At 64.0% G+C, this 57,671-nt stretch carries 43 protein-coding genes and 3 pseudogenes (2 of these 46 running past the window's edge); 17 read left to right on the top strand and 29 right to left on the bottom strand.

Features of this window, described 5'->3' with window-relative positions; all coding sequences use genetic code 11:
• The 3 genes from xylB to ACZ5KU_RS13880 form a co-directional block, all read left to right on the top strand.
• Positions 1–476, top strand: partial view of a xylulokinase gene (xylB, locus tag ACZ5KU_RS13890; protein WP_054062304.1) — the end only. The gene continues 1,021 nt to the left of window position 1, outside the view; only the last 476 of its 1,497 coding nucleotides appear in the window; its start codon lies off the left edge, out of view; its stop codon occupies positions 474–476.
• A 6-nt stretch (positions 477–482) separates the two neighbouring features.
• Complete coding sequence (locus ACZ5KU_RS13885) at positions 483–1,421, top strand: carbohydrate kinase family protein (protein ID WP_054062305.1); 939 nt, start codon at positions 483–485, stop codon at positions 1,419–1,421.
• Between the two features lie 286 nt (positions 1,422–1,707).
• A complete protein-coding gene (locus ACZ5KU_RS13880) occupies positions 1,708–2,943 on the top strand; it encodes a hypothetical protein (RefSeq protein WP_152974402.1) in 1,236 nt (411 codons plus the stop codon).
• A 30-nt stretch (positions 2,944–2,973) separates the two neighbouring features.
• On the opposite strand, the gene ACZ5KU_RS13875 is transcribed toward ACZ5KU_RS13880, so the two are convergent.
• Positions 2,974–4,143 carry a PilT/PilU family type 4a pilus ATPase gene (locus ACZ5KU_RS13875; RefSeq protein ID WP_054059740.1) on the bottom strand — a complete coding sequence of 390 codons (1,170 nt, stop codon included), beginning with the start codon at positions 4,141–4,143 and terminating at the stop codon, positions 2,974–2,976.
• Positions 4,144–4,278: 135 nt separating this feature from the next.
• Here ACZ5KU_RS13875 and ACZ5KU_RS13870 point away from each other — a divergent pair, with 135 nt between their 5' ends.
• Together ACZ5KU_RS13870 and ACZ5KU_RS13865 are read left to right on the top strand one after the other, a co-directional pair.
• On the top strand, positions 4,279–6,813 hold the full coding sequence (locus ACZ5KU_RS13870; protein ID WP_054062307.1) for a PAS domain-containing hybrid sensor histidine kinase/response regulator: 2,535 nt from the start codon (positions 4,279–4,281) through the stop codon (positions 6,811–6,813).
• A 44-nt stretch (positions 6,814–6,857) separates the two neighbouring features.
• Positions 6,858–7,133 (top strand): peptidylprolyl isomerase, encoded by a 276-nt coding sequence (locus ACZ5KU_RS13865; protein WP_054059738.1) that lies wholly within the window; start codon positions 6,858–6,860, stop codon positions 7,131–7,133.
• Positions 7,134–7,274: 141 nt separating this feature from the next.
• Here the strand turns inward: ACZ5KU_RS13865 and ACZ5KU_RS13860 are convergent, their stop codons facing one another.
• From ACZ5KU_RS13860 to ACZ5KU_RS13825, 8 genes are all read right to left on the bottom strand, one after another.
• Complete coding sequence (locus ACZ5KU_RS13860) at positions 7,275–8,201, bottom strand: sugar kinase (protein ID WP_416773254.1); 927 nt, start codon at positions 8,199–8,201, stop codon at positions 7,275–7,277.
• A 206-nt stretch (positions 8,202–8,407) separates the two neighbouring features.
• Positions 8,408–9,619 (bottom strand): amino acid deaminase, encoded by a 1,212-nt coding sequence (locus ACZ5KU_RS13855; RefSeq protein ID WP_273826478.1) that lies wholly within the window; start codon positions 9,617–9,619, stop codon positions 8,408–8,410.
• Positions 9,620–9,658: 39 nt separating this feature from the next.
• The gene (locus ACZ5KU_RS13850; protein ID WP_054059736.1) at positions 9,659–10,423 is read right to left on the bottom strand and encodes an IclR family transcriptional regulator; all 765 of its coding nucleotides are present in this window, start codon (positions 10,421–10,423) and stop codon (positions 9,659–9,661) included.
• Between the two features lie 146 nt (positions 10,424–10,569).
• A complete protein-coding gene (locus ACZ5KU_RS13845; RefSeq protein ID WP_054059735.1) occupies positions 10,570–10,956 on the bottom strand; it encodes a RidA family protein in 387 nt (128 codons plus the stop codon).
• A 21-nt stretch (positions 10,957–10,977) separates the two neighbouring features.
• Positions 10,978–11,760 (bottom strand): amino acid ABC transporter ATP-binding protein, encoded by a 783-nt coding sequence (locus tag ACZ5KU_RS13840; protein ID WP_054059734.1) that lies wholly within the window; start codon positions 11,758–11,760, stop codon positions 10,978–10,980.
• A complete protein-coding gene (locus ACZ5KU_RS13835) occupies positions 11,757–12,419 on the bottom strand; it encodes an amino acid ABC transporter permease (protein WP_054059733.1) in 663 nt (220 codons plus the stop codon). Before ACZ5KU_RS13835 ends, ACZ5KU_RS13840 begins: the two co-directional genes overlap by 4 nt.
• Before the next feature lie 9 nt (positions 12,420–12,428).
• Complete coding sequence (locus tag ACZ5KU_RS13830) at positions 12,429–13,091, bottom strand: amino acid ABC transporter permease (RefSeq protein WP_054059732.1); 663 nt, start codon at positions 13,089–13,091, stop codon at positions 12,429–12,431.
• Between the two features lie 53 nt (positions 13,092–13,144).
• Positions 13,145–13,993 (bottom strand): transporter substrate-binding domain-containing protein, encoded by an 849-nt coding sequence (locus ACZ5KU_RS13825; protein WP_054059731.1) that lies wholly within the window; start codon positions 13,991–13,993, stop codon positions 13,145–13,147.
• Positions 13,994–14,454: 461 nt separating this feature from the next.
• Here ACZ5KU_RS13825 and ACZ5KU_RS13820 point away from each other — a divergent pair, with 461 nt between their 5' ends.
• A complete protein-coding gene (locus ACZ5KU_RS13820; RefSeq protein WP_054059730.1) occupies positions 14,455–14,904 on the top strand; it encodes an Sbal_3080 family lipoprotein in 450 nt (149 codons plus the stop codon).
• 108 nt (positions 14,905–15,012) lie between these two features.
• Here ACZ5KU_RS13820 and ACZ5KU_RS13815 read toward each other — a convergent pair whose 3' ends face one another.
• Positions 15,013–15,210 (bottom strand): hypothetical protein, encoded by a 198-nt coding sequence (locus ACZ5KU_RS13815; protein ID WP_054059729.1) that lies wholly within the window; start codon positions 15,208–15,210, stop codon positions 15,013–15,015.
• A gap of 201 nt (positions 15,211–15,411) precedes the next feature.
• Between ACZ5KU_RS13815 and ACZ5KU_RS13810 the strand changes: the two genes are divergently transcribed.
• Complete coding sequence (locus ACZ5KU_RS13810) at positions 15,412–15,678, top strand: DUF2790 domain-containing protein (RefSeq protein ID WP_054059728.1); 267 nt, start codon at positions 15,412–15,414, stop codon at positions 15,676–15,678.
• Positions 15,679–15,846: 168 nt separating this feature from the next.
• Here ACZ5KU_RS13810 and ACZ5KU_RS13805 read toward each other — a convergent pair whose 3' ends face one another.
• Positions 15,847–16,602 (bottom strand): IclR family transcriptional regulator, encoded by a 756-nt coding sequence (locus tag ACZ5KU_RS13805; protein ID WP_054059727.1) that lies wholly within the window; start codon positions 16,600–16,602, stop codon positions 15,847–15,849.
• 96 nt (positions 16,603–16,698) lie between these two features.
• Between ACZ5KU_RS13805 and ACZ5KU_RS13800 the strand changes: the two are divergent.
• From ACZ5KU_RS13800 to ACZ5KU_RS13790, 3 genes and pseudogenes are all read left to right on the top strand, one after another.
• Positions 16,699–18,230 (top strand): annotated as a pseudogene (locus ACZ5KU_RS13800) (MFS transporter).
• Complete coding sequence (locus ACZ5KU_RS13795) at positions 18,227–19,255, top strand: HlyD family secretion protein (RefSeq protein WP_416773243.1); 1,029 nt, start codon at positions 18,227–18,229, stop codon at positions 19,253–19,255. The pseudogene ACZ5KU_RS13800 and the gene ACZ5KU_RS13795 overlap by 4 nt, the downstream one beginning before the upstream one ends.
• A 1-nt stretch (position 19,256) precedes the next feature.
• A complete protein-coding gene (locus tag ACZ5KU_RS13790) occupies positions 19,257–20,684 on the top strand; it encodes an efflux transporter outer membrane subunit (protein WP_416773241.1) in 1,428 nt (475 codons plus the stop codon).
• A gap of 15 nt (positions 20,685–20,699) precedes the next feature.
• Here the strand turns inward: ACZ5KU_RS13790 and ACZ5KU_RS13785 are convergent, their stop codons facing one another.
• The 13 genes and pseudogenes from ACZ5KU_RS13785 to ACZ5KU_RS13725 all read right to left on the bottom strand — a co-directional run bounded on the left by ACZ5KU_RS13785 (position 20,700) and on the right by ACZ5KU_RS13725 (position 45,738).
• A complete protein-coding gene (locus ACZ5KU_RS13785) occupies positions 20,700–21,227 on the bottom strand; it encodes a GNAT family N-acetyltransferase (RefSeq protein WP_054061491.1) in 528 nt (175 codons plus the stop codon).
• Positions 21,228–21,315: 88 nt separating this feature from the next.
• The gene (locus tag ACZ5KU_RS13780) at positions 21,316–22,293 is read right to left on the bottom strand and encodes a LysR family transcriptional regulator (RefSeq protein WP_464737329.1); all 978 of its coding nucleotides are present in this window, start codon (positions 22,291–22,293) and stop codon (positions 21,316–21,318) included.
• 58 nt (positions 22,294–22,351) lie between these two features.
• Positions 22,352–23,236: a peptidylprolyl isomerase gene (locus ACZ5KU_RS13775; protein WP_464737407.1), complete on the bottom strand. Its 885-nt coding sequence runs from the start codon at positions 23,234–23,236 to the stop codon at positions 22,352–22,354.
• A gap of 65 nt (positions 23,237–23,301) precedes the next feature.
• Positions 23,302–23,793, bottom strand: a complete 492-nt coding sequence (locus ACZ5KU_RS13770) for a YbjN domain-containing protein (RefSeq protein WP_464737328.1) — start codon at positions 23,791–23,793, stop codon at positions 23,302–23,304.
• 17 nt (positions 23,794–23,810) lie between these two features.
• Complete coding sequence (locus ACZ5KU_RS13765) at positions 23,811–24,452, bottom strand: hypothetical protein (protein ID WP_054062317.1); 642 nt, start codon at positions 24,450–24,452, stop codon at positions 23,811–23,813.
• 18 nt (positions 24,453–24,470) lie between these two features.
• The gene (locus ACZ5KU_RS13760; protein ID WP_416773237.1) at positions 24,471–26,168 is read right to left on the bottom strand and encodes a putative porin; all 1,698 of its coding nucleotides are present in this window, start codon (positions 26,166–26,168) and stop codon (positions 24,471–24,473) included.
• 39 nt (positions 26,169–26,207) lie between these two features.
• Entirely contained in the window at positions 26,208–26,915 is a 708-nt protein-coding gene (locus ACZ5KU_RS13755; protein ID WP_054057512.1) for an energy transducer TonB, read from the bottom strand.
• Between the two features lie 2 nt (positions 26,916–26,917).
• On the bottom strand, positions 26,918–27,343 hold the full coding sequence (locus ACZ5KU_RS13750) for an ExbD/TolR family protein (protein ID WP_054057511.1): 426 nt from the start codon (positions 27,341–27,343) through the stop codon (positions 26,918–26,920).
• A gap of 15 nt (positions 27,344–27,358) precedes the next feature.
• A pseudogene (locus ACZ5KU_RS13745) lies at positions 27,359–29,190 on the bottom strand (DUF2341 domain-containing protein).
• 26 nt (positions 29,191–29,216) lie between these two features.
• The gene (locus ACZ5KU_RS13740; protein WP_416773233.1) at positions 29,217–30,911 is read right to left on the bottom strand and encodes a ShlB/FhaC/HecB family hemolysin secretion/activation protein; all 1,695 of its coding nucleotides are present in this window, start codon (positions 30,909–30,911) and stop codon (positions 29,217–29,219) included.
• Positions 30,908–31,513, bottom strand: coding sequence for a transposase (locus ACZ5KU_RS13735; protein ID WP_054057509.1), 606 nt, complete (start codon positions 31,511–31,513; stop codon positions 30,908–30,910). Before ACZ5KU_RS13735 ends, ACZ5KU_RS13740 begins: the two co-directional genes overlap by 4 nt.
• 280 nt (positions 31,514–31,793) lie before the next feature.
• Positions 31,794–44,323 (bottom strand): annotated as a pseudogene (locus ACZ5KU_RS13730) (filamentous haemagglutinin family protein).
• A gap of 212 nt (positions 44,324–44,535) precedes the next feature.
• On the bottom strand, positions 44,536–45,738 hold the full coding sequence (locus tag ACZ5KU_RS13725; protein WP_464737327.1) for a substrate-binding domain-containing protein: 1,203 nt from the start codon (positions 45,736–45,738) through the stop codon (positions 44,536–44,538).
• 154 nt (positions 45,739–45,892) lie between these two features.
• Here ACZ5KU_RS13725 and ACZ5KU_RS13720 point away from each other — a divergent pair, with 154 nt between their 5' ends.
• Both ACZ5KU_RS13720 and ACZ5KU_RS13715 read left to right on the top strand, forming a co-directional pair.
• Positions 45,893–46,087: a hypothetical protein gene (locus ACZ5KU_RS13720; RefSeq protein WP_464737326.1), complete on the top strand. Its 195-nt coding sequence runs from the start codon at positions 45,893–45,895 to the stop codon at positions 46,085–46,087.
• A 23-nt stretch (positions 46,088–46,110) separates the two neighbouring features.
• The gene (locus tag ACZ5KU_RS13715) at positions 46,111–46,752 is read left to right on the top strand and encodes a DUF1345 domain-containing protein (RefSeq protein WP_273824057.1); all 642 of its coding nucleotides are present in this window, start codon (positions 46,111–46,113) and stop codon (positions 46,750–46,752) included.
• A 148-nt stretch (positions 46,753–46,900) separates the two neighbouring features.
• On the opposite strand, the gene hppD is transcribed toward ACZ5KU_RS13715, so the two are convergent.
• On the bottom strand, positions 46,901–47,977 hold the full coding sequence (gene hppD / locus ACZ5KU_RS13710; RefSeq protein WP_054057505.1) for a 4-hydroxyphenylpyruvate dioxygenase: 1,077 nt from the start codon (positions 47,975–47,977) through the stop codon (positions 46,901–46,903).
• A 245-nt stretch (positions 47,978–48,222) separates the two neighbouring features.
• Entirely contained in the window at positions 48,223–49,164 is a 942-nt protein-coding gene (locus ACZ5KU_RS13705) for a DMT family transporter (protein WP_273824059.1), read from the bottom strand.
• Between the two features lie 89 nt (positions 49,165–49,253).
• Between ACZ5KU_RS13705 and ACZ5KU_RS13700 the strand changes: the two genes are divergently transcribed.
• The 4 genes from ACZ5KU_RS13700 (at position 49,254) to gloA (ending at position 53,514) form a co-directional block, all read left to right on the top strand.
• Positions 49,254–50,126, top strand: a complete 873-nt coding sequence (locus ACZ5KU_RS13700) for a LysR family transcriptional regulator (RefSeq protein WP_464737325.1) — start codon at positions 49,254–49,256, stop codon at positions 50,124–50,126.
• Between the two features lie 79 nt (positions 50,127–50,205).
• Positions 50,206–51,756, top strand: coding sequence for an EAL domain-containing protein (locus ACZ5KU_RS13695; RefSeq protein ID WP_464737324.1), 1,551 nt, complete (start codon positions 50,206–50,208; stop codon positions 51,754–51,756).
• Between the two features lie 252 nt (positions 51,757–52,008).
• Positions 52,009–52,368 (top strand): histone-like nucleoid-structuring protein, MvaT/MvaU family, encoded by a 360-nt coding sequence (locus ACZ5KU_RS13690; RefSeq protein ID WP_054057502.1) that lies wholly within the window; start codon positions 52,009–52,011, stop codon positions 52,366–52,368.
• A 612-nt stretch (positions 52,369–52,980) separates the two neighbouring features.
• Positions 52,981–53,514 carry a lactoylglutathione lyase gene (gloA, locus tag ACZ5KU_RS13685; RefSeq protein ID WP_054057501.1) on the top strand — a complete coding sequence of 178 codons (534 nt, stop codon included), beginning with the start codon at positions 52,981–52,983 and terminating at the stop codon, positions 53,512–53,514.
• Between the two features lie 74 nt (positions 53,515–53,588).
• Here gloA and ahpF read toward each other — a convergent pair whose 3' ends face one another.
• From ahpF to ACZ5KU_RS13670, 3 genes are all read right to left on the bottom strand, one after another.
• Positions 53,589–55,154, bottom strand: a complete 1,566-nt coding sequence (gene ahpF / locus ACZ5KU_RS13680; protein ID WP_464737323.1) for an alkyl hydroperoxide reductase subunit F — start codon at positions 55,152–55,154, stop codon at positions 53,589–53,591.
• Between the two features lie 125 nt (positions 55,155–55,279).
• Positions 55,280–55,843, bottom strand: a complete 564-nt coding sequence (gene ahpC / locus ACZ5KU_RS13675; protein ID WP_017907017.1) for an alkyl hydroperoxide reductase subunit C — start codon at positions 55,841–55,843, stop codon at positions 55,280–55,282.
• A gap of 135 nt (positions 55,844–55,978) precedes the next feature.
• Positions 55,979–56,920, bottom strand: a complete 942-nt coding sequence (locus ACZ5KU_RS13670) for a site-specific integrase (RefSeq protein WP_054057499.1) — start codon at positions 56,918–56,920, stop codon at positions 55,979–55,981.
• A gap of 177 nt (positions 56,921–57,097) precedes the next feature.
• On the opposite strand from ACZ5KU_RS13670, the gene ACZ5KU_RS13665 reads away from it, so the two are divergent.
• Positions 57,098–57,671, top strand: the 5' portion of a protein-coding gene (locus ACZ5KU_RS13665) for a DNA-binding protein (RefSeq protein WP_464737322.1). The gene runs 476 nt beyond the window's last position; only the first 574 of its 1,050 coding nucleotides appear in the window; it begins with the start codon at positions 57,098–57,100; its stop codon lies off the right edge, out of view.

Raw genomic sequence — 57,671 nt, 5'->3', positions numbered from 1 at the left:
TGCTGCCGTTCCTCAACGGCGAGCGGGTGCCGGCCCTGCCCCGGGCCAGCGGCAGCCTGCTGGGCCTGACCCTGACCAACCTGAACCCGGCCAACCTGTGCCGCGCCGTGGTCGAGGGCACAACCTTCGGCCTGCGCTATGGCCTCGACCTGCTGCGCGGCAACGGCCTGCAGGGCCAGAGCATCCGCCTGATCGGCGGCGGCGCGAAAAGCCCGGTCTGGCGGCAGATGGTCGCCGACATCATGAATACTCCGGTCATCTGCACCGAACAGAGCGAGGCCGCCGCCCTCGGTGCGGCGATCCAGGCGGCCTGGTGCGAGTCCGGAGCGCTTCACGGCCTCGCCGAACTGTGCGAGCGTTGCGTCAGCCTCGATACCGGCAGCGAGACCCGGCCGATCCCGGCCCATGTCAGCGCCTATCAACCGATTTATCACCGCTACCGCCAACAGGTCGCGGCCCTTCAAGAGCAAGAGTGAGCATCCATGTATCTGGTCTGTGGTGAAGCGCTGTTCGATTTCTTCAGCGAGCCCGACGCGAGCGGGCAAACCTCGAAAGTGAATTTCAAGGCGATTGCCGGCGGTTCGCCGTTCAACGTCGCGGTGGGCCTGCGCCGCCTGGGCGTGGAGGCGGCGCTGCTGGCCGGGCTGTCCAACGACTACCTGGGGCGCCGCCTGCAACAGGTTCTCCAGGAGGAAGGCGTGCGAGCCGACTACCTGCGGGATTTCGACGCGCCCACCACCCTGGCGATGGTTGCCGTCGGTGCCGATGGCTCGCCCCAGTACAGCTTTCGTGGCGAGGGCTGTGCCGACCGCCAGTTGCTGCCGGAACACCTGCCGCCCCTGGACGACGCGGTGCGCGGCCTGCATATCGGCTCCTACTCGTTGGTGGTGCAGCCGATCGCCGATACCCTGCTGACGCTGGTCCGCCGGGAAAGCGGACGCCGGCTGATCACCCTCGACCCCAACGTACGCCTCAACCCGCAGCCGGACATCGGGCTGTGGCGCCAACGCATCGCCGTCCTGGCGGCCCACGCCGACCTGATCAAGGTCAGTGACGAGGACCTGCACCTGCTCTACCCCGATCGCGAACCGCAGGACGTCGCCCGGGAATGGCTGGAGCAGCGCTGCCAACTGCTATTCCTGACCCGTGGCCGCCAGGGTGCCAGCGTCTACAGTCGCCGCCACGGGCACTGGTCGGTGCCGGCCCGACAAGTCACCACGGCCGATACCGTGGGGGCTGGCGACACCTTCCAGGCGGCGCTGATCGCCTGGCTGACCGAGCAGCAACTGGATTCGGTGCAGGGCCTGGAACGCCTGGAAAAGACCCAGATCGAAGCCATGCTCGACTTCGCCGTCCGCGCGGCCGCGATCACCTGCAGCCGCATCGGGCCGGACCTGCCCTATCGCCACCAGGTGGTCTGACGGCAGGAAAACGACGGATGGTGCCTCGAACTGTCATTTCTGACAGGTGGCAAACGAGAGTCCGTAGCGTTAACTAGGCTGTGTACGAAATTGTTTGAAACGCAGGTTAGGCAAGGCAAAAACCGGCGAGGAAGCGCAGTTGACTGGTTGTCAATGAGCATTCCGAGCCGGTTTTTAACGCCGCATAACCAAGTTTCAAGCGATTTCGTACATAGCCTAAGCCCGTCACTTGTAGAAGGCCGTCACAGGTGAGCCAGAGAAACGTCTCATCAAGGATGGATCAAACATGGCAAGCCTTCTGAAAGCTCATGCAACCACGCTCATGACCTGTGGCGTCCTGTCCGTCGGACTCATCGCACCGCTCGCGCACGCCGCCACCTTTCAGCCCGTGGGGCCCACCAGCGCTACCGCCAGCAGCATCGCTCAATCGGTGAACAGCACCGGCAAGGTCGTCGGAGCCATCGGCTCCGATACACCGGGCGGCCCCGATCGGGCCTGGGTCGATCCGGGTGTCGCGCTGACCCCGCTGAACAGCGGTGACTCATGTCGCGCCAACAGCATCAGCAACGAACCATCGACGGGAAGTCCCAATCGCATACTCGGTGTCTGCACGGCACCCAGTGGCCTGGCACGTGTAACAACCTGGTCATCCGGACTCAACAACCCCACCGAGGACAAACCGCTGTCGCTGCTCGGCACCGGGCTGCTGCCCGACACCAGCGCCAAAGCCACCTCCCGCAGCCGCGTCACGGGGTTCACCGCCGGCCAGAGCCTGAACAGTGCCGGACAGGCCACCTCCGTTGTCTGGAACCAGGGCAACGCCGTCGCTCTGGCCCTGCTCGACGTACCGCTGGTGCGCGACAACTGCCTGCCTGTCGGGGTCAATAACCAGGCATTCAACAATCTCGCCATCGCGCTCAACTGCCCCGGCCCCGGTGGCACGGTAACGCCAAAGCTTGCCACCAACGGGCTGCTGGGCTTTACCGTGGTCAATCTGCAGGTGCCCACCAACAGCCATTGCGAACTCGTTGCCGTCAACACACAGCGCCAGGTTTTCGGTACCTGCCTGGACCCGGCAACCTCCAAGCCGACAGCCGCCTACTGGGAAACCCCGTCCAGTGCGCCGAAGTTGCTCAATATGTCCGGGCACCCGGCCAACCAGGCCAAATTCGCCAATGAACTCGGTTATGTGGCGGTCACCTATCAGCTGACATCGGGTGGCTTCGGGGCGGCGCTCTGGCAACCGGCAGCCAGCCGCATATGGTTCGTCACCCCACCGGCGAACATCACATCCCTCGCGATCGTCGCGCTGGCGAGCAGCAATCGCCTGCTGTTGGACCAGACCAATACGGCACAGATCGTCAACGGTGCCACCTGGACAGTTGAAAACGGTCTGCAGGCCTGGGGCAGCTATCAGGGGCAGCCGGTCCAGGGTATCGACATGGATAGCAGCGGCAGCTATGCCGCTGCCACAGCCACGGTCGCGGGGAAAGTCGTAGCGCTCAGAGCGATCCTGCCCTGAACCGATCCTCGGGAGCGCCGGGCAGCCCGCTCAACCCGGGCCGTCTTCGCCGTCCTCCACCAGGCCCCAGTCCTTCACATCCAGCTCCCGAGCCGCCACCGGCGGCGCGGGTGGTGTGCTCTGCGGGGCCAGAGCCCCGCCGTCCTGATGCAATTTCAGGCGCAGGCGCAGGTTGTTCACCGAGTCGGCGTTCTTCAGCGCCTCCTCCTCGTCGATCGCCCCCTCCACCACCAGGTTGAACAGCGCCGTGTCGAAGGTCAGCATGCCGCTGACCTCGGATTTCTCCATGATGCCCTTGAGTTCGGAGAACTCGTTGCGCTTGATGAAATCGCGGATCGTCGGCGTCCCCAGCATCACCTCGACCGCGGCCCGGCGCTTGCCATCGGTAGTGCGCACCAGACGCTGGGAGACGAAGGCCTGCAGGTTGTTGCCCAGGTCGTTGAGCAACTGCGGGCGACGGTCCTCGGGGAAGAAGTTGATGATCCGGTCCAGCGCCTGGTTGGCATTGTTGGCATGCAGGGTGGAAATCGCCAGGTGCCCGGTGTCGGCAAAGGCCAGGGCGTGCTCCATGGTTTCACGGTCGCGGATCTCGCCGATGAGGATCACGTCCGGGGCCTGGCGCAGGGTGTTTTTCAGCGCGGCATGGAAACTGCGGGTGTCGACCCCCACCTCGCGCTGGTTGATGATCGACTTCTTGTGCCGGTGAATATACTCCACCGGGTCCTCGATGGTGATGATGTGCCCGCTGCTATGCCGGTTGCGGTAGTCGATCAGCGCCGCCAGGGAGGTGGACTTGCCCGAGCCGGTGGCACCGACGAACAGCACCAGGCCACGCTTTTCCATGATGGTTTCAAGCAGGATCGGCGGCAGCTTGAGGTCTTCGAAACGGGGTATTTCCAGCTTGATGTTGCGGGCTACGATGGAAACCTCGTTGCGCTGCTTGAAGATATTGACCCGGAAGCGCCCGACACCCGGCAACGACAACGCCAGGTTCATTTCCAACTCCCGTTCGAACTGCTGGCGCTGTTCGGCGTCCATGATACCGTCGGCAATCAGCGCCACCTCGCCGGTCTTGAGCGCTTCGGTGCCCAGCGGCTTGAGTACGCCATTGAACTTGGCGCAGGGCGGCGCCCCGGTCGACAGGTACAGGTCCGAACCGTCCTGGGCGGCAAGGAGTTTCAACAAGGCGTGGATTTCCATGGCAACGATGTCCGCAATACATTCGAATGAGGTTGAAATGCTCAACCAGGCGTCATTTCAGATTGGCAACGCGCTACAGCTTGGCGGGATAATGGCCCGCCACGCAACCCAAAGCTTCATCTTCAAGGCAGGTTTATGAACGGATTGCCCCACGACAACGATGTCGCCACCCTGCTCGCTTGCCTGGACTGGTCGCAAACCGCCCTCGGCCCGCGTCAGGACTGGCCGCAGAGCCTGCGCACCGCTGTCGATATCGTCGTCCATTCCCCCATGCCGATGCTGCTGTTGTGGGGCACGGAGCGAGTGCAGATCTATAACGACCGTTTTTCCCGGCTCTGCGGCAACCAGCATCCCCAGGCCTTCGGGCAAGCGTTTGCACTGACCTGGCCGCAATACCTGGAGTTTAGCGCACCGCTGTTACAGGCCGTGGCCCAGGGCCGCAGCGTCGAGCTGGCGGAACAGCAGTTCATCCTGCAGCGCCCCGAAGGTGACACCGACCTCTGGCTGGACCTGACCTACAGCCCGGTGCGCGACGAGTCCGGCGAGGTGGCCGGCGTGCTGGCCACCGCCATCGAAGTCAACGAACGACGGCTGCGCGCCCAGGAACTGGAGCAACGCTCCGAGGCCAGCATCAAGGCCCAGCGCGACAGCGAGGAACGCCTGCAACTGGCGATGGCCGCCACCGGCACCCTCGGCACCTGGGACTGGGATATCGACCAGGACCGTTTCGTCACCGATGCCCGGTTTGCCCGGCTGCATGGCGTCGACCCGGCACTGGCGGCACAGACGCCCCTCAGCGTGTACATGGAAAGCGTGCACCCGGAAGACCGGGGCCTGGTCGCTCGCGGCATCAAGCACTGCCTGGAGAACAACACCGAGCACGCCGAGGAATACCGGGTACAGACCGACGGCCAGATCCGCTGGGTGTTCGCCCGCGGCCGCTGCTATCAGGGGCCCCATGGTCGCGCCCAACGCTTCGTCGGCGCCGCCCTCGACATCACCGAACGCAAGCAGAACGAACAGGCCCTGCGCCAGAGCCAGACCGAGCTGCAACTGGTGATCAACGCGGTGCCGGCGCTGATCGCCTACGTCGACCGCGAGGAGCGCTTTCGCCTGAACAACAGCGCCTATCTCGACTGGTTCGGCAAGACCCCACAGGAACTCTACGGCAAGACCCTGCGCGAAGTGCTCGGCGAACAGGCCTATGCCATGCGCGCCGAACATGTCGCCGGGGCCCTGGCGGGCAAGGCCTGCAGCTTCAGCCTCGACACGCCCTATCGCGACGGCAGCACGCGGCACGCCAACATGCGCTACCTGCCGCGCCACGGCCAGGATGGCGCGGTGAACGGCTTCTACATCTTCGTCAGCGATGAAACCGAGCGCAAACGCACCGAGGAAGCCTTGCGCAACCTCAACGAAACCCTTGAGGAGCGCGTCGCCCAGCGCACCCAGGCGCTGGCCGAGTCCAACCAGCGCCTGCAGAACGAGATGTTCGAGCGCGAGCGCGCCGAAGACGCCCTGCGCCATGCGCAGAAGATGGAGGCGGTCGGCCAGCTCACCGGTGGCATCGCCCATGACTTCAACAACATGCTCACCGGCATCATCGGCAGCCTGGACCTGATGCAACGCTACATCGCCGCCGGGCGCAGCGCCGAGATCGGCCGCTTTGCCGATGCCGCGGTCAACTCCGCCCAGCGCGCAGCCGCCCTGACCCACCGCCTGCTGGCATTCTCCCGCCGCCAGTCGCTGGACCGCCGACGCATCGAGCCGAACCAGCTGGTGCAATCGCTGGAGGACCTGTTCAGCCGCACCAAGGGCGCCCATATCGAGCTGCAGGTGCGCCTCGGCCAGGACGTCTGGCCGGTCAATACCGACACCGGACAACTGGAAAGCGCCCTGCTCAACCTGGTCATCAACGCCCGCGACGCCATGCCCCATGGCGGCACGCTGCTGATCGAGACGGCCAACAGCTACCTCGACGGCAGCGACATCAGCACGGTGGAACCGGTCAAGGCCGGCGACTACGTGATGATCGGCGTCAGCGACAACGGTACCGGCATGAGCCCGTCGGTGATGTCCAAGGCCTTCGACCCGTTCTTCACCACCAAGCCGATCGGCCAGGGCACGGGCCTGGGCCTGTCGATGATCTATGGTTTCGCCCAGCAATCCGGCGGCCATGTCACCCTGCACAGCAAACCCGGCGAAGGCACCTGCGTGCGTCTGTACCTGCCACGCTTTCACGCCCAGGCCGTCGAGGACGAGCCACCTGCGGACTGCCCGCAATCGCCGACCGCATCAGTCGATGAGTCGGTGATGGTGGTCGAGGACGACCCGGCGGTGCGCATGCTGGTGCTCAGCCTGCTGGACGAGCTCGGCTACACCGTTCATCCGGCCGCCGATGCCAGGACCGCCCTGCCGCTGCTGGAATCGGCGCTGCGCATCGACCTGCTGGTCACCGACGTGGGCCTGCCGGGCATGAACGGCCGGCAGTTGGCCGAGATCGCCCGCCAGCACCGCCCCGGGCTCAAGGTGCTGTTCATGACCGGTTATGCGGAGAAAGCCGCCGAACGCCAGGGTTTCCTCGAGGAAGGCATGGACCTGATCGCCAAACCCTTCACCCTGGACCTGCTGGCCAACCGGGTGCGCGACATGCTCGGCCATTGCAGCTGATTTCAGGCATAATCGCGCGCCCCAGCGTTTCAAGGTACCCGTCAATGAAAGCCCAAGCCCGTCATATCCTGGTCAGGACCGCCGAGGAGGCCGAACAGCTCAAGCAGCGCATCGCCAAGGGCGAGGCCTTCGACGTGCTGGCCAGGAAGCATTCCACCTGCCCCTCGGGCAAGCGCGGCGGCGACCTCGGCGAAATCCGCCCGGGGCAGATGGTGGGGGCCATCGACCAGGTGATCTTCAAGAAACCGCTGCGCACCGTGCACGGGCCGATCAAGAGCAAGTTCGGCTATCACCTGGTGCAGGTTTTTTACCGCGACTGAAGGCAGACCGCGTTATCGTGCTTCGCGGATAAATCCTGCTCCCAGGGTTCACTGGGCTGCACAAAACAGGTGGCCGACACCCCACTGCCGTGGGAGCAGGGTTCATTCGCGAAGAGGCCGGCAAGCCCCCTGAGGTCCGGATCAGTCCCGTGGGATCAGCGCACCACGCACCTGAATCACCCGGCTCGCCAGTCGATGCCCGGCCAGTGCCGCCGCCTGCGGATCGCCCCCCGTCAGCCGACTGGCCAGGTAGCCGGCACTGAACGAGTCCCCCGCCGCCGTGGTATCGACCACCGTCTCGACCTGCTGCGCCGGCACCTCGAACGCCTGGTCCGCGCAACGGATCAGGCAGCTTTCGGCTCCACGCTTGATCACCACCTCGGCAATACCGAACGCCTCGCCAGCACTGAACACCGCGCCGGCATCGGCATGCCCGAACAACGCCTGCTCGTCCTCCAGGGTCAGCAGCGCCGTGTCGACGTAGGGCAGCACCGAGCGATAGGCCGCCCGGGCCTGCTCGACACCTGTCCACAGCCGTGGCCGGTAGTTGTTGTCGAAGACCACCCGGGTATCGCCCTCACGCGCCTGACGCAGCACCGCGAGCAGCTTGTCCCGGCCGGTTTCGCCGAGCACCGCCAGGGTGATGCCGCTGAAATACAGCACGTCGTAGTCCGGCAGCGCCGCCAGGACCGGCGCGGCCGTGGCGGCGGTGAAGCAATCGCGGACCGCCGCCTCGTTGCGCCAGTAGAGGAAGCGCCGCTCGCCGCGCTCATCGGTCTGGATGCAGTACAGCCCGGGCAAACGACCGGGCAGGCGCTGGACCAGGCCCAGGCCGATGCCCTCCTCGGCCCAGATCCGACACATGGCGTCGCTGAAGCTGTCGTCGCCCAGGGCCGTGACGTAATCCACCGAGCCGCGCCCGGCCAGTTCGCGGGAGAGGTACACCGCGGTGTTCAGGGTGTCGCCGCCGAAGCTTTGCCGCAGGCTGCCATCGGCGTGTTGTTGCAGTTCGATCATGCATTCGCCGATCAGGGCGATGCGCGGAGGAGGCAGGGTCAGGGTGCTCATGCTGGGAATCTCGTGGTGGTGTGTCGGGCCTATTCGCGGGCAAGCCCGCGAAAGCGATCTCAGGCTAGGCTATGTACGAAATCGCTTGAAACTTGGTTATGCGGCGTTAAAAACCGGCTCGGAATGCTCATTTACTCCAGTAAACTCCGCTTCCTCGCCGGTTTTTGCCTTGCCTAACCTGCGTTTCAAACAATTTCGTACACAGGCTAGAAACAGGTCTCGAAGGTTTCGATCACCCGCAACTGCTCATCGACAATGCACCCCACCCGCCACTTGTCGAAGGTCAGGCACGGGTGGGAGGTCCCGAAGGAGATGATGTCCCCCACCCGCAACTCACAGCCCGGCGCCACGCTCATGAAAGCGTGCTGGTCCATCACCGCCGTGACCTTGCAGGCACTGACATCCTCGCCCAGCGCCGGCACCACCCCGGCCTGGTAGCGCCGCAACGGCATCGGCAACCCGGCATCGAACGCCACGTCGCGCTTGCCCAGGGCGATCACCGCAAAGCCCGGTTCCGGCATCGACTGCACATGGGCCCAGACCTCCATCGCCGGGCGCAGGCCTTCATCCAGATCGGCGCGGCGATGCAGTACGCAGCACTGCGCCTCCTTGTAGATGCCATGGTCATGGGCCACATAACTGCCGGGGCGCAGCACACTGAGAAAACGCCCATCGGCATTCTGCGCCTTGAACTCCTCGGCGATCAGGTCATACCAGGCCGAGCCCGAAGCGGTGATGATCGGCTTGGTGATGGCGAAGGCGCCGCTGTCCTGCAACTGCACCGCCAGGCGCACCAGGGAACCGGCAAAGGCACGGATGCCGCTGACGGCCTGGTCGCCGTGGATCACCCCTTCATAGCCTTCGATCCCGGTCAACGCCAGCGCCGGCTGGGCCCGGATCGCCCGGGCGAGGTCGAGCACCTCCTGCTCGCTGCGGCAGCCACAGCGGCCGCCGACCACGCCGTACTCGATCATCACGTTGAGTTTCAGGCCACGGCCGGCGAAGAACCCGCCCAGGGCGGCGACGTTGTCCGGGTGGTCGACCATGCAATGGAACTCGAACGCCGGGTCCGCCAGCAGCTCGGCGATCAGCGCCATGTTCGCCGTGCCCACCAGCTGGTTCGCCATCAATACCCGTCGTACGCCGGCGGCATAGCCGGCCCGGGTCTGCACCGCGGTGGCCAGGGTCAGGCCCCAGGCGCCCTCGGCCAGTTGGCGCCGGAACAGCGCCGGGACCATGCTGGTCTTGCCGTGGGGGGCCAGTTCGGCGCCGCTGCGCTGCACGAAGTCCTGCATCCAGCGGATATTGTGTTCCAGCGCCGCACGGTGCAGCACCAGCGCCGGCAGGCTGACATCACTGACCAGTTGGGCGCCGATGGCGGCCGCGCCCTTTTCCACCGGGGGAAGGTTCACAGGCATGTCTCTGACTCCTCGAAACGCGGCCGCAGGCAGCCGCTGCTAATCGTTGATCCGACGCGCCAGGTTGTTCGCGCTGTCGATCAGCACCCGGCGATAGTCGTGGTAGTTGTTCTTCGCATCGGCCCTTGGGGCGACGATGCACAGGGTCGCAATGCAGATGCCGCGTTCATCCTTGACCGGCGCGGCGAAACAGTGGGTGAAAGTGTCGGCAACGCTGTCGAAGGAGAAGAACCCGTCGATTCCGGCCTGGCGGATTTCCTTGAGGAACACCTCCAGGGGCAGGCGCTGGCCGTCGGGCAGGATGAAGTCGTCGGGATCGATCAGGTCGACGATTTCCTGATCGCTCAGGTGCGCCAGCAGCAGACGACCGGAAGCGGTCCAGGGAATCGGCGCGTTCTCGCCGATATCCGAGGAGATGCGGAAATGCCGCTCGCCCTCCTTCATCAGCGCCACCGTGTACTTGCGCCCGTTGAGCAGGCACATCTGCGCGGTCTCGCGGGTCTGGCTGACGATCTCCTGCAAGGCGTGATCGGCCTCGCGGCTCAGGTCGAAGTGGCGCAGGTGGGCCTGGCCGAGAAAGTACAGCTGGCGACCGAGGTAGACATGCCCTTCCTTGCCGACCGGCTCCAGGATCCGACGCTCCAGCAACGACGCCACCAGCTCGTAGACCGTCGACTTGGGGCTGCCGATGCCACCGGCGATGTCGTTGGGACGCAATGGCTGGCCGACCTCCTTGAGGTAATCGAGGATATCGAACGCCCGGTCCAGTCCCTTTGCGCGGCGCTTGATGGTGTCTTCGGTCATGATCAGTGCAATCCCATTGAAAAATTGCCGGGGAGTTTACCCAGAGAGCCACGGTGATCGTTAGGACCTCTTCACGGGCAAGCCACGCTCCTACAGGTCTGTGCTGTCTGTAGGAGCGCGGCTTGCCCGCGAACGGCGCCCCAGGCTCACTTCTTCCGGTAGGCGATACAGTCGATCTCGACCTTGCAGTCGACCATCATGCTCGCCTGCACGCAGGCCCGCGCCGGCGCATGCTCGGGCTTGAAGTACTCGGCGAACACCTTGTTGAAACTCCAGAAATCCCGCGGGTCCTCCAGCCAGACACCGGCCCGCACCACATCCTCCAGACCGTAGCCGGCCTCCTCGAGAATCGCGATCAGGTTTTTCATGGTCTGGTGCGTCTGTTCGACGATCCCGCCGCTGATGATCTCCCCATCCACCGCCGGCACCTGGCCGGACACGTGCAGCCAGCCATCGGCTTCGACGGCCCGGGCGAAGGGACGCGGCTGCCCGCCACCCGCGGTGCTGCCAGTGCCGTAACGAGTAATGCTCATGATGTGCTCCTTGAGTGAAAGTTAAAAACGGGTGTTCCTGAGGAATTCCGCCAGACGCGGCGACTGCGGGCGCTCGAACAGTTCCTTGGGTGGTCCCTGTTCCTCTATGCGCCCCTGGTTCATGAAAACGATCTTGTCCGACACCTCGAAGGCGAAACGCATCTCGTGGGTGACCAGCAACATGGTCATGCCCTCCTCGGCCAACCCCTTGATCACCGCCAGCACTTCGCCGACCAGTTCCGGGTCCAGCGCCGAGGTCACTTCATCGAACAGCATCAGGCTCGGGTTCATGGCGATGGCCCGGGCGATCGCCACCCGCTGCTGCTGGCCGCCGGACAGTTGCCCCGGATAGTGATCGCGGCGCTGCAGCAGGCCGACCCGCTCCAGCCATTTCTCCGCCAGGGCCACCGCCTGGTCCCGGGGCAGCTTCTTGACCTTGAGCAGGCCCAGGGTGACGTTCTGCAACGCGGTCAGGTGCGGGAACAGGTTGAACTGCTGGAACGCCATCCCGGTCATGGCCCGGTGCTGGGCGATCACCTTCTCCGGATGACGGACGCGCTTGCCATCGACCTCGCTGTAGCCGATCGACTCGCCATCGAGGGTGATCTGCCCGCCCTGGAACTCTTCCAGCAGGTTCACGCAGCGCAGCAGCGTGGTCTTGCCCGATCCGCTGGAGCCGATCAGCGTGACCACGTTGCCGCGGTGCATGTCCAGGTCGACACCCTTGAGCACTTCGAGCTGACCGTATTGCTTGTGCAGCCCGCGAATGCTGAGCAGTGCTTGCTTGTCGTTTGTCGCAATCATGGCAACGCCACCCGCTTTTCAATATGCCGACCGAGCAGTTCGATGGCGTAGTTGATGATGAAGAACAAGAACCCGGCGAACAGGTAGAACTCCAGGGTCATGAAGGTCCGGGCGATCACCTGCTGGGTGCTGAGCAACAGCTCGGCAACGCCGATCACCGACAACAGGGTCGAGGCCTTGACGATCTCGGTGGACGAGTTGACCCAGGTCGGCAGGATCTGCCGCAGGGCCTGGGGCAACAGCACGTATCCGAGCGCCTGGAAGAAGGTCAGGCCGATGGCCTGGCTGGCTTCCATCTGCCCGCGGGGAATGGCCTGCAGCGAACCGCGGACGATTTCCGCGACATGGGAGCCGCAGAACAGCGTCAGGCCCAGGGCACCGGCCTGGAACGCACTGATCTGCCAGCCCAGGGCCGGGGCCATGTAGAAGCAGGCCAGCACCAGGACGAACACCGGCGTACCGCGGATCAGGTCGACGTACAGGCGAAATGGCAGGCGCATCCAGACATTGCCGTAGGTCAGCACCAGCCCGGCGACGATGCCGATCAGCGTGCCGCAGACAATCGCCAGGGCCGAACACTGCACGCTGGTCAGGAAGCCCTGCCACAACGGCTCGCGGGCGATCCACAACTCATGCAGCCAATGGGGGGATTCGTACATGACAGGCTCCTAGCGGCGGATCGCCAGACGCTGTTCGAGCTGACGCAGCATCAGGGCAATGAGGTAACAGGCGGCCACGTAGAGCGCGGTGGTGACCAGCCAGGTCTCGATCACCCGGTAGCTCTCCACGTTGATCTTGCGGGCGTAATAGGTCAGCTCCGGCACGGCGATGGCCGCCGCCAGGGAGGTGTCCTTGAACAGCGAGATGAAGTTGTTGGACAACGCCGGCAGCACGTTGCGCAGCATCACCGGCACCGTAATGTAGGCACGCACCTGCCATTCGCCCAGGCCGATCGCCAGCCCGGCCTCGCGCTGGCCCTTGGGGATGCTCAGCAGCCCGGCGCGGAACACCTCGGTCAGGTAGGCGCCGGCATACAGCGACAGGGTGATGATGAACGAAGGGATCTTGTCCAGCCGGATGCCCAGGCTCGGCATGGCGAAGTAGATCAACAGGATCAGCACCAGGATCGGCGTATTACGGATCACCGTGACGTACACCGAGGCCAGCGTGCGCAAGGTGCGGTGCTGGCTGAGCAGGGCGAACGCCATCATCAGGCCGATCGCGCAGCCGATGGCGATCGACACCAGTGCCAGCTCCAGGCCCAGGCCGAGCCCCGCCAGCAAGCTGGGGAAGTCGCGCCACACGGCAGCAAAATTCAACTGATAGTTCATGGTTCACAGTACCTTCGACAGGGCACCGCGCGCGGCGCCCTGCTCTGGAGAGATCACTTGAATTCGACGGGGAAACCGATTTCCGGAGTGGGCAGGTCGACACCGAACCACTTCTTGAAGGAGGCGGCGTAGGTCGGGAACTCGACCCCGGTCATCGACTCGTGCAGGGCGGTGTTGACGAAGTTCAGCCAGTCCTGGTCGCCGCGCTTGACCGCACAGGCATAGGTCTGCGGGCTCCAGGCGTAGGCCGGGCTGCGGTAGCGGCCGGGGTTCTGCACCATCAGGTACTTGACCGAGGACTGGTCGGTGGCGGCGGCGTCGGCGCGACCGGAGTTCACGGCCTGGTACATCAGGTCGACGCTGTCGTACTGGTCGACCTTGGCCTGGGGCAGCGCCTGGTGCACCAGCTCCTCGGCGTAGACGTTCTGCAGCACGGCCACGGTGACCTTGTCGCCGGCAGCCTTGAGATCGTCGATCTCCTTGTACTTGCTGTTGTTCGGCAGCAGCAGGCCGACCCCTTCGCGGTAATACGGCAGGGTGAACGCCACCTGCTGGGCACGACTGGCGGTGACGGTGATGAACTGGCAACTGATGTCGACCTTGTCGGTCAGCAGGTTGGGAATCCGCGCATCCGACGACTGCACCACGTATTCGACTTTGCTCGGATCATTGAACAGGCCCTTGGCGATCATGGCGCCGATGTCGATATCGAAGCCCTGCAACTTGCCGTCCGCCCCCTGGAAGTGCCAGGGCGCGTTGGTGCTACCGGTGCCGACGATCAGGTGACCGCGCTTGAGCACGCTGTCGAGCTTGCTGTCGGCGGCCTGGGCCGTCCCTACCGCAGCCGCCGTAGCGGCCAGAATGAAAGCACAGGCTTTGAACAAGGAAGGTACGCGTTGCATGACGTTGCACTCCGATGATGTGTATTCCGCTATAGCGGAACTTGGTATGTAACAACGGAATAGACAGCAGAAAGTGTGCCACAGGAAATCGCGGTCGTTAACCGTCTCGGTAAAGTTCAGGAAAATCAGAGAGATAGGTTTTTCTGCAGGAAACCGGTTACACAAGGTGCGCGTGGGCAAATGCTACGGAAGGCAACGATGGTGGGTGCCAAGGCCCCAAGGCGGTGCAGGAGCGAAGATCAGGCGCTTCGCGGACAAGCCCTGCTCCCATCGTTTTTTGCCGCATGCAAATCTTGTGTACGACATCACCCTGTAGGAGCAGGGCTTGCCCGCGAATGGGCCGCCAGGAGCAGCACGAAATCCGGACCAGCGCAGCGGCTTCTGCTTTGCGGCACCCAAGCAAACAGCTAGTATCCCGCCCTCTCTTCCCACCGCCCTTGCGGGCCTACATGGATGTCGCGATGCGTTCCCTGCTTCTGCTCTGTTTAGTTACCCTGATCACCGGCTGCAGCATCAGGCAGCAGGTCACCCCAGTCGATTTCGCCGCCAACCCCGCCGCACGGATCTGCGTGATCCCGGCTGATGGCGTGCGTGAGTCGTTTACCGAAGCCTATGGTAATGCCCTGAAGGCCAAGGGTTTTACCGTGGAAGTGCTGCCCAGCGTCAGCAACCCGCAGAACTGCCCCCTGAGCAGCACCCTGCTGGGGCGCTGGAGCTGGGACATGGCGCTGTATCTGTCGGAAGTGGATATCAGGGTCTACCAGTTCGGCCGGGAAGTCGGCTCGGCAACCTATAACTCAAGAAGCGGCTCATTGCGCATGGACAAGTTCATCAACGCCGAAAGCAAGATCAAGGAACTGACCGACCAGTTGTTCCCGATCGGCGTGCGCCCCCTGAGCGCCCAGCGCTGAGATCGCAACAGCCCAGGCAGGCGCGAGTGCCAGGCATCACCCTGGGGCTCGCGTGCGGGAACGCAACGGCACCCTGTTCGAGCTGTCTGGAAAGTGTCGCGGCCGCGCTCAGTGCAGCAGCATCACCACCGCCACGGCGAACGTCGCCATCACTGCCGTCATGCCGGTCATGTACAGTGCAAACCCCTTGGCCATGCTGATCCCCCGAAATAGGCTGTAGAAATCACCGTCGTTTTTTTGACCCTTCCAACAAACGGTCAAGGATTCTAGCAGCGAGTGATGTGTTTTTGACATTAACTTTCGCATGAATACTTTCGCCTCCCGATCGGTGGCGGCTGAACCATTTAATTAGCAGCCTAATAAAAAGCTCCGCACTTAATTCAGCGTTAATCGTGTGCAGGGAAAGTGAAGTCGACCGCGTCAGCGCAGATCTCCCCTGCCGCCTTGCGCGGCATGTCCAATGCCCTGGCGATTGGACCCTTGTTCAGCCTGATTCGGAGAAAGATCATGAAGTTTCGTACCTTACTGATGAGCGGTGCCCTGGCCCTGAGCGCCTTCGCCGGCGTGGCCCAGGCCGACACGGCTGCCACCGCCCAGGCCGTGCCCTATCACTACGGCATGCCCCTGAATATCGACAAGGTCATCTCGATGACCGAACAGCCCACCGCGGAGTGCAAGGTGGTCAAGGCCGACATGAAGTTCATCGACAAGGCCGGCAAGACCGAGGACGTCAGCTATCGCAAGCTGTCGGATGCCTGCAACTTCAACAACTGAGGCAGGGTTTCGAAGGCCCATTCGCGGGCAAGCCCGGCTCCTACAATTTTGTGTCGTTCACAATCTGGCGTACTCCCTCGAACCGTAGGAGCCGGGCTTGCCCGCGAATGGGCCCCAGAGCCCTGCCTACCCTAATGAAATCCCCCGCAAGCAGGCGCTGCCCCAGGCTCAGCGGCTGTCGAAAGCCTTGAGCATGGCCTTCTGCGTTGCCAGCAGCCGCTCCTTCACCGCCTCCCGAGCCCCTTCCAGGCGCGCCGACGGCGCCACCACGCACAACGCGTAGGCACTTTGCCCGGCCAACAGCTCGACGCCCATGGCGCTCACCCCCGGCATATGCCCGTCGGCATCGAAAGCCACCCCCGTGCGCCGCACCTCCGCCAGCTCCGCCAGCAGGTCCGGCCAATGGGTCTTGGTCATGGGCGTCAGGCTCTTGAGCTGCTTGCCCAGCAGTTGTACCACCGCCTCGTCGCTCATCCGCGCCAACAGCACCTTGCCGCCCGAAGTCGCATGCATGGTCAGGAACGAACTGGCATCCGGCACCACCCGCAACGGCTGGTTCGACACCGCCATCTGCAGAATCAGCAACTCGGCACCGCTGGCATGCAGCAGCACCGCGGTTTCACCGGTCTCGCGCGACAGCTGTTCCAGGTAGGGCCTGGCCTTTTGCGTCACATCGATATGGCTGTGGGACGCCAGGCGCATCAGCGCCGGCCCCAGGCGCACCCCGGCCGGCCCCTGGATTTCCAGTAACTGTTCCTGGGCCAGGGCATCCACCAGCCGCTGGACCGTCGAGCGCGGCAGATCGATGCGCTTGGCGATCGCCCCCAGGCTCAAGCCCCCCGGTTCGTCCTCCAGGCAGCGCAGAATGGCAGCCGCCCGGCTGATCACCTGGATACCCCCACGTTCGGTTTCAGGGACTGACATCGACATTGCTCCTTTGTACCGCTCACTGATACAGTGTACCGAAATATTGTTAGCGGTGACGTTTTCGCGCAACCGCCTTCCACAGGATTTGCGTGCATGCTGTCCCCACCCCCCGGGCCACCCGTGGCCGTTCCCTTCGACCGGCGGCTGATCATCGGACTGGTCGGCGTACTGATCGCCGCCCTGACCTCGGGCATCAACGACCGCGTCACCGAACTGGCACTGGCGGATGTGCTGGGGGCGTTCGGCATCGGCCATGACGAAGGCACCTGGATCAGCGCATTGTATGCAGCGGCGGAAGTCTCGGCGATGCTGATCGCACCCTGGCTGGCGGTGACCTTCTCGCTGCGGCGCTTCGCCATGGCCATGACCCTGGCCTTCGGCCTTTTCGGCGTGCTCTGCCCCCTGGCGCCGAACCTTGAGGCGCTGTTGCTGCTGCGGGTGTTGCAGGGCCTGGCCGGCGGCGCCCTGCCGCCTTTGCTGATGACCGTAGCCCTGCGTTTCCTGCCCTGGCACTACAAGCTCTACGGTTTGTCGGCCTATGCGCTCACCGCCACCTTCGGCCCGAACATTTCCCTGCCCCTGGCCGCCACCTGGACCGAAAACCTCGACTGGCGCCTGGTGTTCTGGCAGATCGCACCCTGCTGCCTGCTCGCCACCGCCTTCATCGCCTACGGCATCCCGCAGGATCCGCTGCGCCTGGAGCGTTTCAGGCAGGCCGACTGGCGCGGCGCGCTGCTCGGTTGCGGCGGCCTGGCCATGCTGGTGATCGGCCTGCTGCAGGGCGAACGCCTGGACTGGTTCGCCTCGCCGCTGATCGGCCTGCTGCTGGGTGGCGCGGCCCTCTGCCTGCCGCTGTTCCTGCTCAACGAGTGGTTCCACCCGCTGCCGCTGTTCAAGGTGCAACTGCTGGAACGGCGCAACTTCGCCTATGGCATCGCCACCCTGGCGCTGTTCGTCATGGTCTCGATGTCCGGCGTCGCCCTGCCCGCCAACTACCTGGCCCATATCCAGGGCTACCGCGCCGAGCAAAGCATGCCGCTGGCCCTGCTGATCGCCCTGCCGCAACTGCTGCTGGCGCCCCTGGTCGCCACGGTGATCAACCGCAACTGGGTCGACTCGCGCTACGTGATCGCCTGCGGCCTGCTGCTGATGACCCTGGCCTGCCTCGGTGGCTCGCAGTTGACCAGCGCCTGGGTCCGCGAAGATTTCTACCCGCTGCAACTGCTGCAGACCCTCGGCCAGCCGATGATCGTCGTACCGCTGCTGATGGTCGCCACCGGCGTGATCCAGCCCATCGAGGGCCCTTCGCCTCGGCCATGGTCAATTCGCTGCGTGGCCTGTCCTCGGTGATCGGCGCGGTCCTGCTGGAGAATTTCATCACCACCCGCCAGCACCTGCATTCCAACACCCTGGTTGACCAATGGGCCGCCAACCAGCAGGCCCTGATTCCGCTGCTCGATGAACAGCCGCTGGCCGGCATGGCCGCGCGCCTGCGCGAACAGGCCTTCGTATTGAGTTTCAGCGATGCCTTCCTGGCCATGATCGGGCTGATGGCGATCCTGACGATTCTCCTGTTGACCCTGCCGACCCGCCCTTTCCCTCCCCAAGCGCCGAAAATGCCATGAAACCGAAACTCTCTCTCAGCCTGGTCGGGGGTGCCGTACTCCTGATCGTCGCTTACAGCGGCTATCACCTGCTGCGCAACGACGGCACGCAGAGCACCGACGACGCCCGCATCACCGCCGATTCGGTACTGATTGCCCCGCAGATCGCCGGCGTGGTGAGCAAGGTCGCGGTGGCCGACAATCAACCGGTCAAGGCCGGCCAACTGCTGCTGGAAATCGATGCCCGCGACTATCAGGCCGCGCAGGCGGCTGCCATCGCCGCGGTCAACGCGGCCCAGGCCCAGGTGAAGGACCTTGCGGCGGAGGTCGAACGCCAGGCGACGCTGATCACCCAGGCCGACGCCACCCTGCGCTCGACGGCGGCCTCACTGAAATTCGCCCAGGCCAATGCCCAGCGCTATCGCAACCTGTCCAGTTCCGGTGCCGGCACCCGCGAAGAACAGCAGAAAGCCGATGCCGAACTGGCCCGCTGGCAGGCCGTGCACGACCACGACGCGGCGGCCAGGCTGGAACAGCAGAAGAACCGGGAAGTGCTCAAGGCCCGCCTGGAGATGGCCCACGCAGCAGTGGAACAGGCCCGCGCCGCGCTGCTCAAGGCCGATCTGGAGGTGTCCTATACCCGGATCGTCGCGCCCCACGATGGCGTGGTCGGCCAACGCAGCGTCCGCGTCGGCGCCTATGTCGCGCCGGGCAAGGCAGTCATGGCCGTGGTCCCGGTCAGCGATGCCTACGTCGTCGCCAACTTCCGCGAGACCCAACTGGCCCACATGCAGCCGAACCAGGCCGTCGACATCAGCATCGACAGCTTCCCCGACCGCACCTACAACGGCCATGTCGACAGTCTCGCTCCCGCCACCGGCCTGAGCTTCTCCGCGATTGCCCCGGACAACGCCACCGGCAACTTCACCAAGGTGGTACAACGGATTCCGGTGAAAATCGTCTTCGACCATGACCAGCCCGGCCTGAACGACCTGCGGGTCGGCATGTCGGTGATTGCCCGGGTCATCACCCTGGAGAATCGATAGGATGCGTGGCTATTTTTACCTGCTGGCCTTTTTCGGACTCGGCGCCTGCAGCGTTGGCCCCGACTTCTCCAGGCCTGCCGCTCGACTGCCCGCCACCTGGGCCGCAGAACCCCGGGAGGTGCGCAGCAATGCCGCCACCCGGACCATCGACGCCCACTGGTGGCGGCAATTCAACGATCCGTTGCTGAGCGAACTGGTCGAACGCGCCGCCCAGGCCAACTTCGATGTGCGCACCGCCAATGAACGTCTGCTGCAGAGCCGGGCGGCCCGCCAGATCGCCGGTGCGGAGCAACTGCCCGGGGTGGCGGCCGACGGCAGCTACCAGCGCCAGCGCAACAGCGCCGTCGGTCTGATGGACGCCTCGGGCCACAGCGGCAAATCGCCTTTCGAGCTGTGGAACCTGGGCCTCGATGCCAGTTGGGAAGTCGACCTGTGGGGCCATGTACGACGCGGCCTGGAAGGCGCCGGGGCCGCGGTCGAGCTCAGCCGCGCCCAGCGCGACGGCGTGCTGCTCAGCGTCGCGGCGGAAACCGCCACTGACTACCTGCGCCTGCGTGGTACCCAGGCGCGCCTGGAAGTGGCGCGGCAGAACCTCGACATCGCCCGGCAGAGTCGAGACCTCACCCAGACCCGCTACGACAACGGCGTGACCACCCAGCTGGACACCGCCAATGCCGCCGCCCAGGTTGCCGATATCGAAGCCCGCCTGCCCTTGCTCGAGGCGCAGCAGGCCCATCTGATCAATGCCCTGAGCTATCTGCTCGGCGAACAGCCGGGCAGCCTGAGCGCACGGCTGTTGCCTCCGGCAGCGATTCCCCTGCCCCCGCTCCGGGTGCCGGTCGGCCTGCCTTCGGAACTGGCGCAACGGCGCCCTGACATCCAGCAGGCCGAAGCCGCCCTGCACCGCGCCACCGCCGCCATCGGCGTGGCCGAGGCCGACTTCTATCCACGGGTCAGCCTAGGCGGCGGCTTTGGTTTCCAGGCGCTGCAGGGTTCGGACATCGGCAGTTGGGGTTCGCGGCAATGGAGTTTCGGTCCCAGCCTGTACCTGCCGATCTTCCAGGGCGGCCGGTTGACCGGAACGCTCGAACTGCGCGAGCACCAGCAGCAGGAAGCGGCGTTGAACTACCAGCGTACGGTGCTCGCTGCCTGGCATGAGGTGGACAATGCGCTGACCGACTACAGCGCCGAACAGCGTCACCATGCGGCCCTGGAAGAAGCGGTGAAGCAGAACCGGATCGCCCTGGCCAATGCCCGGCAGCGCTACAAGGAGGGTGCGGTCGACTTCATCAACGTGCTGGGCGTACAGCGAGCGCTGATCGCCAACCAGAGCGAACTGGCCGACAGCGCGACCCGCGTGTCGACCAACCTGGTGCAGCTCTACAAGGCACTGGGCGGGGGCTGGCCACAGCCTGCCAAGGACAGTTGAAAACTCCCACAGGGTCTACCGCCCAACGCGCCCCAGGCGAAGCCGCGCCATGTTCAGCGTATCGGTCAACACCCCATCGCGAATCGCATAGGCGCGCATCACCCCCTCCTCCTCGAACCCGAACTTGCGGTACAGGGCCTGGGCCGCCTGGTTGTCGACATAGACGCTCAACTCGACCCGTTGCAGGTTCATCCAGTTGTCCGCCACCTCCAGCACCGCCGCCAGCAACTGCGAACCAATGCCCTTGCCCTGCCAGGCCGTCGCCACGCCCATGCCGATACTCCCGGCATGACTGCGCCGCACCCGCGCATACTGCTCCAGCGAGCAACTGCCGATCACCACGCCCTGATGCAACGCCACCAGCGACAGCTGGCGCTCGTTGCCCTGGTTCTGCAGCAACCGCTGACGCCACACCTCGGCTGACTGGAACGGCATCTGCAGGACCTGACGGCAGACCGCAGGCTCGTTGTACAGCGCGGTGACGCCGTCGATATGGGCTTCGCGGAAACGTTCGAGGGTGATGGCGGGAGTGTCGGCGGGCATCGTCTTTTTAATCCATGAAAAATGACAAGGCCGCCCAGTGTAGCGGCCTGTACGGTTACAGGCGAATCAGCCACACAGGCCGCCAGACCTACTCAAACCACTCCCGCCGCTCCCTGAAGGTGTTCAATATCAGCTCGACGATCATCTGCACCTCTTCCCTGCCCTCGGCCCCACGCCGGGTGGCCAGCCAGGCACGCCGCTGCATGCCCTCGTGGAACAGGCCGGGCAAGGCCGCCAGGCCACGGTCGAAGCGGGTGATGTAGCGCGGCAGCAGACCGATGCAGGCACCGCAGCGGATCATTTCCAGCATCAGCTCGTAGGAATGCACCTGCACCACGCCGGCCAGGCGCTGCTCCAGCACGTTGTTCCACGGCTGGAAACCTTCGACCTGGCGATCCTGCTGCCACTGCACCAGCATGTAGTCCTCCAGGTCCTGCAGCGAGTCCGGACGCACCGCCACCCGCGAGTAGCGCTTGGCGATGTGCGGCAGGTAATCCAGCCGCGCCAGGGGCTGCGGTGGGGTCGTGTCGAAACTCGGCCCGGGCAGTGGCGAGTCGCCATCCGACAGCCAGACCACCACCTCGGCACTCAACGCCTGCAACGACAGGACGCTGTCCACCGGGATGATTTCCAGGCGCACGCTGGCGTTGCGACGCAACAGGGCGATCAGGTCGCGACCGAGGATGTCGTGCAGGATCGACTCGGCAATCACCAGCCTGACCAGTGGCTGCTCCATGACCGGCAGCCGCCGTTCGTGGGCCAGGGCCAACAGTTGCGCCTGCAGGTGCTGGCCTTCACGGCTCAGGGTCAGGGCGCTGCCCTGGTAGACGAACAGTGGCCGATTGAGCTGGTCTTCAAGCGCCGCCAACTGCTTGCGCAACTGGGTCGACTTGATATTCAGGCTGCGCGCCGCCTGCATGAAGCAGCCACAGCGCGCACTGGCGAGAAAAAACTGTGCGGTTTCCGGCTCGATCCGCTCGGCCAGCGCCAACCAGCCCCCGTGCGTCTCGACGGGGTCGTGATACTCCATGTCGCCCGTACGCTGGGCGGGTTCATTCAACGACATCATTCAGACTCCCTGTCGACGCCTCACGGCGCCCAACCATCCAATGGCAAGTTTCCCGTCAGTGTTTGTCTTCCAGTACCTGGTTGAGCACCGCGCCATCGATGCTCAGGGTCGCGGTGTTCAGCATGCCTTCCAGATAGGCCTTGGCAATCTGCTGCTGACGCTGGGCCCGCAGGGCTTCACGCAGGCGATCGCGCAGCTCGTCGAGAGTGGCCGTGCGTGCCGGCTGCAGCTCGGTGAGCCTGACGATATGAAAGCCCGCCGGGCTCTGCACCGGATCGGCCACCTGGCCGACCTTCAGCCGCGACAATACCCCGCGCACTTGCGGCATCAGTTGCTCCAGCGGTTGCAGTCCGGTATCGCCACCGCGGCTGGCGGTTTCGCGGTCCTGGGAATACTGGGTCGCCAGGGCGGCGAACTCGCCCGGTGCGGCCTGGGCCTTGCGGCTCAGGTCCACGGCCTGCCTGCGCACGCTTTCCAGCGATTGCTGATCGGGCACCGCCAGGAAGATCTGGCTGACCCGGTACAGCGCCGGCGTCTGCCACTGCGACTTGCCGCTGTCGTAGGCCTGCTGTAGCTCTTCGTCACTCGGATAGTCGGCCGGCACCTGGCTGACCGAGGCCATGTAGTTGCGAAAGACGATCTGCTCGGTGGCCGCCCGGGTCTGCTGCTCGATTTCCGGGCGCTGGCGCCAGCCCTGGACATCGGCCTGTTCGAGCACCGCCTTCTCCGCCAGGCGGGTGCGCAGCCAGCTTTCCAGGGCGCCGCGGTTGCTGCGCAACTGCTCGCGCGACGCCTGCGGCAACGCCGCGAACAGCGCCTTCAGCTCTTGCGGGGACACTTGCTGGTTGCCCAGCCGGGCCACCGCCGGCGCACTCGCGGTGGCTGGTACGGCGGCCGGTGCCGGCTGCACCGCCGCCACCGGATCGTTACCCGGACGCATGGCCAGGGCAACGGCCCCGACCAGCACGGCCAGCGCGCCCGCGCCGGCCAGCAGGTTGCCTCTGTTCACAGGGCGGCCTCCTCCTCACGGGTTTGCTCCGGCTCGGCCGCAGCCTGGGCCTTGGCCTGCAACTGCGCGGCCTGCTGGCTGTATTCGCGCAGGTAGACGATGAACTCCTGCAACAGGCGATCCCACAGCTCCAGGTTGGCCCGCAGGTAGTTGACGCTGACGCCCGCGGCGACCACCACGTCCATCTCCATCACCAGGAACTCGCCCTGCGCCGACAAGCGGGCGAAACGCCGCGAAGCGTTCCACAACTCGGCCAGGCCGGCCGGCAGCTCGCCCTGCACACGCAGGGCGCAGCTGTAGGTGAAGTCGACATAACCGCCCTCCTGCACCGAGGGATTGCCGAAGCGCACGGCATAGCCGATGCCCTGGCTGGCGCTGAGCAGTTGCACGATACCGTTCTGCTCGGTGCGGTTGACCCGGTAGCCGGCGCCTTGCAGCAGCTCGGTCAGGCTGTCGGGGGTAACTTGTTCGATCAGTTGCTCGCTCATGGAGGTTCTTCCTTGTGTCATGGGTTCAGGGATGCGTGGGTCGCATCGAACTGGTTCTTGTAGAGGTCATCGCCAAAGGCCTGGGCCATTTCCTCGAACTTGACCCGGGCGCTGCCGGCAAACGGCTGGCGGATCTTCATCACTTCGGCCACGTCGATCTTCTCGTAGGCGGCGAGGATGTCCTTGGCGATGCCGTACATCTGCTGATTCTTGGCTGAACATTGCTGCACTTGTGTGTCACGCTCGGTCAACTGGCCCTGCAACCTGGCCCGTTCGGCTTCCTTGGCCTTGGCCATCACCAGCAGGTCGTCATAGGCCTTCTTGTACTTGCCCAACTGCTCGTTGGCCGCCACGGAGAAGGCCTGGGCCTGGTTTTGCAGGGCCTGCTGCTGGCCAGCCAGTTGCTCGCTCAGGCCCTTGGCCCTGGCCAGCTCGGCCGTCAACTGCCGGATCTGATCCTGGGCCGCCCTGGCCTGGTTCTCGGCGGCAATCCGTGCCGCACTGGCCTGGGCCTGCTCGCTTTGCAGCGCCTGCAACTGCTGGGTGGTGCTGCGCAGCTGGGTCCGCAGGCGCTCTTCCATGCCTTCGGCGCTGGCGCCGTGGGCAGTGAAGAGACCAACGGTCAGCAGGCACAACGCTGCCGGGATTCGCCTGTTCATGGGGATTCTCCTTCGGGCTTAGAAGCGCGTGTTCAGCTCAAGTTGGAAGACATCGACCTGGAACGGGTCGCCGTAGACTTCCTCGGCGCTCAACCAGCGGGCCGAGGCGATGATGTTCTTGTCCAGGCTGTAATTGCCGCCGATGAAGTAACCCTTGGCGTTGGTGCCGCCCAGGTGGTAGGAGGAGTCGTTGAAACCGTCAGGCAAGGCGTCCGGCTGGATGTACTTGTAGCCGGCGTAGAGGTTCCAGTCGCCCTTCTTTTTCAGCTCGAGCGCGTTGCCGAGAGTGAATTGCATCATCAACGCGCTGCCACCGCTTTCGAACTCGCCGTTGCTGTTGATGTTGTTGACGATCTGGCCCTCGGAACGCTTGAGCATCTCGCCCTTGTCGTACGCCAGGTTATGAATGAAGTTGGCCTGGCTGCGCAGCTTGAAGTCTTCCGGCAGTTGCGTATCCCAGGCCAGATTCAGGTCGAGCACGTTGAATTCCGAGGCCAGGCCCAGGTACTGCGGCTGCGGCGTCAGGTTCGGGTTGGTCGGGTTCGGCGTGATGTTGCGCAACAGGAACACGCTGTTGCCGTGCTGCATGAAGGCCAGGCGGGTGCCATCCGTGTCGCAACCCGGCTGGCCGTCCCACGGCTTGCAAGGGCTGGAACGCTTGCCCTCGATATCGTTGAAGCTGTAGTAGGCCGCCGAGCCCTTGAGGCTGTTGTCGGCGTTGATCTTCCAGTTGGCGCCGATCTGCCCGCCGATCAGCCATTTGTTCTGGCTGTCGGCCTTGTCGATGCCGTTGCTGGTTTCCGAGTCCGAGGTGTATTCGACCGGGAATGCCCCGAGGGTACCGAACAGGCCCCATTCGCTGTTGAGCGTGTGATTGAACACCGCCGCCACGCCGTCGAAGTTCAGGTCGTTGGAGTACATCATGTCGGTGGAATAGAACGGGTTGGCGAAGCGCCCGCCGGTTACCGTCAGGTCCTGCGAAGGTTTCCAGCTGATATACCCCTGGTCGAGCCAGATGTCCTTCTTGGCAAAGCCGCCGCCGAGGGTCTGGGTGGTCGAGACCGGGTTGTTGTCGGAGCCGGTGCCGATGCGCACGCCGGCGACCCACTCGGGCGTCAGGACCGCCTTCATGCCCAGGCGGGCACGCAGGCGGAACAGGTTCTCGCGGTCCTCGCGGCTGTTGAGCAGCGGCGGATACTGGGTGTTGGTGCTCCGGTTCACGTCATAGGGCGAGCCGCTGTTGATCCTGGCGTAGTCGATCAGGGTGTTGCCGTTGCCACCTGAAAAGTAGCGGGACTCATTGCGCACGCGCAGGTCACCGTCGAAGCTGATGCGCGAGACCCAGTCCGGGAAAGTGTTGGGTTGCGCCCAGTTCTCCTGCCTGGCGGTCGCCATGACTTCGGCCTTGACCTGGTCGCGGATCTGCTCGCGAACAATCGCCGGCACGTACTGCACCCGCACCTCTCCCGGCGTGGCCGAAGGGGTCGCAGCTGCCACGGCGTTGGCCTGACGTGCCTGTACTGCCTCCTTCTCGGCCTGGGCGATCAGGCCCTCGGCCTGTTCCTGCTTGAGCACACCCTGCTGCACCAGCAGGCGGATCAGATTGATCGTGGCGTTCTGCGAAGGCGCGGCGGGCTGCGCCGCCACCGCCTGGCCGACCAGGGTCGCGATGACCATGCCGACCGCCAGGGTCAATCGATTCACGTTGGAAATCATTTGCACACAACTCCTGTTGAAAAGCGTGAAAGTGTTCGATCAGTCCGGGCGTCGGCCCTTGAGCGATACGCGAATGGGCAAGGTCAATGAAGCCGGTGTGCGCTCCCTGAAACGCGGTGCGTTCTGCAGGGACGCGATGATCCGCTCGTCAATCTTCGGCTCGCCGGTCCCCTTGACCATGGCCACCTTGAGCACATCGCCGTCCGCCGAAAGCCAGAAATCGACCTGCACCGAAAACGCCAGCCGACGCAGGTCCGGGTCGTCACGCAGCAGCCGTTGCAGGGTCGCGGCCAGGTACTGCTTGTAGGTACCGGTACCCAGCCCGCCCCCGCCGGAACCAGCCATGCCACCGCCCTTGCCCGCGCCGATGTTGAACGCGTCGCCGCCGGCCTGGGCGTCGCCGTCGATCTGCATCGGGTTGGCCAGGTCGTCCGCCGGTGACGGCGGTGCCTCTTCCTGAGGCTTGATGTCCTCGGGCTCGGGCGTCGGTTCGGGCACCTTCTCCTCCACCGGCGGTTCCGGCTCCTTGGGTTTCTCCGGCTCCGGAGGCGGCGGTGGTGGTGGAGGCGGCAACGGGATGATCATCGGCACCTTCGGCGCCTCACGCCGTACCCCGCTCATGTCATGCGCCCACTGCCACAGGAACCAGGCGGCAGCCGCCCCCAGCAGCAGCCCGGCGCCCCACTTGAACAGGCGCAGCGGCGACGGCTTCACGGGCTCGGGGCTGATCGGTAATTTCGCGGTCATGGTCAGCCCTGATTCGGTTTGCCGGTGACCAGCCCGACCTGGGACAGCTCCAGGCGCCGCAGCAGGTCGAGCACTTCGATGACTTTCTGGTACTGCACCGTGGCGTCGCCGCGCACGATGATCGGAAAGTCCGGGTTCTGCGCCTTCTCGATACGCAGGCGTTCCTCCAGCTCCGGCAGGGTCACCGGATAGGCATCGAGGAAGACCTGGCCACCGTCGTTGACCGAAATGGCCTTGGTCTTGGCCTCGGACAGCGACACCGAGGCACTGGCCTTGGGCAGGTGGATCTGGATCCCCGAGACCTGGGCCGTGGCGGTCAGGATGAACATCACCAGCACCACCATCAGCACGTCCACCAGGGGCGTGATGTTGATACTGTCGACGGCGGCATCGTCATCGTCGTCATGGGAGGCGTTTACGGAAGCCATGGCAGTTCCCTCCCCTCAGACCGACAGCAGGTCGACGGCATGCTGGCCGGCCTGGGCGGGCCTGGCACGATTGGCGTCATGGCTCTGCCCCTCACCGTGCATTTCCGCCAGGCGGGTGATGAACTCGTCGACGAACACCCGCATGTCGGCACTGACTTCCTTGTTGCGGGTGATCAGCCGGTTGTAGCCGAACAGCGCCGGGATCGCGACGAACAGGCCCATGGCGGTGGCCAGCAGGGCTGCGGCCATGCCCGGAGCGATGGCGTTGATGTTCACGTCACCGGCCATGGCCGTGCCGAGGAACACCACCATGATCCCCAGCACCGTACCGAGCAGGCCGATGTACGGGCCGCCGGCGATGGCGTTGGACAGTGTCGAGAGTTTCGAACCCAGTTGCTGGTTCTCCCGGGTGCGCACACCGTCCATGGAGCAGCGGATGGCCTCGATGGTGGCCGCCGAAACCGACGAGGTATCGGCGCCCTGGGCGCGACGGGTGCGGATCTCCTTGACCGCCACCAGATACAGGCGCCACAGCGAGGAATGCTCCAGGCGGCGGGCCAGGTCCTGGTCGTCGGCGAACATTTCCAGGCGCGTACCGACCTGGGCGAACTGCTCGCGGAACGCCTCGTTGGCGCGGCTGACACGGCTCAGGGCGCGGTTCTTGCGGACCATGATGACCCACGACTGCAGCATCATCAGCACCAGGATGGCGATGATCACCCAGGCATCCGCCGGCACCGACTTGAGCAGGAAGCCCAGGCTGCCGAAGCCGAAACCGGACTGTTCCTCATCGGCGCCATAGGCCACCAGCTTCGACTCGGCGCCTTGCGCGCCGGCATCGGCCAGCAGCACGGCGGCCGGCCGCACGACCTTGGACAGGCGCAGCTCATCGATGGCGCCATGGAAGCCGGCGAAGGGGCTCGCTGCTGCCGCGGGGTCGGCAGCCGGCAGGTCGCCGCCCAGGGCGATCGGCGAATTGAACGCCGCGACTTCCTGGGCCAGGCTGGCACTCTCACGGCCGTTGACGAACAGCGAGACCTTGCTGCCCTGGGCGGTCAGCGCCAGGTGCTGCCACTGGCCAGGGTTGAGCGGCTGGGTCGATACCACGCGCTGACCGTTGACCTCCACGAAGGGTGTACCCTGGCTGACCCCCAGCAGCAAGGCATGGCCACCTTCGCGCCGGGCCATCAGCAACTGCTCGCCCGAAGCCTGGTCCAGACGCACCCAGGCGCTCAGGGTGAAGGCCCCCCGGCGTTGTATTGCAGCGACGGACTGGCCGGCAACAGCAGCGGCTGGCCACTGAACTGCAAGGCCGCGCCGATCACCCCGTCGATACGGCTGCCGGTGGCGTTCTGCGCGTGGTTGGAGAAGGCCGTGGCATCCTTCGCCGGCGTCCCCGGCGCGCCATCGAAGTGATAGACCGCGGTGTAGTTCGGTTCGAAGGCCAGTTGCCCATTGCTGGTGGCCGGGGCCTTCGGGTTGCCGTAATACATCCAGATGTCCTGGCGCTGGCCGCCTTCGACCTTGGGCACATCGACCCAGATCAGCGCCATGCCCATCAGCGGGTCGAAGCTTTCGATCTGGTAATTGAGCACGGTCTTGTCGTCGGCCGCGATGAAGCGCAGGTCCGAACCGTCTTCCTTGACCCCGTCGAAGGTGAAGTTACCGGTGTGCAGGCGTACCAGCAGGCTGGTACGGCCCAGGGCCTCGCTAATGGCCGCGCCCTGGGGCGTGGTGTCGACGCTGATCTGCTTGCGGTAATGCCAGTCGTCCTGCCACCAGGCCTGGGCGGTGGCCGGGAGCACGAAGCCCAGGCAGATCAACAGGGACACGATTAAGCGTGACATGCGGTGGTTCTCCGTCAGTAAAAGGGTCAGAAAGTCGCCTGCACACTGAAGTGCAGACGTGAGTCGTATTTGCGGGTGTTCGGGCCGTCGAGCAGCGGGTAGCCCCAATCCAGGCTGCCGGACAGCCATTTGCTCAGGCTGGCGCGTGTCCCCAGGCCGACGCTGGCCAGGCTGTATTCGTCTTCCTGCTCGGGCAGGGCCTTTTCCAGGGTCAGCCGCGCGCCTTCGGCGAAGGCGTAGAAGCGCCACTCCTTGACGTAGCTGCCGACAAACCTGGCCAGCGATGGCGTGCGCAGTTCCTGGGAGAACAGCATCCCGCTGTCACCCGAGCGCTCGGCCGCCAGGTAGCCACGCACCGAAGTGGCGCCCCCGGCGGAAAACTGTTCGTTGGACACCAGCGGGCCGGACGCCAGCTGGAAGGCTGCCTTGGACGCCGACTGCCAGTCGCGGGTGAAGGTGTAGGTGTAATTCAGGTCGCCCTTGAGCACGGTGAAGCTGGGGCTGGCACGGTAGCGCTTGTAGTCGAACTCGTCGGAATCGCTGCCATAGCCGAAGAAGCTGCGGGTCGCCGCCACCAGGTTCAGGCCCAGGCCGAGCTGGGCGCTTTCGGTATAGCGGTAGCCGTTGTAGCCAAAGGTCAGCGGGGCGTACTTGAGCGGAATCTGGTCGCTGCTGCTGCCGAACTTCAGCTCTTCCTCGAAATCCTTGAAGTCCACGCCGATGGAGAACGAGTTGGCCCAGGCCCCGCTGGAAGGCAAGGTGTAGATACCCGAGACGCCATAGGAATGGCCCTTGCCCAGTACGTTGCTGCCGCCGATGGTGGCGACATTGCTGTCGGACTGGTAACCGGAGAACTGCAGGGTCCAGCGCTCGCTCAGCGGTGCGCTGTAGGAACCGGACCAGACCTTGGCGTTGCTCTGGTCCTCGGGGGCGGTGAAGTAGGTCAGCGAGACGCTGTGCCCCAGTTGCCAGAGGTTGTCGTAACCCAGGGAGGCGACTGCTCGCAGCTCCTTGGTGTCGGCACTGTAGTCGTTGTTCAGCCCAAGGCTGGCGTGCCACGGATTCTGGTCCTCGACCTGCAGGTCAACGTCCATGGTCCCGGGCCGTTGGCCTTCGCGCACCAGCGGCATGACCTGGCGACCGGCACCCTTGTTGAGCGCCGCCAACTCGCTCTGGACCTTGGCAAAATCCGGTACCTCGCCCTCTTTCAGGGCCGGCACGTCTTCGCGGATCTCCACCGGCGAATAGTGTTTGGCACCCACCACGCGCACCCGGCCAACCTTGGTTTCGCTGACCTGCAGGAAGACGATGCCACCCTCGACCTTTTGCTCGGGCAGTTCGACGAACACCGACTGATACCCCTTGGCCTGGTAGACCTTCTGCAGGGCATCGCGGGCGCCTTCGATATCGGCCAGGGCCTTCTGCGGACCGAGGAACGGGTAGACCGCTTCCTCGATATCCCGGGCCTGCAACACGGTGTTGCCGCGCACGACGTACTCGTTGACGTCCACCAGACGGGCCACCGGAGCCTCCTCGGCGACCGATGGCCCGGCCAGCAGGGCCAGCACCAGGCCCGCGCCGGCCGGCCAGGCGCGTCGTGCCCCTGTCGGTCGCGCCGTCTCTTTGAAGAACAGATGCTCCACACCGCCCCCTTGATTCAAGAAATGGCCCCGAGCGTTGTCGAGGCCGCATGGCCGGGGCTGTCGCCCCTGGCGCCTCATTGGTTGTTCGTGATCGCCAGCGATGGATGCCGTGCCAGCCAGGTGTGCAACAAGGCGAAGTTCAGCGAGAACTCCGGCATCTGCAGCAGGGCGCCACAGAACAGTTCACCGACGATTTTCTGGATCAGCAGCACGGCCTGCGGGTTGTCCAGCAGCGTGGCGATGTCCTTGCTCAGGACGTTGAAGCTCCAGACCTTCTGGTTCAGGTCCAGGCCGACGAACCAGCGGAACAGCAGGTTGTAGTTGAGCTGCTCGTACAACTGCTGTTCGCCGGGCACCGAATACAGCAGTTGCAGCAGAAGGATGTGCATCACCGTCTGCGGGGCGATCAGCATCTTCGCGTTGGCCCCCGCCGCCAGCAGGACGTCGCGATGCTCGTCGAGCAGGTCGTCGATCTGTGGCCGCAGCAGCACCAGCGAGTGACCGGGCGGGATGTAGCTGGAGACCTCCTTCAAGGCGCCCTGCCAATCTTCCTGGGACACGATCCAGACCCACGGTGCACCGTAGCGATAGACCGACACCGGCTTCTTGCGCGCCGCCTCGACGATCTTCGACAGGCGCTGGTCCAGCTCCTGCATGCCCACTTTCGAGTAGCGTTCCATAGTCCCCATACCCTCCCCTCCAGCGTTCCCTGAAACCTTGGAAAACGGGGCCTGACGCCTCCGTGCCCGTTCTACATATCCAAGACGGGGCTGGCCTTGTGCTACCGAACTTTTGTCACAAAAGCTTCATTCCTGGCGCTTTCCGGCCAGCAAGTGCGGCCTGAAAAATCCATGCCCGTAGGCGCCGGTGGGGCCCATGGAAGTGGGATTGCCCGCCACAGGACGGCCGGGCAAAAAAAGGCGGCCATCAAGGCCGCCGGAGAGGAGAAAGAACCCGCGTTTACAAGGTCAGGTTGCCCCGTTCCTCTTCGGTCAGGCGTAGCCTGGCCTGCTCGCTCAAGGGGCCCGCACCGAGGACCTGGACCGGGCTGTCGGGGTTATAGGCTGGCGTGTGGCTGGCACTGTCGCGACTCGGGGTCACCGGTTCGCTGCCGAAACCGAGCACCTCGACGGTGAAGACCGACGGCCGATCCTGCTTCGCCGCCTGTTGCTGCTGCCGCGCGGCGTCTTCGGCCGCCTGGGAGGCCGCAGCGCCGGCGGAGCTGGCGGCGGTCATGGCCCCGGTGTTGATCGACGCGGTCATAGGCACCCCGAGGACTTGCCCTGGGTCTGGATGTTGGCCGCGTTGACCACCTGCAAGGCCGCGATGTTGACGTTGCCCGACACCCGAATTCCCGCCTCGCCGGCATCGATGGTGCCCAGCGGCGCGATCAGGTCGATGTCGCCCGGCGCGATCTCCGGAATCGGGTTGAGCGTCGCGATCCCCGCCCCGGTGCTCGGTACCGAGGGCGACAGGGTGACATTGCCCCAGTTGTCGTAGACCCGCTTGGGCGGCGTATAGACCACGGTGGTCTTCGAACCGCGGCCGGCGTTGATGTCGCCGGCCGCCGACCAGGCCATGATCGAACCGCCGAAGGTGGTCATGATCCGGCTCTGCCCCAGCAGGATGCTGTCCAGGGAATAGAGCTGGATATCGCCGGCACCCTGGGTGATCACGCCGGCCGTGGACGGTGGCGCCACGCCCTCGATACCGAATACCTGGCCACCGCCCGGCGTGAGCATCTGGATGTTGCCACCGAAGTCGGTGTGTACCCCGGCGCCACCGAACAAGGTGATGTCGCCCTGGTAGGTGATCGGGTTGCCCGCCACGTCGGTCTGCGGGAAGAGCAAGGCGATGGCCTCGCGACCGCGCAGGTAGCTGCCCTGGCGTGGTCCGCCAACCTGGTTGTACTCGCGTCCCGCCGCTTTCAGCTCGGCGAAGTAGACCTCGCGGGCGAAGATCCGCTGTTGCTCGGGCGACAGGGCCGCGTAGTCGGCACGCGCCTGATCGGCAGTGCCACTGAAGCCGTACCGCTCGGCCAGCCAGGCGACCAGTTCGGTCCCGTAGGTCTTGGCCACCTTGCCGCCGCTCAACGACTGGCCGGCCTGTGCCAGGTTCTCCGGGTTCAGGTAGGTCTGGACGAAACGCAGGTAGTCCGCGCCATTCGTGCCGAAGCCGGCCTGCATGACGATGCTGGCACCCGGGCGGCTGTCGCCGGGGACCACGGCACCGATGCTGGTGATGCTGGCCTTGTCTTCCATCAGGATATTGCGTCCTGCCGTCAGCTCCAGGGTACCGGGACCGGCCACCGTGAAGTTGCTGTAGAGAATGTCGCGGCCGGCGGAAACGATGGAAACGTCGTTCGGGTCGTTGTGCACGAACAGGTTGCCCGTGCTAGTGTATTTGTTGATATCAGTCATGCCCGAATCACTGCTGCCCAGTGCGGTACCGCTGCTGACGATATCGCGACCAGCCATCATCCAGACCGGGCCGGCGCCTTCGTACCAGGTCTGGCCAAAGCGTGGAGTGCCAGTCCCCTGGAAGCTGATGATTCGGCCGCTGGTGACGCCCAGCAGGTCGCCGTTGAGCGCGTAGAAGCGCGAAGGGAGACGGCTGGCGGCAATGGTGTCGGAGGCGGTGGCGGAGCCAAAGGCGAACAGGGGCAATACCGCCGGTACCTGGGCCGTGTTGCCATCCGTCGACAGGTTGTTGCCGTTGGTCACCATACTGCCGTTGATCAAGCCCGCGAATGCCGGACGCCAGGGGGTCGCCATCGTTTCAGCGGCCGCGCCGGAACGACTGACGCTGAACCCACTGGCGTAAATGGAGTCGCCGGCCAGGAACTGCAGTTCGCCGGTCACCGAAGGTGCCAACAGTAACGGTGCCTTGTATTCGGGGTCTCTCAGTTGGCTGGTGGCAGCCTTGCCATAGTAGAAACTGCCGCTGGCCGCGACCGCCCGCAGGATGGAGGGGTAGACCACCGCCGCATCGGTGACGGTACCCAGGGTATAGGGGGTGAGGTTGCCACCGGCCGAGAACAGATCGATCGCCGTATGCCCGGTCCACAGGGTGAACCAGCTCTGGCCCGCACCATTGACGCCGCCGCTGACAAAAGGCGTGGCGTTCATCAGGGCGACCCTACCCGGATCCTGCACGTTCTGTACGACCAGATCGCCCAGCGTAGACAGATTGAACGTGGCATCCCCCGGAACCAGCGTCATGCCGCCGGCCGAGAGGGCGCGAGTGGCGATCGTCGGATCATAGGCCCTGAACTCGCCAGGTGCCTGGTCCGTGGCCTGGTTGCCGTAGTGCAAGGCCACGCTGCCCATCGATGCGCCATTGAGTTGCACATGCCCGCGCAGGTCGACCAGCAAACCGTTCTGCTGTCCCTGGGTGAGATCGCTGGCCGGGTTCAGCGCGCCCCCTACCCGCAGGTTCAGATCGCCACCGCCGGTCATCTGCACGCTGCCATCGGCCGCTACCCGCCCCGTGCTGCCAACGGCAAGCACCAGGCCCTGGCTGCGCGGGTTGATCGACGTTGCAAACGCCGCCCCGGACAGGGGGGCCAGGATGCCCGCATCCCCCGCCACCTGGACATCGACATTACCGCCGCCCAGGGTGCCGAACCCGGTGAAACCGACCATCTGGTCGGCGCCACTGCCGCCCAGTGCGGCAGTGTTGGTGTAGGTGCCGAAGTTGATCCACCAGGCGGTTGGCTGTGCCTGTCCCCCTGTGTCGACGCTGCCGCTGCCCTGGCGCCAGAGCCAGTTGCCGACACCGGCGGTGTCATGGCCCAGGTCCGCCGAGTTGGGCCGTCCCAGGCCAGTCGAGACACGGTCCATGATATTGCCGGTGAGATCGCCGCCCACCTTGAGGGTCAGGTTGCCACCGGCGTCCGGGTACCAGGCACGGTAAACGCTGGTGGCACTGCCATTGACCAGCTCCTCGTAGCCACCGAAGGCATCGCCAAGGACTGTTCCGCCGGTCCCCCGCGCCCGGGCCTGGTTGTAGGGATCATTGGCGGAGGTGGCTGTCGATGAGTTGCCGGCGGTGTAGACGCCGTAGAGCGAGTCCATCTTCAGATCGCCACCGGCCAGCAATTCAAGGTCTGCCGTGCCGGTACGAACCACGCTGAAGCGCTGGCTACCGGCAACCAACTGAGACTGACCGACCGCCTTGCAGAACGTCGGGTTGTCGGTGCATAGCTCAGGGTAACCAATGGCATCGAAATCGATGGGTTGGCCAACCAGGCTGGTATCGCCGGCCCAGTTCAGCGACCCCTCCTCGGTCCAGACATAGCTGGTGGCTGCCTTGCAGAACGTCGGGTTGTCGGTGCATAGATCCGGGTAGCCAATGGCATCGAAGTCGATGGGTTGGCCGACCAGGCTGGTATCGCCGGCCCAGTTCAGCGAACCTTCTTCGGTCCAGACATAGCCACCCGGCTTGGCCTTGCCGAACATGCCGTAATGGGTATCCGCCAGATGCAGGTCACCGCTGACAGGGTACGGCTGGACGATACGGCTGTCGGCCGCTTCGGTGTCGGCTCCCGCCACCAGGCGCAGCGACCAGGACTGCGAACCTTCAGCCAGCATCGGCGCAACGGCCCAGATCTGCCCCTGGCGGCCGGCAACCTCAGGACGCAACTGGATGGACTCCACGCCCGCCAGCAGTTTTACATCGGTACCCGAAGGAATCAGAGCGCCCCGGGACAGAACCTGGTTCCCATTCAGGACCACGGTCTGCGTCGTACCGGCAACGCCCGGCAACGGCACGCCCCTGGGCCAGGTCAGGGCCTTGAAGTTGGCCGCCACCGGAAGCAGGCTGCCGGCATCCAGCTGGGTGCCCGCCGCCAGGGTCTGGGACTGACTCAACAACGTACCGGCGGCAAATAGAATATTGCCGGAGGCGTCGCGTACCGCTGCCGCCAACACGGTCCCCGCCGGCAGCGACAGCGCCTGGTCGAGTGTCGCCGATATCGGCAGGCGGGTTCCAGGCGCCAGTTGCAAGCCCTTTATCGGCAAGTCGTAGTTGAGAGTGACGCCGCCGGGGAAGGTCGTGCCATCGGCCAACGTCACCCCGGCCCCCGGTACCACGGTATCGCCACCATTGATGTCGATCCCTGGCAGCAAGATCCAGCCCTTGTCGTCCTGGGTCGCCGGCGGTGGCGCGAACCCGTCGCTGATACTGCCGTAGATATTCAGGTCGCCACCGGCCCGCAAGGTCAGGCTGCCGACTTCGCCGGAACCGTAGACCCCGGTCTTCCGGGTGTTCGGGTTCACACTGGCATAACGATAACCCGACAGATCGATATCGCCTTGCACCACCAGGTCGCCGTCCGGCGTCGCGCTGACAATCTCCACGCCGGGACGCAGATGGAAGGCATCGGCATAGGTGGCGTTGTTCAAGCCCGCCAGCTTGCCTTGCATCAGGCTGGCATTGGCCAGGGCAGCATTGATGAACGCGGTACTCTGCAAATGCTTGGCGTCCAGGTAGGCCTGGTCGATGATCTGGTAGGGACGGCCGCTGGCCGCCGGATCGGTGCCGTAGGCCGCATCGTCATAGCGCCAGGTCCCGTTGACGGCGATCGAACGCGCCCCCAGGATGTTCAGCGGACCGCTGGCATCGATGGCAATGTCGCCGCCGGTGACGCCGCCCAGGCGCGGCGCATTCAACGCCAGGGTACCGCGGGCACGACCGTCGTTCTGCCCCGGCAGATTGCCCAGCGCCCCATCGGTGCCGTGGCGCAGGTCGATGCGTGCACCGCTGCCCAGGGTCAACTGACCATTGCCCGAGTTGAGTTCGACGATCGCCCGGTTCGGCGAATCGATGATCTTGCCGTAGCTGTCGACCCGCAGGCGCGTACCATGGGCATCGAGTACGGCGCTGCCGTCCAGGGTCAGGCCGTTTTTCGCCGACAGGCGAATACTGCCCACCCGCTCGCCGCTCGCATCGACGGTGCCGCTCACCCGCAGGCTGCCGTTGTCGATGGAGACAGTCACGTCACCGGCCTTGAGACCCTCGCCAATGGTCAGGTCGCCCTGCTTGAGCTGGAAGCTGCGCGAACCGGTAACCTGCCCCTCGTTGATCCGCTGGTTGAGGGCGGCGAACTGCTCATCGAGCGTTCCCGTCGCTCCCAGCCGTTGGGCCTGGATCTCAACGCCCCCCGCCGTGTACGGCATCAGGGTGCCGCCCGCATCGTAATAACCGCTGCTGGAGCCGAGAATACGCCCCTGCAGGTCAACGATACCGGCCGCTGCATCCAGCGCCACGGCGCTCAAGGTCCCGGCCTGGTTGTACCTGGCCGACAGGTCGATACGCGAGTCCGCCGCCTGGTGGATATTACCGTTGCGGCTCTCCAGCCTGACGCTGCCGCCCCAGCCGTACTTGGTCACGTCGTTGAAGACAATGGCCCGCCCGGCCACATCGAGCCGGGCATCATCGGTGAGCAGCACGTCACCGGTCGCCCCCAGAGTGACCTTGCCGCTGGGCAGGACCACGGCGCTGGCCAGTCGGATACTGCTGCCCTGCAGGGCCAGTTCGGCGCCCTGCCCGTTCACCTCACCCACAGCGGCGCCCGACGACGAAACGTCAATCGTGCCACCAGCGGTGATGCGGTTCACCGAGCCAGCCTCACCGGTCATCAGCGGGGTCAGGACGTTCAGGTTGCCGCCGCTGTACTGGAAGCCCTTGCCGGCCTCGTAGGCACCCTGGCTCCGGTAGACCGAGAGGCTGCCCTTGTGGTTGGCGGTGATGCGTTCGCTGGCGTTGAGATTGACGTTGGCGAAACCAAGCACCAGGCGATCGAAGCTCTTGACCGTATTGGGCTGGGCGAAGTCGCCATAACCGAACTCGATGCGTTGGGCCTTGATATCCAGGCGCCCGCTGCCGGTTCCCGCGCCACCAGCGATCACCGAACCGGCCGGCTTGTCCGAGCCCAGCCAGATCAGGTTGGCGGTATGGATCGTGGCCACGTCGCCAGCGCCACCGGCACCGTAGATCGCCGGAGTGGACAACATCAGGTTGCTCAGGCGCGACTTGCCGGTCTGTACGTCATAGGTATCGAGCGTCGTGGTGCCATGGAAGTTGAACGCATCACGCGCCGACAGTTGCAAGGTCTCCAGGGCCGGCGCACCGGACTGGGTGTCACCTTGCAGCAGGCGATCGATCAGTTGCTGGTTGAGCGTCAGGCCGGCCGGCAGCCGATTGCCGGCCACCGCATCGGCCAGCGCTTCCGGCGTACCGACGTTGATATTGTTCAGGGCCAGGGTCAGGTGACGAGTGCCGTAACGCACCTTGTCATCGAGCTGGAACGCTGTCGGCGTGACAGCGGCGATGCTGCCGTTGGAATACAGCGAAGTCTGGCCGGTGCACGGGACAAGGGCACAGGTACCCACCTTGATCCCGCCCGTCACCGCCGTTTGGCCCTCAGGCAGGTTGACGACATTGAGCAGACCGTTGGAGACGGCGAGCAGGTTGCCAACCTGATAGATAAAGCCGTTCCGGGCATCGTAGGCGGCGTTGCCATAACCCAGCGTGTTGATCGAGGCGCCCTGCTCCAGCACGATGTCCCCGGAACCGGTGGCCAGGAACACCTCCGGTGCTCCCAGGGTCGCGCCGTCGCGCATGACGATGCTGCTCGACAGTTTCGACAGGGTGATGTAGTTGCCGCCCTGTCCATAGGTCAGCGTCGGCAACCCGCCAATCACCATGCGCCCCGCCCCCAGGGCACTCAGGCTTTGTGCATCCAGGGTCACACCGTCAAACTGCGCCGTGGCCTGGCGCCCGGCGCCGACGATTTCCAACGCGGAGCCGTTACTGCCCAACACCGCGACCGTACCGGCATACCCCCCTTCGGCGGCGTCGAATTTGCCGATCCCCGCAAAGGTGAAGGCTTTCTCCCCGGCGCCCTTTTCCAACTCCAGCTTGAGCGTCCGGGCGTCCTTCGGCAGCAGGGCCCGGGGCACGCCGAGGCGGGCCGCGTCCGCAATCGCGAACTGTGCATAGCTGGTTTCGTTGTACTGCGAGTAGCGACGCAAGACGTCGCCGGAGGTCAGGATGATCTGGTTGGCGACACCGTTGCGGATACCGGTGTTGGCAATGGACAACTGGCCCGAGGTTGACCACGATCCGTTGCGCATCCGTTGCGTACCACCCGCCGTGCCGCCGGTTGCCAAACCATTCAGTTCGACCCGGAAGGCACCGGGCAACAGGGCGTAGGTCGAAGGCATCAAGGTGTAGGTGCCAGCCGGCAGCCCGGGAATCCCTGCACCGAGAGTGATCTGCTGGCCGATCATCGGGTCGACCGCGCCCCCTTCCGGTGATACCGGCGCATAACCCGGCTGCACGCCGGGCACGATGGCATAGATCGGGTTGGTCGCCAGGCCCGGCAACAGGAAGCTGCCATCGGAGCCGAACTGGACCAATGGATTGAAACGCGCATCAGTGGAACCGCCACGCCCGGAAATGAAACCGGCACCGAGCAGGTCGCCACCGCCGGACAGGTCCAGGGTGGCGTCGGGCAGGACCGACACCGACTTGCCACCCAATGCGATACCCACCTGCAATCCGCGGTTGGCGGTGGGTGTACCGCCCTGCCCGAGGAATTCCACGGCCTTGCCGTTGTAGTAATAGGTCTGGCCATCGAAGGTACCACCATACGGAAGCACCAGGCCCTTGCCGCTGACGGAGGTGATACTGCCGGGAAGCAGTTCCACTTTCTCCACGCCTGGGGTGCCCAGGCCGCTGCCGATTTCGATCAGCCCCAGGGGCGCTCGGACCACGCCACCCTGTTTGATGACCGCCGCCCCGAGCCGCAAGCGACCAAAAGCCGAATAGGGAATCGGCGCACTGGCATCGCCCACGCGACCGATGGTCAAGGTTCGCGTCGGATCGAAACCGCTACCACTGCCTCCGGAACCCGCCATGATGGCGGCACTGGTCTGTGTGGTCGGGTACAGCTGGGCCGCACGCAGAGTCATGTCACCGGCAGTGTACAGACCTGTCTTGGGACCTGTCGTTGCATCGGTATCGCTGGAAACCGCCAGCAAGCGCAAGTCGCCCTGGCTGGTCAGCTCCACCTGGTCGAAACCTCGACGCTCGATGGCCACCGCCGGTTGGCCCAGGTACGCGACGGAGCTCTTGACCCCGAAGGTAACGTCACCGCGCACATCAATCAGCTTGGCATCCGCAGAGAACACACCATGGCCCAGCGGGGTTGGCGAACGACCGTTCAGGCCGGGAACGACATAGCTCTCTTTCCCCAATGACTCGAGCATCCCACCCAACAGCAGATAGGCGCTGGAAAGACGAACCCGAGCCTGATCCGCGGCGTTGCCCGTCAATCCCAGGTAGCTGGAATAGAGTTGCAGGCTTTGGCGTGTCGATAGCGTCACATCGCCATCAACGCTCAACAAGCCACTGCTGAACAAGGTCAGGTTGTCAAAACCTCCAGCCTCGAACTGGTCGACGCCGAACCGGCCCTGCCCGTAGGTCAGCACACCCGCCGCGTCCTCGGCCGTGGTCGGTAGCGTATTGGCCTGACGGTTCTGGCTGAGCACCAACTCGCGGTAGTTCAGCACTCGATCGGTGGCAAACGCCTTCAAGTACGCCTGGCTTTGCAGGGCCACCGTCAGCGTGCCGCCAGCAGCGCCCTCTGCACCGGCGCGGGCATTGAAACGGCCATCCAGGTACAGGCCGTTGTTCGAGGCCAGGGTGATGCTGCCGCCATTGCTGGCGACCAGCGTGCGCCCCTGCCCCGGGACGTCGAGCATCGCCTGTGTGCCGGAGGCCTCCAGTCGTGCACCTTCACGAACCACCAGGAACAGGTCGGCCGCCTTGACCTTGCCCGTCGCGGCGTCGAACGTGCCACCCAGGCTGATACTGCCGCCGTTGGCCACCCGGCCGTAGACGCGACCACTGGCATCCGTCGCCGTCACGGCCCTGGCCGCCACATCCATCAGGGCGTGCTCGCCTACCCAGATGGAGCGGCCATGGCCGATGGCATTGACCTGATCCGAACTCCCTGTGGTGATCGCCCCCAGGCTGACCTTGCCACCCCAGGCGCTCAACGTGCCATCCAGCGTCAGCTGGCCGATGCTGTTCAGGGCGATGGCCTGGCCGGGGTCGACATGGATGAGCGCACCGCGGCCGACACTCAGTACGGTGCTGGCCATGTCGGCAGCACTGGATGTATTCGTCCCCGCGTTAAGGCTCAGGCTGGCGCCGCTACGCTGTGTCAGCACCCCCTTGGCGGCATCGTTCTGGTAGAGATCGGGCGTCCAGCGTTCCAGCAGTGTCGATGGCGATCCCCCCGACGGTATGTCGCCGGCCTGCTCCCCGACCCGATAGACCGGCATGCTTACGTCGACCTGAGTACCGTCGGTGACGGTCAGCCCCTGGTTTCCGGTGATGTCGTAGGCCGAGAACCCCTTGTTGAAGAAATCGTCCGCCAGTTGAAGGGTACCGGAAGCTGCCGGTGTCGAACTGTCGCCGATCTGTACCTTGCCGGCCTGCAGCCTCAGGGTGCCGCCACCGTTGACGCCGTAGCCACGCAGTTCACCAGCAAGCGTCAGATCAGCTGCCGCCGTGGAGTTACCCACGTTGACAGCAAGGGTGATGTCGCCCCCTTTGCCACCGCTGAGCTTGCGATTATTGAGCAGGGCAGCCCCCGAAGAGACATCGACCAGGCTTCCCGTCCCAAGCGTCACATCACCGGTACTGCGTAGCGAAACCGCCCCCCCGTTGATATAGGGCAACCGGCTGTTATCGCCATCCAGCGCCAGGTTGCTCCATAGGCCAGTGGTATCGAGTTTCACCCCAGCCACGATGTCGACCACGGCCTTCTGGCCAGCCGCCGGCTGGATGATCTGGTCGATGACGCCCTGGGTCGGGTTGGCGGAGTTCACCTGATTGAGCACGTTGCCCAGATGCAGGCCACCGGAGTGAGCGGTCAGGTTGGCATTGACCCGAACCTGCGGCCCGTACAGGGTGATATTACCGCCCTTGCCCACGCTCAGGTCGCCATTGACCTGGACCTGCTGCCTGGCCGCCACCTTGATGGCGCCGAGCTGGAAACCATTGAGTTGATCGCTGTCCAGGTACAGGGTGCCCTGGCGATTGGCTGGCAACGCGGTGCCCAGGTCCAGTCCGGCTGCAATCTGCTCGACCCCGTCGCCGATCTGCACCTGGTCCGCAACCGCGTCCAGGCTGTAGCGCAGGGTGCCGGTCTTCTTGTCATGGATCGGCGTGTACTTGCCGAAAATCAGCTGCGCCCGCTGGGCGACAGCGTTGCGCGATTGCTGGTAGCCATCGAGATTGAGGTTCGGCGCCTGATTCTGCCGGTCGCCCTTGAACACCTCACTGACGATCTGGCCTTCCAGCACCGCGTTGCTGGTACCGATCACCAGCTTGCCAGCATCACGGCCCACGGTGTAACCCGATTCATAGCGTTGCTGCTGCGCGATCATCGGGTTGTAGAAATACTCGGTCTGGCCCCAGCGGGCACTGCTGGACTCGAAGCCCTTGTAGATCCCCGAATAGAGAATGTCTCCGGGGGCCCGGGACAATTCGTAAAGGCGACCGTCGGGCCCCTTGAGCCAGGTCTGCCGGATGTAGCCGGACTGTACGTCGACGGTGCCGCCGGACAGGTTGAGCTGTGCGCCCTGCTGAGTCACCACCTCCTTGCCGGTGAAGGTCAGCGTGCCGCCCTGGGCCATCCATTCGCCGATGTTGTGGCCCTGGGTACCGAGATACCCGCCGACTTCCAACAGACCGCCCGCCGTGTACCAGCGATCGGTGGCATAGCCGTTGGTGCCGGCGGGGACGAACACCAGCTCGCGCAGGTCGACCCAGACGTCGTTGTTGATCAGCTTGCCACCGTCACGGTTGACCGGTGCGTCGCGCTGTTCGTTACCTTGCACGTTGATCTTGATGTTGTTGGACTCCATCGAGACCTTCACGCCGACCGCGCCGGAAACGTCGATCACCGCGCCATCACGCACCAGGCTGCGCTGGGCGGCACTGACGGCCACCTGGCCGCCGGTGGCGAGGGTGATGGAACCCTTCTGGAAGTCGACGTTGCCCCCACTGACGATCTCGATGCGCGACTGGTCGGTGCGATCGCTGACCGTGCTCAGGTTGTTGAAGAACCCGGTGATCAGGGTGTTTGGCAAACCGTCGAGACCGGTCAGGCCGTTGTTGCGCTGGCTGTCAAGAGCAGTGGCATCGGTGTTTTCCAGCAGGATCGCGGTGGTACTGCCCTGCCCCAGGGTCACGCTACCGGTGGTGTCGGTAGCCGAGTTGAGCAGGTGAATGGTGCCACGGGTGTCGACCGAGGTGCTCGCCAGCGCCACACCGTTCTGCTGTACCTGGTGCCCGGTCAGGGTGATATCGCCGGTGGAGGCCAGGATCAGACCGCTGTTGCTCACCTTGCCGGCGGTACTGCCGGCTTTCAGCGAAGTCGCCACTTCGTTGCCACGGGTGGTCGAACGCTGGTTGCTGCTGGTACCGACACCGCGACGAATGTAGAAGTTGTCACCCGCGGCCAGGGTGGTCTGGCCTTTGGCAGTAGCGATGGTCCCGGCGTTTTCCACCTCGGAACCGAGCAATAGCGCATAACCGCCGGCCTCGGTCGACGAGGTGGGCGCCAGGGTCTGGATGATCGCACCACGCTGAACCTCGACCTTGCCCGCCGCATCGGTGAAGGTCGGCTGGGTGCCATTGGTGTCGACGTAGATGCCCCGCTGGATGAACTGATCGTCGCTGATGGTTGCCGCAGCGGCCACCAGGTTGCGCACGTTGACCTGGCTGGAACCGCTGAAAACCACACCGTTGCGGTTCATGATCATCACGGTGCCATTGCCCTTGACCTGGCCCTGGATTTCACTCGGACGCGCCAGCGGGTCGTTGACACGGTTGAGCACCGCCCAGTTCGACTGCTGCTGGAAATCCACCGTGGTGTTGCGCCCGACGTTGAAGGTTTCCCAGTTGAGAATCGCCTTGTCGGCGGTCTGTTCGATGGTCACGGTGGTCTTGCCACCGGCTTGGGTCTGGGTCGGTGCCTTGGCATTGAGCCAGCCCTGGGTCAGGCTGTTGTCGACCTGCAGGCCGCCCTTGCCCAGGCCATCGGGAATATTGCTCAACTGGCCGAGCGCCGCCTGGCGACCGGCCGCCTGGGCCGCCTGCTGGGCGGCGATGGCGGCCACGGTGCTGTTGAGATTGCCCAGCGAACGCTGCAACTGCTGGTTGGCCCGGCTCTGCTCCGCCAGGGTCGGGATACCCGGAATCTGTCCACTGTTGTTGCGCGCCGCGGTGGCCGACAGGTTGGCCCCCTTGTTGGTGAACCAGGCCGAACTGAACGCCGTTTCCGCCTGGGCGCTGCCCGCCACCATCCACAGGGCGATGGCTTGGGCCAGGGGCTTGAGCCGCAGGATCGAGGAGGCATCGTCGTGACGCCGGGTGTTGGGTCTTGCCGAGGGTTTGCAGCGCAGCATCACTCCATCCTTTTCAGATCGTGCCAAGGGCGGCAACACATGACCCGATCGGTGACGGGGCGTTGCTCATTACCGGATAGGCGGTTGCGGAAGGTCGCGACCGAACTTCTGTCATGGAAAATTCATCTGCCGGGAACCGTGCTCCCAGACGCAAGAAATCAGCAACGGCAGGACCGTTGCTGATCGGGTATTGCCAGTCGTTGAAGCCAGGGTTACAGCGGACGGCCGATGGTGTTGCAGACGCTGGTGTTGCCGATGTACTGGGCGCTGGTCGCGGTCAGGAAGCTGCTGCGAACAGCCACTTTCCAGGCAGCAGGCAGCGGCACGAAGCGGTTGGCGGTGATGGCGGCGTCGTTGTTGCTGGCAGCGTTGGCACCGTAGTGACGGGTGAAGAAGTCACGCACCTGAGAGGTCTGGGTCGCATCGGCGTAGCACTGGCTGAACACCAGGTTGGTGAAGCCCAGGATCGGGTAACCCGAAGATGGGTAGGCTACGACGCTTGAGTCGGTGGAGCTGGCAGTAGCAGCGAAAACAGGTACCCAGGCGTTGGGGTTGGCACGGTTGGCGGCAGCTGGAACCGGTACGGCAGCGATGGCGGCCGAAACGTTGGCAGGGGCTGGCGACAGGCCGTTGATCTTGGCCACTTTGGTGGCGTCGTCCAGACCGGCCAGGGTGGTCGCGGCGAAGTCGGGGCTCATGTAGGTCACACGGCCTTCTACAGCGTTGACAGCCGCCATCACACCGGCGCTGGTATCGGGTTGAGCGGGCGAAGCCTGGTCGGCGCTGATGGCCCCGGCTGGCAGACCACCCGAGAAGCTGGTGCCGAAGGTGGTGGTGACGGCGAAGGTACCGCCTTCGGTTGCAGCCGAGCACTTGGCGTTCAGGAAGCGGGTGAACAGCTCGGTGGTACCGCTGCTGGCTTTGCGGTAAACGATCTGGATGTTCTTGTTGACGCCTGGAACGATGGTGCTCCAGTTGGAGATACGGCCGGAGAACACGCCGCAGAGTTGGTCAACGGTCAGGTTGACGCTATTGCCGCCCGACAGGTTGAAAGGAACGGCAACCGAAGTGGCAACCGATGGCACCTGGATCAGCGGGCCCCAGGCGGCACCGTGAGCGGAGACGTAGCCATCCAGTTCAGCCTGGGTCAGTTTCGAGTCGCTGCCGGCCCAGTGCACGTTCTTGCCAGTGGTACCGGCCACGAACTTGGTGTAGTCGTTGTTCAGGAAAGCTGCTTTACCTGCACCGCTGCCTACGCCGATGTAGGGAGCAAAACCGGCAGTCAGTACGCCGGAAGTCTGGTACAGCGGTTGTGGCAGGGTGGCACCGCCGCCGTTGAGGTCAGCCATTGCAGCCTGTGCGGTGCACAGGGCGGCGAGAGCCAGGGAAACTGCCAGAGCGTTGCGCTTAAACATGAAGAATCTCCTTTCGTCGTGTTCGTACGTTGAGGTTGCTCGTTCGTGACGCCATGGCGCTCGATGCGTCGCCTTCGTTCCAGACGACTTGTGGGCTGAGGCCATGACGCAGAAGTTCTCAACTTCCGGTGACAGATAAAGGAAAAAACCTCGGGTGGATGCGATTGATTTTCAAATTATTTATCGGGTGATTTCGCTGTTTTTACTGCAAATTCGCCGTGTTTTTTCGGGAGTGGCAAAGAGCCCTGCGCTACAGGCGACAGGAACCGCGACACCCTTTTGCGGATATGACAGAACAGGGAACCCGAGTTCTGAAGTGACAGTTCCTGCTAAGGTGCAGGAAATCTGAGAAAAACCTGCAGGCTCCCCTTCATGCCCCACCTTGCCCGAACCCATCCCCGCCTGACCATCGCCACCCTGCTCGGCCTGGCCGCTGGCGTACTGGTGCCGATCAGCCCGGTACTGACCAAGATCCTTGTTGGCTGGAACAGTGCCGTCTGGTCCTACCTGGCCATGATGCTGTGGCTGACCGTGCGGTCCCGGCCGGAGGATGTGCAGCGGTTCGTCGAACGCGAGGACGAGAATGCCGGGACGGTGTTGCTGATCGTGTCGATCGCGGCGATTGCCAGCCTGGCGGCGATCACTGTCGAGCTGGCCGGCGGCAAGGATCTGGAGGCGCATGCCCGGGCCTGGCACTACGCCTTTACCGGGTTGACGGTGCTGGGTTCATGGCTGCTGATCGGAGTGATCTTCAGTGTGCACTATGCGCGGCAATTCTATCTGTCGGATGAGGATGAACCGCCGTTGCGTTTTGCCGATGGTGAAAAGCATCCGGATTACTGGGACTTCCTGTACTTCTCTTTCACCATTGGCGTGGCGGTGCAGACGTCGGATGTCGGTGTGGCGACCCGAGCGATGCGCAGGGTGGTACTGGCGCAATCGTTGATCGGGTTTCTGTTCAATACGGCGATATTGGGTTTTTCGATCAACATTGCGGCGGGCTTGTTTGGCTGAAAGGCTGGCTTACACCAGACTGTAGGAGCTTGGCTTGCCAGCGAAGACGGCCTTGAGGGCGCTAAAAGCTTCGCGGGCAAGCCCTGCTCCTACAGGGCCGGAAACATCCGGAAGAACCGGATATGTCCGGCAGGAGCAAATGGCAGGATTACTCGGTGGTCAGCACACCACGGCGAATCTGGTCACGCTCGATGGATTCGAACAGCGCCTTGAAGTTGCCCTCGCCGAAACCATCATCGCCCTTGCGCTGGATGAACTCGAAGAACACCGGGCCCATGAGAGTTTCCGAGAAGATCTGCAGCAGCAGACGCTTGTCACCCTCCTGCGAGGCGCCGTCCAGCAGGATGCCGCGCGATTGCAGTTCCTGGACCGGCTCGCCGTGGTTCGGCAGGCGGCCTTCGAGCATCTCGTAGTAGGTGTCCGGCGGCGCGGTCATGAAGCGCATGCCGATCTTCTTCAGCGCATCCCAGGTCTTGACCAGGTCGTCGGTGAGGAAAGCCACGTGCTGGATGCCTTCGCCGTTGAACTGCATCAGGAACTCTTCGATCTGCCCCGAGCCCTTGGACGACTCCTCGTTGAGCGGGATACGGATCATGCCGTCCGGCGCGGTCATCGCCTTGGAGGTCAGGCCGGTGTACTCGCCCTTGATGTCGAAGTAGCGGATCTCGCGGAAGTTGAACAGCTTCTCGTAGAAGTTCGCCCAGTAGGCCATGCGCCCACGATAGACGTTGTGGGTGAGGTGGTCGATGATCTTCAGGCCCGCCCCTTTCGGGTGGCGATCGACGCCTTCGAGGTAGACGAAGTCGATATCATAGATCGAGCTGCCCTCGCCGAAACGGTCGATCAGGTACAGCGGCGCGCCGCCGATGCCCTTGATCGCCGGCAGGTTCAGTTCCATCGGGCCGGTGGCGATGTGGATCGGCTGGGCACCCAGCTCCAGGGCACGGGAATAGGCCTTCTGCGCGTTCTTCACACGGAAGGCCATGCCACAGACGGACGGGCCGTGCTCGGCGGCGAAGTACGAGGCTTCGCTGTGGGGCTCGTTGTTGAGGATCAGGTTGATCGCGCCCTGGCGATACAGGTGCACGTTCTTCGAGCGGTGGGTCGCGACCTTGGTAAAGCCCATGATCTCGAAGATCGGCTCCAGGGTGTTCGGGGTCGGCGATGCGAATTCGATGAACTCAAAGCCCATCAGGCCCATCGGGTTTTCAAAGATATCTGCCATGGTGGCGCCTCATCATATCAATCAAGTAACGGTCGGTTAGTTGCTGTCGATGCGGACGCTGGAGGGTGGCGCGCAGGAAATCCCCCGCACGCTGCGGGCAAGGAAGTCGCCGTAGATCAGTTTGAACCCGAGTATCTTCATTGCAACCCAGTCTCTCAGGGCGAGGCTTCTGTCGCCAGAAGACATTATTCTTATATGCGTAAGCAGATTCTACATGGCGTAAAACGTTTTGTCCGTATCACTTTTCACTTCCGGTTGGGCAACGGCGATGCCAGCCGGTTGCACAGGTAGATGCCGACCAGGATCAGCACACCGCCCAGGCACATGATCAGCGTCAGTTGCTCGCCCAGCAACAGCGCGCCGCAGATCACCGCGGTCAGTGGGTTGAGGCCGATGAATACCCCGGCGCGGGTCGCGCCGATGCGCTGGATGCCATCGTAGTACCAGATGTAGGCCAGCGCCGAACCCAGGCCGCCAAGATAGACCAGGCTCAGCAACTGCTGCGGTGTCAGGGCGCGGATCACCTCGACACTCGCCTCCCCGCGCAGCCAGGTCGCCAGCCACAGCATCGCCGTGCCGAGCCAGATGGAATAGGTCACGGTGGCCAAGGGCCCCAGCGCGCGGGTCAGGTTGCGGGAGAACAGCGAGTAGATCGCCCACGACAGCACGCAGCCAAAGATCAGCAGGTCACCGATCCAGGCCTGGCTCGCCCCCGCGAACAGCGAATGGTTGCCACTGACGATCACCAGCCCAGCGCCGCCCATGCACACCAGGATACCGAGGACCTTCACGGCACCGAGGCGCTCCTTGAAGAACAGCCAGGAGGCCAGCCCGAACACCGCCGGGTTGAGCACCACGATCAGCGAGGCCCGCGAGGCGTCGATGTAGTGCAGGCCATAAAAGAAGCACAGGTTGTAGAAGAAGATGCCGAAGAAGCCGAGCACCAGCAGTTGGGCGAACTGTTTCCGGTCAGGCAGCACCAGCGGGATCCGCGCCAGCAGGATAAAACCCAGCAGGATCAGGCTGGCCAGCAGGAACCGCAGGCTGGCCAGCAACCACGGGGCGATGTCGGCGCTCAGGAAACGCCCGGCGACAAAGGTGCCGCCCCAGATCATCGAAACCCCGGCAAGCTTGAGATAGACCCACGGTTCGTCGCTGTGGCTGAAGGTGCCGGCCTGGGTGTGCATGATTTCTCCTGGGCACGCGGCCCGATGGGTTGCTAATCTGCGCGCATTATTTTTCTTATTCGCAATCATCGTAAAATGAGTAAAAACTCATGACCCTGACCCAACTGGAAGTGTTTTCCCTGGTGGCCGAACTGCAGGGTTTCACCAGCGCCGCGCATCGCCTGGGAATCAGCCAGTCGGCGGTGTCCCATGCCCTCAAGGGCCTGGAACAGGAACTGGGGGTCGAGCTGTTGCGCCGTCATCAGCACCGGGTGGAACTGACCGATATCGGTGCGCAGTTACTGCAGCGGGCCCGGGCCATGCTCGGGCTGGCCGAGACCCTGAAGCAGGAGGCCGCCGACGCCCGGGGCATGAAAAGCGGGACCCTGCGGATCGGCTCCTTCGGTCCGACCGCTTCCAGCAAACTGTTGCCGGCGCTGCTGGAACGCTACCGGCGCGAGCATCCCGGTATCCAGGTGCATGTCGATGAAGGGCCGGACCGCCAGGTCGTGCAATGGCTGGAAGAACGGCGCATCGACATCGGTTTCGTGGTGCTGCCCGAAGAACGCTTCGACACCATCCCCCTGGTGCAGGACCAGATGATCGCCCTGCTGCCGGTCGGCCACGCCTTGAGCCACAAGGCGGCGGTCGAACTCCGGGAACTCTGCCAGGAGCCGTTCATCCTCACCGGTGCCGGCTCCGGCGAACTGGTTTCCAGACTGTTCGCCGCCCAGCGCCTGGTACCCGATGTGCGTTACCGCACCACCCAGTTGCTCAGCATCCTCGCGGCGGTGGCCCGTGGCGAAGGGCTGACGGTGATTGCCGAGCAGTCGCTGCCCGACCACCCGGCCCCGGGTTATGTCAGCCGCCCCCTGTCGCCGCCGGTCACGCGCCAGATCGGCCTGGCCGTACTCGACCGCCGCGCGGTTTCCCCCGCGACCGAGGCGTTCCTCGACCTGGCCACACGCGGCAATCATCGTTGAACGTGCGAATGCATCAGCCCCGACTATCCTGCCAGGAGCCGTGCCACCCACCGCTTCCCCTGCCCAAACAGGTCTTCCCATGCCACTGACTGTCAAAGGCCGCCCCTGGCCTGCCCGCTACGGGCTGAATCTGCTGATCGGCCTGCTGCCCGTCGTTTCGGGTATCGCCATCCTGCACTGGCAGGCCGACCGGGCGCTGAACGCCAATACCCGGGAAACCGCCCAGGATGCCCTGAAGCAGTTCGAGCTGATGCTCGACAACGCCGAACGGGCCGCCCACGCCATCGTGCCACTGGCCGGGCGCCCCTGCGCCCAGGTGGAACTGGCCCTGCGCGAGCAGGTCACCCGCCGCCCGTTCGTGCGCGCCGCCAACCTGGCCTGGGACAACAACCTGTATTGCACATCGTTGTTCGGCCCCTACCAGGAAGTCATCGATCCGGCCAACTATGTCGCCGGCAGTCTCTGGCTGATGAAGGGCAACACGGTGACGCCCGGCTCATCGCTGCTGGCCTATCGGCTGGCGCAGGGCAAAGGTGCGGCGATTGTCAGTATCGACGGCTATCACCTGAGCAACCTGCTGCACCTGATGGGGCGCGAGACCGGCCTGGTGTTGCAGGTCGGCAACGCCTGGACCTCCGGCCAGGGCCAGATCATGGACGGCAAGGCCCCGGCTTTCGCCGTGGCCCGTACCACCCTGCGCTCCACCCGCTTTCCGTTCAGCGTCAGTGCGGGCTTTGCCGAGGGCGAGACCTGGCGCTACCTCGTCAGGGAGTATCGGGAACTGCTGGCGCTGCTGCTGATCCTCGGCCTGCTGGCGGGCATCACCACCCGCTGGCTGCAGAAGCGCTCGGGCGCGCCGAGCAACGAACTGCGGCGGGCACTCGAGGCCAGGGAGTTCATCCCGTATTTCCAGCCGGTGGTGCGCAGCGGCACGCTGCAATGGTCCGGTCTCGAGGTGCTGATGCGCTGGAACCACCCCCGCGAAGGCCTGGTGCGCCCCGACCTGTTCATTCCCTTCGCCGAGCACTGCGGGCTGATCGTACCAATGACCCGCTCGCTGCTGCAGCAGACCGCCGCCCTCCTCGCGCCCCATTCGGCGTCGCTGGAGCCGGGGTTTCATGTCGGTGTGAATATCACCGCCCAGCACTGCCACGACCTGCAACTGGTGCAGGATTGCCGGGATTTCCTGGCGGCCTTCGCTCCGGGCCAGATCCGGCTGGTGCTGGAGCTGACCGAACGCGAGCTGATCGAACCCGGCGAGGTCACCCACCAACTGTTCGAACAATTGCACGACCTGGGCGTGATGGTTGCCATCGATGATTTCGGCACCGGCCATTCCAGCCTGAGTTACTTGCGCAAGTTCAACGTCGACTATTTGAAGATCGACCAGAGTTTCGTCGCCATGATCGGTGCCGATGTGTTGTCGCGGCATATCCTCGACAGCATTATCGAACTGAGCGTCAAACTGGAACTGGGCATCGTCGCCGAAGGGGTGGAAACAACCGAGCAACGCGATTATCTGGCCGCCCGCGGCGTGGATTTCCTGCAGGGTTATCTGTTTGGAAAGCCGTTGCCGGCGGCAGACTTCCTCAATAGCCTGAAACGCCAGGCCAGTGAATATCGTGAATAGTGTCCGGCGGCGAAGATAACGGTTCAATCCCGGTAACATCTGCCGCCCCGGACATATGATTTACTCTTGGACAAATAACTACTACACTTTTCCTGCCTGCAGTAAATCGACGGGAAAGCCTCTGGCTTATCAATAATGATCCGCGGCATTCCGGGCGTTACCGACAACGCCTTATCGGATCGACTGCAAGCGCCGGCTTGTCTCTCTCGTTACAGGTTGCCCGCAACCCAATAGACCACTGGAGTAAAAACCTTGTCCAAACTCGCTGAGTTCCGTGCCGCAGAAAAAGCCCTTCAAGAACAACTCGCCCAGCTGGAAGCATTGAAGAACGATGCCGGGCTCAAGAAGGAAATCGAGTTCGAGAAGAAGCTTAATGACCTGATGACGAACTACGGCAAAAGCCTGCGGGACATCATCGCCATCCTCGACCCGCACGCCAGCTTCGGCAAGGCCGCCCAGGCACCGAAACAGCGCCGTGCCCGCGTGGTCAAGGTCTATCAGAACCCGCACACCGGCGAACTGATCGAAACCAAGGGCGGCAATCACCGTGGTCTCAAGGCCTGGAAAGAACAGTACGGTGCCGCGACTGTCGATTCCTGGGTTCGCAGCTAACTGCCCGGTCGGTCGATAAAGAACAAACCCTGCACATGCAGGGTTTTTTCATGGATATAACCTTGCCCGCCGAGTGTGACAGTTGTATGCCACTGCAATCGCCAGCCTACTGGCGGCGCAAGCAGGCGCCAGATATTTCAGCGCCCGACAGGCATAGTTCAAAAGAGTTCAACCCGTTCGAAACTTTCATCCGGATCGGTTAATGACAGTTTGCCAGTAGGCTATGGACTACTGCCATCAAACCTGATCCGCTTGTAAAAAATCCCCCACACTCCTGAGTGAACAGTCGTACCTCTTTGCGTCGGTCGGATAAAAAACGCCGCCTTGCATCTTTCACATTTTTTTCACATCAACTCTTACAGGATGAAGGCTGCTAAAGGACTAGCGCCCCAATGCCCGCTTCGGCGGGCTTCTTTATGCCTTCGATATTTACCCGTCGCCTCTGCATATAACGCCCCAAGCCAGTGAAGTAGCCGGCTATTACCTTTCGCCTTGAACAGCGCTCCAGAATGCGGGTCGAGCGGATTTGGAGCTTGAGTCCGCTTTCCGTATCATCCCTTTCCCACAAGGTCCAATGAGCGACCGCCGTTCCATCACCTTCGCGGAGGGCTTATGAGCCTGCACGACCTGAACACCTTCCCTGGCGTAACCGCCCAACCCGACAGCGCCACCCGGGGCTTCGTGTTCAACCACACCATGCTGCGCGTCAAGGACATCACCAAGTCCCTGGATTTCTACACCCGGGTACTGGGTTTCTCCCTGGTGGAGAAGCGTGATTTCCCCGAAGCCGAATTCAGCCTGTACTTCCTGGCCCTGGTCGACAAGGCACAGATTCCGGCCGATGCGGCCGAGCGTACACAATGGATGAAGTCGATTCCCGGCATCCTGGAACTGACCCACAACCACGGCACCGAAAACGACCCGGACTTTGCCTACCACAACGGCAACACCGATCCGCGCGGCTTCGGCCACATCTGCGTCTCGGTACCGGACATCCGTGCCGCCTGCGAGCGCTTCGAAGCCCTGGGCGTCGAATTCCAGAAACGCCTGAGCGACGGCCGCATGAAACACCTGGCCTTCGTCAAGGACCCGGATGCCTACTGGGTTGAAATCATCCAGCCAGCACCGCTGACAGACGCCGAATAAGGCGCTGTCACGCAAAAGCCCCATGGACCAAGGATCCATGGGCTTTTTTACACCATCACCCTGTTGGAGGGCGATCAGGCCGGAGCCGAAGTCCGGATCAGGTGATCAAAGGCACTCAGCGAAGCCTTGGCCCCCTCGCCCACCGCAATCACGATCTGCTTGTACGGCACCGTGGTCACGTCACCGGCCGCGAAAATCCCCGGCAGCGAAGTTTCGCCCCGCGCATCGACGATGATCTCGCCCCGTGGCGACAGCTCGATGGTGCCCTTGAGCCAGTCGGTGTTCGGCAGCAGACCTATCTGCACGAAGATCCCTTCCAGATCGACGGTGTGGAACTCACCCGAATCGCGGTCCTTGTAGACCAGGCCGGTGACCTTCTGGCCATCGCCCTTCACTTCACTGGTCAGCGCACTGGTGATCACCTTGACGTTCGGCAGGCTGTGCAGCTTGCGTTGCAGTACGGCGTCGGCGCGCAGCTTGCCGTCGAACTCCAGCAGGGTCACGTGGCTGACGATACCGGCCAGGTCGATGGCCGCCTCGACACCGGAGTTGCCCCCGCCGATCACCGCGACGCGCTTGCCCTTGAACAGCGGGCCATCGCAATGCGGGCAGAAGCACACGCCCTTGGCCTTGTATTCCTGCTCGCCCGGCACACCCATTTCGCGCCAGCGGGCGCCGGTGGCAAGGATCACGGTCTTGGCCTTGAGGCTGGCACCGCTCTCGAAGCGTACTTCGTGCAGGCCGCCGGCATTCTTCGCCGGAATCAGCGCACTGGCACGCTGCAGGTTCATGATATCGACGTCATACTGGCGTACGTGCTCTTCCAGGGCCCGGGCCAGCTTCGGCCCTTCGGTTTCCTGGACCGAGATGAAGTTCTCGATCGCCATGGTGTCCAGCACCTGGCCACCGAAACGCTCGGCCGCAACACCGGTGCGGATGCCTTTACGCGCAGCGTAGATTGCCGCCGAGGCACCGGCTGGGCCACCCCCGACCACGAGGACCTCGAAGGCCTCCTTGGCGTTGAGTTTTTCCGCCTGCTTCGAGGCGGCACCGGTGTCGAGCTTGCCAAGGATCTCTTCCAGGCCCATGCGGCCCTGGCCGAAGTTCTCGCCGTTGAGGTAGATGCTCGGTACAGCCATGACCTTGCGATCGTTGACTTCATCCTGGAACAGCGCACCGTCGATGGCGACGTGACGGATGTTCGGGTTCAGTACCGCCATCAGGTTCAGCGCCTGGACCACGTCCGGGCAGTTCTGGCAGGACAGCGAGAAATAGGTCTCGAAGTGGTACTCGCCCTCGAGCGAGCGGATCTGTTCGATCACTTCGACACTGGCCTTCGATGGGTGGCCGCCGACCTGCAGCAGGGCCAGCACCAGCGAAGTGAATTCATGCCCCATGGGCAGGCCGGCAAAACGCAGGCTGATATCGCCACCGGGGCGGTTCAGCGAGAACGATGGCTTGCGCGCATCGCTGCCGTTTTCCAGCAGGGTGATATGAGTCGAAAGGCTGGCGACGTCTTTGAGCAGCGCAAGCATTTCCTGAGATTTCGCGCCGTCATCGAGGGAGGCGACGATCTCGATCGGTTGCGTAACCCGTTCCAGGTACGACTTCAACTGGGCTTTAAGATTGGCGTCCAACATGCGGGCGATTTCCCTTTTTCAATACGGTAGAAATAACAACGCCCAGGTGGATACCACCCGGGCGTCATGGGGCGGTGCGGCTGACTTATGAAGTGCGGATGACCGCCCTCGACTGGAGCATGGACTTAGATCTTGCCGACCAGGTCCAGGGAAGGCGCCAGGGTGGCCTCGCCTTCTTTCCACTTGGCTGGGCAGACTTCGCCTGGGTGGGCAGCGACGTACTGGGCAGCCTTGATCTTGCGCAGCAGCTCCGAAGCGTCACGGCCTACGCCGCCATCGTTGATTTCAACGATCTTGATCTGGCCTTCAGGGTTGATCACGAAGGTACCGCGGTCAGCCAGGCCGGCTTCTTCGATCAGCACGTCGAAGTTGCGGGAGATGGCCAGGGTCGGGTCGCCGATCATGGTGTACTTGATCTTGCCGATGGCTGGCGAAGTGTTGTGCCAGGCAGCGTGGGCGAAGTGGGTGTCGGTCGAAACGCTGTAGATCTCGACGCCCAGCTTCTGGAATTCGGCGTAGTTGTCAGCCAGGTCTTCCAGTTCGGTCGGGCAGACGAAGGTGAAGTCGGCTGGGTAGAAGAACACGACAGACCACTTGCCTTTCAGGTCAGCGTCCGACACTTCGACGAATTCACCGTTTTTGAAGGCGGTTGCTTTGAAGGGCTTAACTTGGCTGTTGATGATAGGCATCGTTGACTCTCCGTCAGTGGTTGTGAACTTGATGGGAGAATCCTAGCCATTCTTTTGCGATCTGGCTCATTGGCAAAGCTGATGCTCGCGATTGGTTTTCGCTATAAGCCCTACGTATTAATAGAAGAAATTTTATCAGCCCGGCCCCACCGACTTCTCGACGGCCAGGCTCATGCCCTCGAACGGGCTGGCCTCGACGTAACGCATGGCGGATTTCAGGTCCTTCCAGCCGACATAACTCATCAGTGACTTCAGATCCCAGCCGCTGCGATGGGCCCAGGTGGCAAAACCCCGGCGCAGCGAGTGGCTGGTGTAGTGCTCGGCGGCAATCCCGGCGCGCGCCAAGGCCTGGCGCAACAGCGGGATGATGCTGTTGGCGTGCAGCCCCGCCTCGCCCAGGTTGCCCCAGCGGTCGATGCCGCGAAACACCGGCCCACGGACCAGTGCCGCACAGTTGATCCATTCGATATAGGCCTGCACCGGGCAAAGCCTTTGCAACGCCGGCGTTTGATAGGTACGCCCGAGGTTGTCGCGATCACTCTTGCTGCGCGGCAGATAGAGCGTGATGCCGGCGCCGGCCTGGGCCACCACATGCTCAACCTCCAGCCGGCACAACTCATCGCTACGAAAACCGCGCCAGAACCCCAGCAGGATCAGCGCCAGGTCGCGCCGCGCCCGCAGCAGTCGTGACCGATCCTCCAGCGCCAATGCCGCCTGCACTTCCTGTTCCAGTGACTCGACCACCCGCTCCAGGTGCTGTAACTGCAGCGGCTGGGCCTGCTTCTCCTGCACCGGATGCAGCGCGCGGATGCCCTTGAACACCTGGCGCACCACCGGTGCCTTGGTCGGGTCGGCAAAACCCTGGCTGTTGTGCCACTGGGCCAGGGCCGACAGGCGCAGTTTGAGGGTGTTGATCGACAGCACGCCGGCATGGGCCGCCAGGTAGCGCGCCACGCTGTCGCTGGTGGCCGGCAGGAAGCCGCCCCAAATGACTTCGAAGTGTTCGATGGCGGCCTGGTAGCTGCGGCGGGTGTTGTCCCGCGTGGCGGCGCGCAGATAGCGATCCAGCTCGCTCATGGGCAGAAATCCCGGCAGGTGTACGGAAAAAACCGGGCTGGAAGCGAAAAGCGCTTCTCACACGGGGTAATACCACTATATCCCATGTGAAAAATTCGGAATATCGCTTTATATTTTTTCGATTTATACTATGTATTTACATGCTACGTAACACAGTACGAAATCGTAGGAGAGAACATGGCTCGCGGCGGCGTGAACAAGGCGGTGGTGCAAACGGCCCGTATGGCGATCCTCGCCCGCGGCGAATACCCCAGCATCGATGCGGTACGCATCGAAATGGGCAATACCGGCTCGAAAACCACCATCCATCGCTATCTGAAGGAGCTGGACGAAAGCGACCAGCGCCAGGCGGCCGCCGGCGAACACCTGGATGACGAACTGACCGACCTGATCACCCGCCTCGCCCGCCGCCTGCAGGAGCAGGCCCGCGAGCCGCTGGAGCTGGAACAGGCCCGCCATCGCCTGCTGGAGAACCAGTGGCAGGAGCAGTTGGGCGCCCTCACCCGCCAGTTCGAGCAGTTGCAGCAGGACTTCGAGGTGCAGGCCGCGGCCCTGGCCCAGGAGAGCGAGCAGTTGCACACCACCCGCTCGATGCTGCAGACCGAGCAGACCCGCAACGCCGGCCTGACCCAGGCCTGCAGCGACCACGAACTGCGCCTGGCGGACAAGGAAGCCCAGGTGCGCTCCCTGGAAGACAAGCACCAGCACGCCCGCGACGCCCTGGAACACTTCCGCAACGCCGCCCGCGAAC

The sequence above is a fragment of the Pseudomonas sp. Tof1 genome (assembly GCF_055390395.1).
This window is presented reverse-complemented; position numbering and strand designations above follow the sequence as displayed.

Excerpts from the sequence above, each read along its gene's own strand:
- ACZ5KU_RS13790 (WP_416773241.1), top strand. The coding sequence starts at position 19,257 with ATGCGTGGCTATTTTTACCTGCTGGCCTTTTTCGGACTCGGCGCCTGC.
- ACZ5KU_RS13840 (WP_054059734.1), bottom strand. The coding sequence starts at position 11,760 with ATGATTGCGACAAACGACAAGCAAGCACTGCTCAGCATTCGCGGGCTG.
- ACZ5KU_RS13755 (WP_054057512.1), bottom strand. The coding sequence starts at position 26,915 with ATGACCGCGAAATTACCGATCAGCCCCGAGCCCGTGAAGCCGTCGCCG.
- ACZ5KU_RS13805 (WP_054059727.1), bottom strand. The coding sequence starts at position 16,602 with ATGTCAGTCCCTGAAACCGAACGTGGGGGTATCCAGGTGATCAGCCGG.
- ACZ5KU_RS13860 (WP_416773254.1), bottom strand. The coding sequence starts at position 8,201 with ATGAGCACCCTGACCCTGCCTCCTCCGCGCATCGCCCTGATCGGCGAA.
- ACZ5KU_RS13795 (WP_416773243.1), top strand. The coding sequence starts at position 18,227 with ATGAAACCGAAACTCTCTCTCAGCCTGGTCGGGGGTGCCGTACTCCTG.
- ACZ5KU_RS13770 (WP_464737328.1), bottom strand. The coding sequence starts at position 23,793 with ATGAGCGAGCAACTGATCGAACAAGTTACCCCCGACAGCCTGACCGAG.
- ACZ5KU_RS13735 (WP_054057509.1), bottom strand. The coding sequence starts at position 31,513 with ATGGAACGCTACTCGAAAGTGGGCATGCAGGAGCTGGACCAGCGCCTG.
- ACZ5KU_RS13820 (WP_054059730.1), top strand. The coding sequence starts at position 14,455 with ATGCGTTCCCTGCTTCTGCTCTGTTTAGTTACCCTGATCACCGGCTGC.
- ACZ5KU_RS13865 (WP_054059738.1), top strand. The coding sequence starts at position 6,858 with ATGAAAGCCCAAGCCCGTCATATCCTGGTCAGGACCGCCGAGGAGGCC.
- ACZ5KU_RS13725 (WP_464737327.1), bottom strand. The coding sequence starts at position 45,738 with ATGTTTAAGCGCAACGCTCTGGCAGTTTCCCTGGCTCTCGCCGCCCTG.
- ACZ5KU_RS13870 (WP_054062307.1), top strand. The coding sequence starts at position 4,279 with ATGAACGGATTGCCCCACGACAACGATGTCGCCACCCTGCTCGCTTGC.
- ACZ5KU_RS13700 (WP_464737325.1), top strand. The coding sequence starts at position 49,254 with ATGACCCTGACCCAACTGGAAGTGTTTTCCCTGGTGGCCGAACTGCAG.
- hppD (WP_054057505.1), bottom strand. The coding sequence starts at position 47,977 with ATGGCAGATATCTTTGAAAACCCGATGGGCCTGATGGGCTTTGAGTTC.
- ACZ5KU_RS13750 (WP_054057511.1), bottom strand. The coding sequence starts at position 27,343 with ATGGCTTCCGTAAACGCCTCCCATGACGACGATGACGATGCCGCCGTC.
- ACZ5KU_RS13810 (WP_054059728.1), top strand. The coding sequence starts at position 15,412 with ATGAAGTTTCGTACCTTACTGATGAGCGGTGCCCTGGCCCTGAGCGCC.
- ahpC (WP_017907017.1), bottom strand. The coding sequence starts at position 55,843 with ATGCCTATCATCAACAGCCAAGTTAAGCCCTTCAAAGCAACCGCCTTC.
- ACZ5KU_RS13815 (WP_054059729.1), bottom strand. The coding sequence starts at position 15,210 with ATGCGAAAGTTAATGTCAAAAACACATCACTCGCTGCTAGAATCCTTG.
- ACZ5KU_RS13875 (WP_054059740.1), bottom strand. The coding sequence starts at position 4,143 with ATGGAAATCCACGCCTTGTTGAAACTCCTTGCCGCCCAGGACGGTTCG.
- ACZ5KU_RS13765 (WP_054062317.1), bottom strand. The coding sequence starts at position 24,452 with ATGAACAGGCGAATCCCGGCAGCGTTGTGCCTGCTGACCGTTGGTCTC.
- ACZ5KU_RS13760 (WP_416773237.1), bottom strand. The coding sequence starts at position 26,168 with ATGATTTCCAACGTGAATCGATTGACCCTGGCGGTCGGCATGGTCATC.
- ACZ5KU_RS13885 (WP_054062305.1), top strand. The coding sequence starts at position 483 with ATGTATCTGGTCTGTGGTGAAGCGCTGTTCGATTTCTTCAGCGAGCCC.
- ACZ5KU_RS13785 (WP_054061491.1), bottom strand. The coding sequence starts at position 21,227 with ATGCCCGCCGACACTCCCGCCATCACCCTCGAACGTTTCCGCGAAGCC.
- ACZ5KU_RS13695 (WP_464737324.1), top strand. The coding sequence starts at position 50,206 with ATGCCACTGACTGTCAAAGGCCGCCCCTGGCCTGCCCGCTACGGGCTG.
- ACZ5KU_RS13830 (WP_054059732.1), bottom strand. The coding sequence starts at position 13,091 with ATGAACTATCAGTTGAATTTTGCTGCCGTGTGGCGCGACTTCCCCAGC.
- gloA (WP_054057501.1), top strand. The coding sequence starts at position 52,981 with ATGAGCCTGCACGACCTGAACACCTTCCCTGGCGTAACCGCCCAACCC.
- ACZ5KU_RS13780 (WP_464737329.1), bottom strand. The coding sequence starts at position 22,293 with ATGTCGTTGAATGAACCCGCCCAGCGTACGGGCGACATGGAGTATCAC.
- ACZ5KU_RS13705 (WP_273824059.1), bottom strand. The coding sequence starts at position 49,164 with ATGCACACCCAGGCCGGCACCTTCAGCCACAGCGACGAACCGTGGGTC.
- ACZ5KU_RS13855 (WP_273826478.1), bottom strand. The coding sequence starts at position 9,619 with ATGCCTGTGAACCTTCCCCCGGTGGAAAAGGGCGCGGCCGCCATCGGC.
- ACZ5KU_RS13845 (WP_054059735.1), bottom strand. The coding sequence starts at position 10,956 with ATGAGCATTACTCGTTACGGCACTGGCAGCACCGCGGGTGGCGGGCAG.
- ACZ5KU_RS13835 (WP_054059733.1), bottom strand. The coding sequence starts at position 12,419 with ATGTACGAATCCCCCCATTGGCTGCATGAGTTGTGGATCGCCCGCGAG.
- ACZ5KU_RS13880 (WP_152974402.1), top strand. The coding sequence starts at position 1,708 with ATGGCAAGCCTTCTGAAAGCTCATGCAACCACGCTCATGACCTGTGGC.
- ACZ5KU_RS13775 (WP_464737407.1), bottom strand. The coding sequence starts at position 23,236 with ATGCGTCCGGGTAACGATCCGGTGGCGGCGGTGCAGCCGGCACCGGCC.
- ACZ5KU_RS13740 (WP_416773233.1), bottom strand. The coding sequence starts at position 30,911 with ATGAGGCGCCAGGGGCGACAGCCCCGGCCATGCGGCCTCGACAACGCT.
- ACZ5KU_RS13670 (WP_054057499.1), bottom strand. The coding sequence starts at position 56,920 with ATGAGCGAGCTGGATCGCTATCTGCGCGCCGCCACGCGGGACAACACC.
- ahpF (WP_464737323.1), bottom strand. The coding sequence starts at position 55,154 with ATGTTGGACGCCAATCTTAAAGCCCAGTTGAAGTCGTACCTGGAACGG.
- ACZ5KU_RS13825 (WP_054059731.1), bottom strand. The coding sequence starts at position 13,993 with ATGCAACGCGTACCTTCCTTGTTCAAAGCCTGTGCTTTCATTCTGGCC.
- ACZ5KU_RS13850 (WP_054059736.1), bottom strand. The coding sequence starts at position 10,423 with ATGACCGAAGACACCATCAAGCGCCGCGCAAAGGGACTGGACCGGGCG.
- ACZ5KU_RS13715 (WP_273824057.1), top strand. The coding sequence starts at position 46,111 with ATGCCCCACCTTGCCCGAACCCATCCCCGCCTGACCATCGCCACCCTG.